Below are 49,489 nucleotides of genomic sequence, written 5' to 3' on the forward strand. Positions count from 1 at the left end.
GGGGGGGGCGGCGCCCCCCCCCGGGGGGCCGCGGGGCCGGCGGGGGGCCCGGGCGGGAAAACCCCCCGCCCCCCGCGGGGTCCTCCGGGGTCCACGGCCCTTACTTCCCGTCTAGCGCCAGCTGTTGCGGAACGGCTGCCGGGGCGCGTTCAGGTCCGGCCGGCCGATCAGCTTGTCCGACGACAGCGCGTAGATGCCGTCGTTCGTGAACACCCACACCAGGTTGCGGTCCCATTCCACGTACACGGCGTGGGTCTGGTTGCCCCGGGCGTAGTCGGGCACGTCCTTGCTGTACCCGGCCGGCACGAACTGGGCCGCGATCCTCGGCCGCTTCGGGTCGGACGTGTCGTAGAACTGCACCCCCGCGTTGTAGAACGCGTAGGGCAGCAGGCCCTGGTCCGGGTCGCCCGGCGAGGTGTAGCTGCCGGTCCGCTTCGGCCCGAAGCTGCCGCCGCGCTGACAGTAGTCGTCGAACTTCGCCTTCTTCGCGGGCTCCGGCCGGGGCAGGGCGCCCACGATCCGGGGCTTGGCCGGGTCCCGGGCGTCGATCTGGAACACGTCCTTGTACGGCTCGTAGCAGTCCTCACCCAGCGGGTACCCGGACACGTACACGTATCCGGTCTTCGCGTACTGCGACACGTCGACGTTGTCCGCCTCGGTGCCGCCGACGCTGGCCGGCAGGTCCACGTGCCCGACCTGCTTCATGTTCGCCGGATCGGAGATGTCCAGGATGGACATGCCGAACCCGGCGAGCGCGGCGAACGCGTACCTGCCGCCGTGCTCCACGGGCTGCGGGATGAACAGCGACATCCGCGCGCCCATCCAGGACGTCTGGTTGCCGCACCGCTGGTTCTTCGCGTAGGCCGCCGCCTCGGAGGCCAGCTGGCCCGGGTAGTGCCACTCGCCGAGCTTCTTCGGCGCCGCCGGGTTCGACATGTCCCAGGCCTGGTAGCCGGGGGAGTAGAGGTAGGTCGGCACCTCGGTGTTGCTCCACGAGTCCAGCGGGGCCGTGGCGATGAACATGTACTTCTCGCCGATGTAGTACGGCGTGTCGATCGAGCCCGAACCCTGCTGCGGCGCGCCGGTCGGGTTCGAGTTCAACGGGTCGGCGATGGAGGCGTCCGTGCTGACCGTGGACAGCAGCTTCCAGTCCTTCTTGCGCGGCCCGTTGAGCTGGTACACCTTGAAGCCCTTGAGGCCCTTGGTCTCCCGCAGCGCGGCCACGCCCTCCGGGTTGTGGAACTTGGAGTGCTCCGGACTGTCACCCAGCTCCCCGACCTGGCGCTTCTGCTCGAAGCTCTGCACCATGACGTAGGCCTTGAGCTTGGCGTTCCACTGGATCGTGGACGCGCCCCAGTAGTCGTAGGCCGCCCAGTCCTTCCCGGCGTACTTCTCGACGTTCTCGCCGTAGGGCACCGAGACGTCGTCGCGGCTCATCGTCTCGACGACCTTCACGTTCTTCACGTCCGTGATGTCGTACACCCGGCCGGCGCTGCGGTCGTACTGGAACATGTACCGCCGGCCGTCGAAGTCGACGATGTTCTGCCAGGTATGGAAGTAGTCGGGGGTGAACTGGGCACCCCGGTAGGAGGCCTCCACCTTGACGTCCCCGGACGTGTAGCTGTTCGGGTCGTAGCCGAAGGTCTTCGGGAACAGCTCCTGCGCCCCACCCGGGAACGCTTTACGCTCCTCGTTCGCCGGGGTCAGGTCGGGGTGCCGGAAACTGCCGTCGAGCTGCATGCCGTAGCTGCCGGGGTCCGCGTCGGCCGGGCGGCGGTCGCCGCACACCGTGGGGACGCCCGGTCCGGTCGGCGCGGCCTGGACCGTCGCCGGACCCAGGCCGACGAGCAGCCCGAGCGCGGTGGCGGACGCCGCGAGTACTCTCTTGCGCATCAGTCCTTCTCTCCTGTGGTGGAACTAGACCCCCGAGTGGTGGACCAGCGCGTCGGCGGCGCGCCAGCAGTCATGGAACGTCGAGTACAGGGGCACGGGCGCGAGCCGGATCACGTCCGGGTACCGCGCGTCGGCGATCACCCCGTCCGCCTCGGCCATCCGCGCGGCCAGCTTGTCCGCGTCCCCGGGCACCCGGACGGACAGCTGACAGCCCCTGTTCTTCGGCGTGATCACGGTCAGGCCGGGGGCCTCGGCGAGCAGGCCCGCCAGGTACCCCGTCATCCGCAGGCTCTTCGCCCGCAGCGTGGCCATCCCGATCCGGTCGAACAGCCTCAGCGACGCCAGCACCGGGGCCATCGCGAGCACCGGCGGGTTCGACAGCTGCCACGCGTCGGCGGAGGCGACCGGCTCGAACTCCGCCGGCATCCGGAACCGGGTCTCCGGATCGGTGCCCCACCAGCCCGACAGGCGCGGCAGGCTCCGGTCGGCGGTGTGCCGCTCGTGCACGAAGCAGCCGGCCACCGCCCCCGGCGCGCTGTTGAGGTACTTGTACGAGCACCAGGCCGCGAAGTCCACGTCCCAGTCGTGCAGCGCGAGGGGTACGTTGCCGACGGCGTGCGCCAGGTCCCAGCCCGACACCGCGCCGGCCGCCCGGGTGGCCGCCGTGATGGCCCCGATGTCCATCAGCTCGCCGGTCAGGTAGTTCACCCCGCCGAGCAGCACCAGGGCCACGGTGTGCCCCTCGGCGGCCAGGAACGCGGTCACGTCGGCGGTGCGCAGACACTCCTCGCCGGGCCTGGGCCGCAGCCGGACCACGGTCGCGTCCGGGTCCAGTCCATGGTGGACGGCCTGGCTGCGCACCACGTACGAGTCCGACGGGAACGCCGAGTCCTCGATCACGATCCGGGTCCGCTCGCCGGCCGGCCGGTAGAAGGTGGCCATCATCAGGTGCAGGTTGACCGTGAGCGAGTTCATCACCACGGTCTCGTGCGGGAGCGCGCCGACCAGGCGGGCCGCCGGTTCGCGGAGCAGCTCGTGGTAGCGGTACCAGGGGCGCTCCGCCCGGTGGTGGCCCTCGACGCCGTAGCGGCCCCAGTCGTCGAGTTCCCGGGCGATCAGGAACCGGGTCTCGCGGGGTTGCAGGCCGAGGGAGTTGCCGGCCAGGTAGGCGGCCTCCGGGTACCGGCCGCCGGGGGCCGGCGGGATGTGGAACTCGGGGCGCAGGGTCGGCAGCGGGTCGTCGGCGTCGCGGCGGAAGGCGGCGGCCTCGGTGTAGTCGGTGACGGTCACCGGGCACCACCCGGGAGGGCCTCGGCGGCCCGGGCGGACGCGGCCCGGGCGGGCGTTGCCTCGGTGGCCGGGGCCGGTCGCGCGGTGGCCCCGGCGCGGGCCAGGTCCAGGGCGATGTCCACGATCATGTCCTCCTGTCCGCCGACCATGCGGCGTCGCCCGGCCTCCGCGAGAATGTCGCGGGTGTCGAGCCCGTATCGGGCGGCCGCCGCCTCGGCGTGCCGCAGGAAGCTGGAGTAGACCCCGGCGTAGCCGAGCGTCAACGTCTCCCGGTCGACCCGCACCGGGCGGTCCTGCAACGGCCGGACCAGGTCGTCGGCCGCGTCCATCAGCGCGTACAGGTCGCAGCCGTGGGTCCAGCCCATCAGGTCGGCCACGGCCACGAACGCCTCCAGCGGACAGTTGCCCGCGCCCGCGCCGTGCCCCGCGAGGGACGCGTCGACCCGGCGGGCGCCGTTCTCCACGGCCACCACGGAGTTGGCGACCCCGAGGCCCAGGTTGTGGTGCGCGTGGATGCCGACCTCGGTGGCGTCGTCGAGCACGTCGCGGTACGCGCGGACCCGGTCGGCGACGTCGTTCATGGTGAGCCGGCCGCCGGAGTCCGTGACGTAGACGCAGTGCGCGCCGTAGGACTCCATCAGCCGGGCCTGCCGGGCCAGTTCCGTCGGGTCGGCCAGGTGCGACATCATCAGGAAGCCGGCGACGTCCATGCCGAGTTCGCGGGCGGTGGCGATGTGCTGGGCGGACACGTCGGCCTCGGTGCAGTGCGTGGCGACCCGGACGGACCGCACCCCGAGGGCGTGCGCGCGGCGCAGGTCGGCCACCGTGCCGATCCCGGGGAGCAGCAGGGTGGTGAGCACCGCGTTGCGGGTCACCGGGGCGGCGGCGGCGAGCCACTCGTCGTCGGTGTGCGCGCCGGGGCCGTAGTTCACGGAGGAGCCGGCGAGGCCGTCGCCGTGCGCGACCTCGATGCCGGCGACCCCGGCGGCGTCCAGGGCGGCGGCGATCGTGGCGACCTGGGCGGTGCTGAACCGGTGCCGGCTGGCGTGCATGCCGTCGCGGAGGGTGACGTCCTGGACGAACACGTGCGTGCCGGCGGTGCCGCTGGCCGGGGCCGTGGTGCCCGCGTCGGTCGCGTAGGAGGGAGTGGTCATGCCCGCACCAGCCGTTCCGCCACCCGCAGCGCGGCGGAGGTCATGATGTCGAGGTTCCCGGCGTACGCCGGCAGATGGTCGCCCGCGCCCTCGACCTCGAGGAACACGGACACGAGATACCCGGGCCCGCCCAGGTCCGCGAGGTGGTCGCCGGCCGCGACGGCCCGGAACTGGACCTCCTGCTTGAGCCGGTACCCGGGCACGTAGGCGGACACCTCCGCGACCATCTTCTCGACCGACGCCGTGACCTGGGCCGGGTCGCAGTCCCCGACCAGGCAGTACACGGTGTCGCGCATGATCAGGGCCGGCTCGGCCGGGTTGAGCACGATGATCGCCTTGCCCCGGGCCGCGCCGCCGACGGTGCACAGCGCCCGCCCGGTGGTCTCGGTGAACTCGTCGATGTTGGCCCGGGTACCCGGACCGGCCGAGCGCGAGGCGATGGACGCGACGATCTCGGCGTACGCGACCGGGGCGACCCGGTGCACGGCCGCGACGATCGGCACGGTGGCCTGCCCGCCGCAGGTGACCATGTTCAGGTTGGGCGCGTCGAGGTGCTCGTCGAGGTTCACGGCGGGCACCACGTGCGGGCCGATCGCGGCCGGCGTCAGGTCGACGAGCCGGACCCCGTACGGGCGCAGGACCTGCTCGTGGTGGCGGTGCGCGCCGGCCGAGGTCGCGTCGAACACGACCGTGACCTGGTCGAAGCCGGGCATCGCGACGAGCCCCTCGACGCCCTCGTGGGTGGTGGGCACGCCCAGGTCGCGGGCTCGAGCGAGCCCCTCGGAGTTCGGGTCGATGCCGGCCAGGGCGGCCAGTCGGAGCGCGGGGGAGCGCAGTACCTTGATCATCAGGTCGGTGCCGATGTTGCCCGAGCCGATGATCGCGACGGTGCCCGTCATCGGTTGCCTTTCAGGTCGAAGAAGCCGACGGCGTTGCCGCCGAGGATGAGGTCCCGGTCCCCGGGGGAGGCGATGCCGGCCCGGACCACGTCGCCGGGGGTCTCCTCGCCGAGCGGGAACGGGTAGTCCGAGCCGAGCAGCACCCGGTCGGCCCCCATCACCTCGACGAGCAGCCGCAGCGCGCGCGGGTCGAACACGGCGGAGTCCACCGTGAACCGGTCGAGGTAGCCCGACGGCGGCTTCGCGGAGTCCGCCCGGACCAGGTCGCGGCGGTGCCAGGCGTTGTCGGCCCGGCCGAGCAGATAGGGGAAGCTGCCGCCGCCGTGCGCGAAGCACAGCCGCAGCGACTCCGGCAGCCGGTCGAACGCCCCGGACAGGGCCAGCCGCAGCATGGTCAGCTGGGTCTCGGCGGCCATCCCGACCAGCCAGGGCAGCATGTGGCCGGCCATCCGGTCCGCACCGAGCATGTCCCACGGGTGCACGAGCACGGGCGCGCCGACCTGGGCGCAGTGCGTGAGGAACTCCACCATCGCGCCGTCGTCGAGGTAGTCGGTGCCGACGTGGTTGCCGATGTGCACGCCGTGGTGCCCGGCCGCCACCGCCGCGGTGACCGTCTCGCAGGCGAGATCGACATCCTGCAAGGGCACCTGGCAGAGGGGTACGAGGCGCTCGGGTGCCGCCGCGCAGTGCGCCAGGATCCGCTCGTTGACCAGCGCGCACCAGTCGGCGGCCCGGTCGGCGGGCGCGTCGTAGCCGAACATCAGGGGCGTGGACGACACGACCTGGACGTCGACCCCGGTGGCCTCCATCGCGGCCAGCCGTTCCGCGGGGTCCCACAGCCCGGCGGTCACCGGCCGGTACTCGGCCCCGCCGGTCATCATCATGCCCGCGCCGTCGGCGTCCCGGCGCAGCCACGGCTCGTCGGCCACGCCCAGGGCCCGGCCCTCCGCCCGGCTGATCTCGGGGAACACGTGCGCGTGGCTGTCCACCACCGGCGGCCTCACGGTCGGACCTCGACCACGGGGCGCGCGGACTCCGGCCACTGCTTCCCGGGGTGGGTCGCGCCGCAGTGCGGGCACAGCCGGTCGGAGGCGTAGAAGGCGTTGAACACCGGGGGCAGGTCGTCCACGATGGACGTCACGCGCACCTCGGAGCGGCGGACGAGGTGGTGGCACTCCAGGCAGTACCACTCGAAGGCGTCGAGGTGGCCCTCCGGCCGGGCGTACTCGACCACGAGGCCGATGCTGTCGGGTTCGGGGCGCTGGGGGGAGTGCCGGACGTGCGCGGGCAGCAGGTACACGTCGCCCTCGTTGAGCTGCACGTCCACCGGCGGCCGGCCCGCCTCCTCCATGATCCGCAGGACCATGTTGCCCCGGAGCTGGTAGAAGAACTCCTCCACCGGATCGTCGTGGAAGTCGGTGCGCTGGTTGGGACCGCCGACGACGGTGACCATCAGGTCGGTGCCCTGCCAGACCTGCACATTGCCCACGGGCGGGCGGAGCAGGTCGCGGTGCTCGTCGATCCAGCGCTGGAAGTTGAACGGTTGCCTCACTGCGGCCTCCTCGGCGCGTACGCCACACAGGCGATCTCGATCAACAGGTGCGGGTGCGGGAGCTGGTGCACGGCGACCGTGGTGCGGGCCGGCCCGGACTCGTCGAAGTACTCGGAATAGACGGCGTTGTACCCGCCGAAGTCGTTCATGTTCACCAGGTACGTGGTCACGTTCACCACGTCGGCGAGGTCCGCGCCGGCCGCCCGCAGGATGGCCGCCACGTTGTCGAGCACGGCGGTGGTCTGCGCGCGGATGTCGAGGTCGGTGACGCCCATCGGGTCGACGGTGGCCCCCGCGAACGTGCCGTCGGGCCGTCGCGAACTGGTGCCGGACACGAACAGCAGGTCACCGGCCCGGCGGACATGCGGGAACCGGCCCCGGGGCGGTGCGGCCCCGGCCACGGTCAGCGCCTCGTCTCGACCGGTCACGGTCGGGGCGGCGGCATCCTCGCCGGACACTGTCGGCGCGGCGTCGACCGGGCCGTTCGGGCCCGGAGCGGTCGCCGGTCGCGGGTCGTGGCTGGTCACGTCGTAACCTCCACGTGCCCGAGCCCCGCCGCGACCACCCGGACGTGCGCGCCCGCCGGTAGTTCCACGGCCGCCGTAGCGGCCCCGGCCAGGACTACCCAGCCCGGCTCCAGCGCCAGACCGGCAGCCCCCGCGAGCCGGGCCGCCGCCACGAGCGACCGCAGCGGGTGCCCGAGGATCGCCGCCGAGGACCCCGCCGCCGCGACCCGGCCGTCGATCTCCAGCAGCATGCCCAGATTCGACAGGTCCACGGCCGCCGGGTCGTGCCACGGGCCGACCCCGAACGCGGCGGCCGAGGCGTTGTCGGCGATCACGTCCGGCAGCGAGAAGGAGAAGTCGGCGAACCGGGAGTCGAGCACCTCGTAGGCGACCGCGACGCCGGCCACCGCGCGGGCCGCCGTGGCCGCGGTGACCGGCCCGGAGAGGGGCTCGCCGAGCAGGAACGCGAGCTCCGGCTCGACCCGGGGGTGGATCAGCGCCGCGTGGTCGAGCCGGCCGCCGTCCTCCACCACCATGGCGTCGGTGAGCAGGCCCCAGATCAGGTCCGCGACACCCATCTGGGCCATCTTCGCCCGGCTGGTGAAGCCCATCTTCACGCCGACGAAGGTCTCGCCCCGGGCCACCCGCAGGTCGAGGGCCGCGCGCTGCACCGCGTAGGCCGCGTCCACGTCCAGGGGACCTTCGCTGGTCAGCCGGGGGATCGCGCGACGACCACGGACGGCGTCGTCGAGCTGGCGCGCGTGCCCGGCGACAAGGCCGGCGTCGGGGGCGCCGCGCCCCGCGTACCCGTCAAGGCCGCTCCGCCCCGCGTACCCGTCAAGATCTAGGTTCTTCATGATTGTCCTCCGAACGCGACCCGCACCGAACCCAGACCGTCGATCCGCGCCTCCAGCACGTCCCCGGGCACCGCCGCGACCATCGGGCCGAGCGCGCCGGTGAGCACCGTGTCCCCGGCCCGCAACGGGGTGCCCAGGGCCGCGAGGGTGTCGGCGAGCCACAGCGCGGCGTGCAGCGGATGCCCGAGGCAGGCCGCGCCGAGCCCGACCGAGACCTGCTCGCCCCGGCGCTCCATGACCATGCCGGCGAGCCGCAGGTCCACGTCGGCGAGGGCCACGGGCCGGTTGCCGAGCACGTACATCCCGGAGGACGCGTTGTCGGCCACCGTGTCCACGAGCGTGATGTCCCAGTCCCGGATCCGGCTGCCCACCACCTCGATCGCCGGCAGCGCGAACGCGGTGGCCCGGATCAGGTCCGCCACGGTGTGCCGTTCCCGGTCGAGGTCGCGGTCGAGGACCAGCGCCACCTCGGCCTCGGCCTTGGGTTGCAGCACCGCCCCGGCCGGCACCTCCGCGCCGTCGGGCAGGCACATGTCGGCGAACAGCGCGCCGAAGTCCGGCGAGTCCACCCCGAGCTGGCGCTGCACGGCCACCGAGGTCAGCCCGATCTTGCGGCCCACGAGCCGGCGGCCGTCGAGCAGCGCCTGCTCCGTGCCCAGCGCCTGGACGGCGTAGGCCTCGGCGGCGGTGGAGATCAGGTCCCGGACCGGCGCGCACGGCACCCCGGTCCGCCGGGCCTCGGCGAGCCGGTCGGCGGCCTCCCGGATCACTGCTCCGCCCCGATCCCGACGCACACCGTCACCGGCTCCGAGAAGAAGTCCAGCGAGTGCGCGCCGCCCTCCCGGCCGATGCCCGAAGAACGCAGACCTCCGAAGGGGGTACGCAGATCCCGCAGGTTCCAGCAGTTCACCCACACGATGCCGGCCTCGATCCGGGCCGCGACCCGGTGCGCGCGGGACAGGTCGGTGGTCCACACGGTGGCCGCCAGCCCGTACTCCGAGTCGTTCACCCGCCCCACCACCTCGGCCTCCGTGTCGAACGGCGCCACATGGCACACCGGCCCGAAGATCTCCTCCCGCACGGTCCGAGTGTCGTCGCCGAGCCCGGTCAGCACGGTCGGTTCGACGAAGAAGCCCTGGTCCATGGCTCTGCCGCCCACCTCGACCGTCGCGCCCTCCTCCTCGGCCAGCCGGAAGTGGCCCAGCACCTTCGCGCGGTGCCCGGCGGAGATCATCGGGCCGTAGTCGACGCCTGGTCTGAGTGCCCGGGTCCGTTCGGCCAGCGCCCGGACGAAGCGGTCATAGACGGGACGCTGCACGTAGACCCGCTCGGTGCACAGGCAGATCTGCCCCGCGTGCGTGAAGCTCGACCGCACCGTCCCGGCGACCGCCGCGTCCAGATCCGCGTCGGCGAACACCACGGCCGCGTTCTTGCCCCCCAGCTCGAACGACACCGGGGTCAGGTTCGCAGCGGCGGCGCCCATGATCGTCCGGCCGGTCGCCGTGGCCCCCGTGAACGCGATCGCGTCCACCCCGGGATGCGCCACCAGGTGCGCCCCGGTCGCGGCGGCCCCGTGCACCAGGTTGAACACCCCGGCGGGTACGCCCGCCGCGTCGATCACCTCCGCGAGCAGCGTCGCCGTGCGCGGGGTCAGCTCACTGGGCTTGGCCACCACCGTGTTGCCCATGGCCAGCGCCGGCGCGACCTTCCAGGTCAGCAGCAGCAGCGGCAGGTTCCACGGCGCGACCACCGCGACCACGCCCAACGGCCGGCGCAGCGTGTACGACAGGGCCGCCCCGGAGTTCCAGCCGTGCGCCGCCGTCGGATACGCCTCCTCGGCCCGCCCGTACAGCAGGTCCGCGTACGCCCGGAAGTTCCCGACGGCGCGGGGGATGTCCACGGTCGCGGCCAGCTCCCGGGGCTTCCCGGTGTCGGCCACCTCGGCGGCCACGAACTCGTCGAACCGGGCCTCGATCCCGTCGGCGATCCGGCGCAACACGGCCCGGCGCCCCTCGACCCCTTCCTCGCCCCACGGCCCACCCAGCGCGCGCCGGGCGGCGGCCACGGCCCGGTCCACGTGCGCGGCGGACGCCTCGGGCACCGTACCGGTCGTGCGGCCGTCCGTGGGGTCCACCAGCGCGAACGTGTCGGCGGCGGACTCGAACGCTCCGTCGATGTAGAGCACCGGATCTCCTCGGGTCGGGTTGTGCCCCTCACTCTGACCTCCAGAGCTATGCTTGACTAATACTGATCTGCGCCTTAGCTATACCAATCTTGATATAGGAGATCCCGTGCCGGACCTGCTCGGCGGCAAACTCAAGCTCCGCCACCTCGTCCTGGTCACCGCGATCGCCGACCACGGCAGCGTCCTGCGCGCCGCCGAACACCTCCGGCTCGCCCAACCCGCCGCCACCCGCGCCCTCCGCGAGCTCGAGGACCTCCTCGGCGTCGACCTGTTCACCCGGGGCCCGCGCGGCATGCGCCTGACCGTGTTCGGCGAAGCCTTCCTGGAGCACGCCCGAGCGGTGCTCACCGAGCTCCGCCGGGCCGGCGAACGCATCGTCGGCCTCGCCGACACCGAGGTCGGCACCGTCACCATCGGCACCCTGCTCGCCGGCTCCAACGTCCTCCTGCCCCGGGCCATCGCCTCCCTGAAACGCGACCGCCCCGGCGTCACGGTCGTCGTCCGGGAGTCGACCTTCGACACGTTGGTGCCGGCGCTGCTCGCGGGGGAGGTGGACCTGATCGTGGGGCGGCTCAACCCGGTGCACACCCGTCCCGAGCTACGCCAGGTGACCCTGTACAGCGAGCCGGTGCGGCTCGTCGTCCGTGCCGGGCACCCGGCCGTCGGTCGGCCCGACCTGACGCTCGCGGACCTGATGGACTATCCGTGGATCCTGCCGCTCACCCAGACGGCACTCCGGCAGGAACTCGAACAGGTCCTCGCCCGGCACGGCCTGGAGCTGCCGGCCGACCGGGTGGAGTGCACGTCGATCCTGACGATGCGGGCGCTGCTCGTGGAGACCGACATGATCGCGGCGCTGCCCGGGTTGGTGGTGAGTACCGATGAGCGGTTGGTGGCGTTGCCGGTGGAGTTGGAGTCGGTGCGGCGGGCTGTGGGGGTGACGTTGTTGTCGGAGCGGTTGTTGACGCCTTCGGCGGGGTTGATGTTGGAACATTTGCGGGGGCGGGCGGAGGAACTGCGCGGGGCCCTGGAGACAGTGGGGCACTGAGCGACTGTCTGACTACGGATCAGAAGGTTAGGGGTTCGAGTCCCTTCGGGCGCACACAGTTTGACCTGGGCTCCTTCCTCCGAACGGAGGATGGGGCCTAGGTCATTTTTTGCGCCTAGCCCTTGCCGGTTTCCCCACGCTTCCCCGCGTAACCCCACGGGTAACCGCTACACGCGAGCAACAACGGAGCAGCACGGAGCTGCATTTCACGCGGGTGAGACGGGCCGAGCCCTGGTCGAATCAGATAGTTGGAAGGCGCGACACCGGGCCGGGCGTTTCCTCCACGGGCGTGGAGCGGACGACGTGAGGACCGTGATGATGCACCGGACCGGCGGTTCACCTCCACGCTCGTGAAGGTGAACCGGGCATTCCACCCACAGGACCAAACGACCGTCAGGCGCCCGCGGCAGCGGAACCGCAGCCAGCACATCCCGCAGCCGGCCGTCATCGACACGACCACAAGCCACCGCGTCATAGAGACCGCCATGCCCGCGCCGGTGCTCACCCACCAGCGACAGCTCCGCCAGCGACCGCACCGGCCCGTCCGCGCACAACACGGCATCCGCCAGCTCGAACAACGCGTCAGCCCTCGCGGTCAAAGCCTCGTAGAACCCTCGCCGGAACCCGGACAACTCCCCGAACGCCGCACCACGACCACCGTCACGCACACTAACCCCGCAGCCCTTGAACCGATCATCACACTGTCGCAAGTGGAATGATCGACCAAGAGCCGTCCTCACGATCACCCGGGTGAGCTCTCGGTACCCACAGGTTAAAGATCAAGTTAGCGGTGCAACTCGCCGCACCTAGCGGTACAGGCCAGAGGATCTCATCTCTGCCGATAGACTGCCTCGGGCAAGTTGAGGGAGTCCTGGAGGAGTAGGTGCCGTACCTGATCGGCGAGTCGAACGGCGACGACGAGGTGGAGTTCGCGGTCGACGTCGCCGGCATCCCCTCCGCGCAGGGAAAGGCCGAGCGACTCAAGGCCACGGTGCGTGGTGAGCTCCAGTTTGCGGCACGGGCCGCGATGAGCCGGCGTAAGCTTCTGAAAACCGGCATCTGGCTCACTAATCATATGTTTCACACATTCATCCGCAGCAAGCAGGACATGGACAATAGTCATAAATTTGTCCAAGACTGCCTGTCGGGCATCGTCTACCCTGACGACTGCACGATCGAGGACAGCTGGCAGAAGCGATACGACCTGCGTAAGAAGACCTTCGACATGTGCACGCCTAGGCTTGCCCTCGACCTGTTGCCCCAGGTCCCGCGTCGCTCGATGATCTATATTTACGCCACGACCGATTTCGAAAAGGCTATGTCGCGGAGGGGGGTCAGCAATGGGTAGCTGGTTTGCGTATCGAACAATTCTGGATAAAATTTCGGAGTACTTCGACGAGGGGTATTCGCTGCGCCCGCCCCGCAAGGGGGTAATCTCGACGCAGGCTCCGGATTTCCTCTTCTATCGCGAAGGTCTAACGGTAGTTTTGGAAGTGAAATCGGGACATTGGAAGCATCTGAAACCAGCGCCCCGATTGAGTGAAGGTCGACCATCAAGGGTTGACTTTTTGTGGCTCCCAGATGCCGAGCTCAGCTCAATAGAGATGGTCGGCCGGCGAGCTGTGGATGCTGCGAGGATTCTTGAGTCGGGTCATCTCGAAGCGGCTTTGATCATGGCCGTGGCGGCGATCGAAGCGGCCATGCACCGCATAGCCCTGACCCTGCCAGGGCGGGACATCCCTACCCCGGAGTCGCTCACCCCGCTTATCGGGCTCCTCCTTGACGAAGGCTTGCTCGAAGAAGTAGACCCCGGGCTCTTGGATGAGATCTTCGTACGGCGCAACCAGGTTGCGCACGGGTATGCGCTCGACGATCAACTTCGAAAGCCATTTGTTGCCCAAGCAGTTCAGTTGGCGCAACAGTTGTTGTCATCGAGGAAGCTTGGAGTTCATGAAGCCCTCAACCGCGTATTCACATTCGAAGCGATGGATCTGGCGCTGAGGCGGGAGTACGCGCAGATTCGCTCTCGCATAGAGCGAGAACACTTGTTGAAGGAGACCCTTGTGAATGAGGCCGTCGATCTATGCCGTGAGGTGACCGAAGCCGCACTGGTTTCGTCTGGTGTCTAAGCCACAAACTGGATGCGCGTACCAGAGGTACCATATTGACCAGCATGGAGAAGGAGCCGGTGAAGCGCTCCGGTCCCGGTCTCGGACGCTGCGGCTGCGGCCGGCCATAGCCGGAGCCGTGGTCGACCTGTACGACCCCGAGGCTGAGTCGCCGAAGGCGATGACGGCGACCTCCTCGACGACCGGCTTGTCCTGCGACGAGCCCACGTTTCGCCCGGCACTGGCCGCCGAGCCGACCCGCCTACGCGTGGCCCTGCTCCTGGTCCTCAGGTCGCGCGTTTCGGACGTGACCGGCGCGACCCCTGTCCTCCCGGGTACGCCGAGAGACACCTCCTGATCGGATCATCCGGAAGGGAGGCGAGATCCAGGCCATCCCGCTGCCCGCGTTCGTCGACGACAAGCAGGCTCACCACAGTGGTTGCGGTCGGCCGGCTCGACGGGCACCTGATCTGCGGCGTCGACGCCGGACCGACTACCGAGGCCGCGCTGATCCGCGCCAACTGTCGCATCGCCCGGGGTCAGCGGCGGGTTCTAGAAACGATCGTCGAACAGCTCTCGCCTGGGACTACGTCGGTGCCGAGGGCTTCTGCCCGCGATGATTCCACGGGCACCCAAGTCGGCGATCGTCGTGTTCCATATTTGCCGCCGATACCACTGCTCATTCCTTCGACATCTGTCTGAGCAGTACACGGCGTTGATTCGGCGAAGGCGCTTCCCGTCTCGAGTGAGAACTGGCATCGGTCCAGTGCAGTGATAACAAAGATCACGTTCGGCAACTGGGAGCCGGACGTACTCGGCTCGCTGAGCGCTGCGCCAGGACTTCTGTCGGCAGGCGCTCGAGCAGAACCTCGCAGTGTCGGGCGGTCCTCGGCAAGCGCTGACGGCATCCGGGAGCGAGGCAATGAGGCGGCGAGACAGGGGACTCTGCGATGTTGGAATGCTAGTGCACGTTGCCGTGCGCGGGAAGACGTTTCGTGAAACGATCCGTGAAACACACCTCTAAGCACAAAGGGCCAGGTAGGGACGGTGGCATATCGAGATTCGTCGTATCCTACGCGCGTGCCTGTGGATAACCCCGACTCTGAATTTGTCGTACCGTCTGCGAGAATCAGATCGGGACACATCGCATGTGGACACTGTGGTTAGCTGTCGTTTTCGCAGCTAGACACGGCCGATACTGTGCCGGTCCAAGGAATGCGCGCCGTTCGCGGAAACGCGAACGGCACCCGCTGTAACGGGTGCCGCTCCTAGCCCACTCGATCCTGCTAGCACGCAAAAAGGCCACCATGAGCGTACCGTCTGCCTCCCAAAGGGGGATGGCGAAGCCAGGCTACTGTCCCGCCGCTGCCTCCCGTTGACCCAGTTCGTCAGGGTGCTAACCGCCCTGACCGGGTTCATCGCAGCGGCAACCGGGCTCATAGCAGTCCTCAAGTAGCTCCGAGCGGCTCGGCGGCCAGCCGTCGAGCCGCCAACTACGGTCGAGATTTTGCGTAGTCTGGCCTGGGGTTTCTAGTGTGTCGGGAAACTGGCACCCTGTCGGGTTCACGCTGACGTGTTGTGGCGCCACTCCCCATGTGAGGCTGCTGGAGGAGGAGTTGTGGTGGACGTGGTCGTCATGGTTGTGGTGCCGTTGGCTGCTTTGTGGCTGCGGTTGTACTTCCGGCTGCGGGGGCAGCGCGAGGACCGCCAGTATCTGCTCGCCGCAGCGCGGTTGCCGCACGGCAGCAGGATCGTTGAGCAGCGTGGTGGAGGAGTTAGTCGGATGGTGACGGTGGGGGACGTGCGCGCAAGCGAAACCGGCAATGGGTGAAACCGCCGGGCCGGTCCTTCCGGAACCCGCTGAACAGCTACCAGTGCCGGCGACCGGACACGTGGACCAAGGTGGCACAGCCGCCGTTCGTGTTGGCGTGGATGCGGCGTTCAGTTCCTACTACCGGTCCTTCGCGCCCACGCTAGTCGCGTTCCTGATCTGGCAAGGCGCCCGACTGCATGACGCTGCGGAACTGGCGCAGGAGACGATGATCGAGGCCTATCGCTCCTGGGAGTCGATCGAGCACCCGAGATCGTGGGCCCGGCGGGTGGCGTCGCGCAAGTACGGCCGGATGATCGCCCGTGTCGAAGCTCTGCCGGCAGAACTCGCTGAAGACCAGGTGCCGTTGCTGAGCGTGAGGTGCGACGTGGCCGAATGGGAACAGCGGCAGGACGTTCTGCGGCGCCTCGCCCGACTTCCGGCCAGACAACGACAGGTCATGGCATGGCGCCTCGACGGCTACGAACCAGCTGAGATAGCCGATGAACTCAGCATGACACCAGAGGCGGTGCGGTCCAGCCTCCTGAAGGCCCGCCGCGCCATCCAGGCGCTCCTTTCCGGCGAAGAGGAGGCGAATTATGCATGACCTTGCTTCCGCCCCTGACCCGGACCGGTGGATCAAACAAGGGCACGTCGACCTGATCGCGGCCCTCGGAATCGTGCTGGACGTCAAAGCTGGGCTGCGCGATGTCCTCCTCACCGCGCGGCACGCCACGTTCACCGAACAGGTCCGTCAGTCCCTGGACATCGAAGCTGGACTGGCCGCGATCCTGCCGACCCCTCAAGTTCTCCAAACTCAGGCAACCCCGGGTCCCCCTGTAGCCGCCAGCGAACAATTTCCACCCAGTGCGCCCTCATCTGGGCCTGGCTCACACGTTGTTCAGGTCCTCATGACGCTTGACCCCAGCGCGCGCCTGATGGCCCGATATGAACCAGCGGTAGTCGCGCTCACGATGTATTGCGCCCGCGACGTCGCCCGCATCCGAACCCGTGAGTTCGTCCGCGACCTTGACGACGCTATCGCCGATGGCACCGCCCGTGCCCTCGCCCGCACATACCTCCACATCATCGGCCCCGTTCGCAACCTCATCCTTGCCCTCGACAAAGGCATCAAGGCAGACCTTGAATATCCTCGCGCTCTTGATCGCTACCACGGCCGCCGCTACAACCTCAACGAGGACCTCGAATACGCGCTACGCAAAGCCCTGGCTGACGACGCCGATATCGCCCGAGACCTCGGCCTCGAAAGCACGTCAATTCACGGCCTCGATCGTGCCCTCTCTTGCGATCTCGAACGCTTCGACTCCCTCCGCAGCAAGTTGGTTTTCAACCTCAACGGCGACGAAGACCTTGACTCCACCGGAGCCCGCTCCCGCTCCCGCCCCCGCGCCCGCGCCGATGCCCTCGACAGGACCTTCGACCTCATCGGAGCCCGCGCCCGCGCCCTCGCCGATGCCCTCGACAGCGCCCTCGACCTCAACCGAAACTTAGTCCGCGTCCTTGCTCACGGCCACGCCGACACGCGCGCCCTCGCCCATGCCCTTGAGCAGGACGGCGATCTCGACCTCGACCTCGCTCTTGATCGAGTCAGCGCCCTCGACCGCGCCCTTCTAGACTTCAGCGGAGCTGATCTCTCCGGCGCCAACCTGGAGCGGGTACGACTCCGCGGAGTGCTTTGGTCGGACACGACCGTATGGCCGCAAGGATGGGTCGACCGCATCCATCGAAATTCGATAGAGACCGAACCAGGCACCTACAAGATTCAAGATGGCCCCCCGTACAGATCCACATATGACCGAAACGTAGTCCGGTAGAGGCGTCGCTACAGGCGAATTCACACCCGGTGCTACGAGCCAGTCCGCGCGCGCCGCACGCACGTGGAGCCAGTGTGATCGAACAGTTCCAGGCCCTCGTTGACCCGCTGTGGAAGCAGTTCACTTACGCCAAGCTGCTGCTCCGCGAGACTGGGGTCGTGCACGACGCCGCCCCGGTGAGCTTCTCGGTTGCCTGGTCGTGCCCGGCGGGCGTTGTCACACCGGGTTCGCGGCCTTCGTGGTGGCCGTCTTCTTTGCGGAGCCCTGCGGTCATCGAGGATCAGATTCTGCGGAATTGGTCAACGAGCGCGGCGCGGCGGCTCCAACTCGAGGGCGCCGGTGATCACTTAATTGGTCAATATGTTGTAACCCGAAGCCCCTGATCCGCGCGGTACCAGGTTTCCACCTCAACGGCTCGACGCACGGGCCCCAGAGTCACCAGCGATAGCCAGTGTTGGCTGGGCCGGTCTGGCGCCGGAAGCCATCAGCCGTCGTGTTGACGACGTTCCTCCCAATAGGCGAGGTCGTCGCGGGTGCCCAGGGTTTGGGGGTGGTCGGGGCTCAGGATCCGGGTCTGGTCGGTGAGGAGTTGGTCGAGCGCGGCCGCTGCTCCGGCGGCGTCTCCGGCCTCTCCCTTCCAGTGAGCGAGGTTGCGGCGGGCACCGAGGGTTTGGGGGTGGTCTGGTCCGAGGATTCGGATCTGGTCGGTCAGGAGTTCGGCGAACGCGGCCGCCGCCCCGGTGATGTCTCCGGCCTCTCCCTTCCACCAGGCGAGGTTGTTGCGGGTAATGAGGACCTCGGGGTGGTCTGGTCCGAGGATCCGGGTCTGGTCGGTGAGGAGTTGGTCGAGCGCGGCCGCCGCTCCGGCGGCGTCTCCGGCCCTTCCCTTCCAGTGAGCGAGGTTGCGGTGGCCGCCGAGGGTTTGGGGGTGGTCTGGTCCGAGGATCCGGGTCTGGTCGGTGAGGAGTTGGTCGACTGCGGCCGCTGCTCCGGCGGCGTCTCCGGCCCTTCCCTTCCACCAGGCGAGGTTGTTGCGCGTGGCGAGGGTATCGGGGTGGTCTGGTCCGAGGATCCGGGTCCGGTCGGGGATGAGTTCGGCGAGCGCGGCCGCTGCTCCGGCGGCGTCTCCGGACTGTCCCTTCCACCAGGCGAGGTTGTTGCGGGTGGCGAGGGTATCGGGGTGGTCTGGTCCGAGGATCCGGGTCTGGTCGGTGAGGAGTTGGTCGAGCGCGGCCGCTGCTCCGGCGGCGTCTCCGGCCTCTCCCTTCCAGTGAGCGAGGTTGCGGCGAGCGCCGAGGGTTTGAGGTTGGTAGGGGCCGAGAATTCGGATCTGGTCGGTCAGGAGTTCGGCGAACGCCGCCGTCGCCCCGGCGATATCCCCAGCGTTGCCTTGCCAATTGGCGACAGCGGCGCGTGCGGTGAGGTTGGCAGGATGGCCGGGTCCGAGCGCTTGGAGGTAGTGGTCGAGGAGCGCGAGCACGGGAGCAGTCCCGATCTTTCCCGGAGGGTCGGTGAGCGTTAAGAAGGTCGCCCCAGTGATTGAGCTGGCGGCGACCTCGGGCGGGTTTTCATCTTCCTCCCGGCGATGCGCATGGCTGGGCTGGCTGGGTGAGTCCGGTACCGGTACCTGGGCGGGTAGGTCCAGTTCTGCGCGCCGGGCGGCTTTCCATAGTTCCCGGTACTCCTCGACGTTGCCGCCCATCGCTTCCACGAGCAGTTCAACCGTGCCCCAGGGCGGCACCTTCGGACCGCGGAAGGCCGCAGCGACGGTGGTATAGGTGATCGCGGTGCCGCGGGCCAGGGTGCGTGAGCTGGGTTCTCCGGCGTGCAGGTGCAGGTCGTGCAACTTGTCGAACAGGTCCGTGATCGGCCCTGGAGGGGTCGCTGCCCGGGTGAATGCCACCTGCGGTTCTCCACACTGTCCGTGATCGTGTCGGGGCGTTCAACATTGTCAGGAACCGTGCGATCGACTCCACCCGCCGTGTTGTCGGCTGTGTGACAGCGACAGGATCCTGTGCGGTATCGGCAAGATCCGAGCGACTTCGATACGCACCGTGAACACCTCCCGTGGCGGCCACAACCTGGAAATGACCTCCCCGGCACACCGCCGGGGCACGGGGAAATCCAGAAGGACGTGACCGACCATGACCATCGCGTGGCGAGCCCTCCGCGACCACCGCGCCACCCGCACCGCCCTCGCCGTCGCGCTCACCGCCGCCGGCGCCGTGCTATGGCAACACACCACTGGCGAACGGCCGACCGTCGTCGACATCGCCGCCGCCCTGAGCACCCTGCACCAGATCCTCACCCCCGGCCCCGGGCACCCAGGTCCGTCCACCACCGGCGGCCGATCGCGCCCCCGCGTTCCGTAGAACCGGGAGGGACAACCCGAGGTTGTCCCCGGCCCCGGGGCAACAACCTCAGGTTGTCCCTCCCGCTGCCTGGTTGGCGTCGATCTGGTCTCGCAGGGGTCGGGACCGGTCGCCGGCGGGAGTCCCGTCCCAGGTGGCCCTTGGAGGCCGCCGGTCCGGCACGCGCCCGGTGATCAGCCTTCGTGGACTGCTCGACACCGGCCGACGACCCCGCTGGCACCACCCTGAATCCCGTGCCGCTGCCGGTGATGCCGCCCGCCCGCCGGCGCCAAGACCTCATCGCCTACCTCGCCGGGCAGATCGGCGACCCCGACCGAGGCGCGCCCAGCCTCAGTCACGACGACGGTCAAGTCCGCATGTGCGGGTGTGGAAGGGGGCACCGCTGCATACGATGCGCAGCCGTCTGCGGCAGGTACGGTTGGGTTGTGATCTCACTTAGCCAACCGCCGGATGGCAGCGAGTACGCAGCCTTGATCTTCGACTGGGACGGCACGCTTGTCGATTCCAGAGTCGTGTGCTTCGAGGCGCTGGCGCGGGCGATGGCGGATGCGGGGGTGACCCTCGACCCGTCCTGGTACTGGCCGCGGCAGGCCGTCGCCTCCCCAGACTTGCTGAAGGTGTGGGAATCGGAGTTTGGTGCGTTGCCGCAGCCCACTGGTGAGATCATCGATCGATGCCGTATCTACGTCCAAGCGGCGGCGCATCAACTGAAGGTTGTCGACCACGTCGTCGATATTGCCCGAGCCGCCCATGCTCGAGGACAACGACTGGCAATTGGATCGAATGCCTCCACTGACACGGTGGCAGCCGGACTCCAGGGCACGGGATTGAGGACGTTGTTCGACGTAGTAGTTACGTGGAGCGATGTGCCTCCGGGGCGCGGCAAACCGGCGCCGGACATCTTCTTGTTGGCGGCCTCTAAGCTTGGCGTCGCTCCCGGCCGATGCCTGGTATATGAGGATGCAGAGATAGGCATTGAGGCCGCTGTCGCTGCAGGTATGAGCGCCTATGACGTGAACACCTCGGAACTTCACACAATCGGTAATCGACCTGCCGCCTAAGGGCAAAGTTGCCTGCCATCCAGTCGGCAGTCAAGTGGGAAGTAGGCCTGTTCGCTGAGCGAGTGCGCGGACGTGGGGGCGAGCTCTCGCTTTGTCTCTGAAGATCATCTCGCGCAAGAGTTCCCGCACCACAGTCGAATCTCGGACTTCCTCCGTAGAGGTCTCCTCGGCGTCTAGGAGCATCAGCGCTGCGGCCTCGTCCTCGCGTCGCTGCACATATCCGCGGGCGGTAATGATCAATGCTGCGGTGCGGCGCTCAACGCTCGGTATGTTGGAGATGTCAAGCCTGGAGGAATACTCGACGGCTGCGTCAACGCGACCGAGTTCTGTGCTGATGGCAAGCCCATGGATATCGACGTTACCTCGACCAAAGGCGGTCCAGGAATCATAGTGAGTGCCGAGCGCACGTGCAGCTTCGTCCGCGACCCTGTGGAATGCCCAGGCCCGACCGTCGTCGTCTGACTGAGCCGCGCTGATCGCTGCGGCGAGGTGCAGCATCCCGTAGTCAGCCAACAGGCTTATATCGGAATTCGTCTGGTCTATTCGCGGTTTGAGTTGGTCGGCGGCGGCTAGACACAGTCGGGTTGCCTCATCCTGCTGGCCTGCCCGGCGGTAGGAAGCAGATAGCGCCCAGGCACCGAGCGCGATGAGGTGAGGATCATCGGCTTCACGCGCGGTACTCATCGCCCTGTCGGCAGCGATCCAGGCCAAGTCTCCGTTCGGGACGTGGTGCAGCCACTGGCGAGCTATCTGGTAGGTGCCAGCTAGGTTGCGCGCGGCGGCCCGACGATCAGACCCCGCCTCGTAAGCCACTGTCGCGTCGGCAATCAAACCTGGGAGCACTCCGGCAAGAGCACTGTGCGCCGTGGGCGAGCAGTGCCACACATTCCACGCAGCTCCCACCCGTTCGCTGACGTCGACCAGATCGGTAGCTGAGCCCGCGAACGTTCCGGGTACTGCAGCGCGCATGATCGCCTCACGCACGGCTGCTACCGATCCTCCCGCTGATTGAGTCCCCGGGACGAGGTTGTCCACAGGGCGGCCAATCAAGTCCTCAATCGTGCAATAGACCACTTGCGCGATCCGCAGTAGGTCGGTCAAGCGCTCAGCATGCCTTCGCCCCTGCTCAATGGCCGAGATCCACTGCACGGATTTGCCGATCCTCGAGGCAAGCTCCTGCTGAGTCACTCCCACGGCTCGACGGTGTGCGGCGATGTTGGCGCCGATCCCGCGAATCAGGCTCAGGTCACTGTCCATGCAATCACACTCCTGGCTGACACCCTACGGACACTGCTACCGCCGTGGTAGTTCCACAGCGCTTTCGCCTTCTAGCGTGAGGGTGGCATCGGTGGATCTCTTAGCCGGTGCCGCAAAGGCAGCATGGAGTTCTGTGAGCCGGAGGCAATACCAGCCTGTGACCTTCGCGGCTTGGTCAAACACGCCACCGCCTCGACAATTCGTACTCGATTCCGCTGGAGAATCTCATGACCTCACCTCATGTGGTGCGTGCTCACGGCGCGACGACAGCTGCATTAAGCGGCAGGCAACTCGGCAGCGTGACGTTGTTGTTCGTGATGCTCTCGGCGGACGCAGTACTCACGGTCGTCGCCGGACTGATCCCGGTGGGCTACGCCTCGACAGGGATCGCCACGTTGCCGTTGGCATTGGTGCTCGTCGGGTTGTGCTGGTGCCGACGTGACGTGCCACGGACTCGACGCCGGGAGCCGAGCGGTGAGTGCCCAGGTGGCTACTGACCCGGAACTGGCGGACGTGACCAACCGGCTGGCGCCCGCCCATCGGGCCTCCGATGGCCCGGCCTGTGGTAGTGCCGCCTGCGCGGACCCGACGTGCGCGCGGTGGCTTCCACGCCTGCCTGCACTCTACGCCGTTCGGGCGTGCGTATCGGTTTTCAGCTCCTGGTTCGAGGCGTGGACGACCCGCCTGGATGGCACCGCTCTCGGCCTCCGGGCTAACGACCCGGGTCCGGTGGCGTGATGGGCGCGCCGCAGGGCTGGGTGCAGCTGACCACTTCAGGCGGGGTGGCGCTTGTGGTGGTGTTGGTGTCCTGGCTGTGGCTGGCGTGGCGCCGTGAGCGGTGGCTCGTGGACCACGACCCGCTCACCGACCTTCTCGGGCTGCGGGGTTGGCGCAAGGCCCTGGCTCGGGCCCGCCGCCGACCGCTGCGGCGCTGGGCTCGGGTGGAGTGCGACATCGACGCGTTCAAACAGGTCAACGACACCCACGGACACGAGGCTGGAGATCGGGTGCTCTGCGGGGTTGCCGTCGTCCTTCGCGAGGTGTGCGGGCCATGGTGCGCCCGATCGGGCGGGGATGAGTTCGCGGCCCTTCTACCCGTTCCCCATGACGTTACCGATCCGGCGGCGTGGGCAGCCCGCATCGGCGCGGTACTGCGGGCACGGCTGCACGTGGCCGGGCAGGGCTGGATCGGTGGGCAGGCGGTGACCGTGTCCGTCGGCGTCGTGCTGACCAACGCGGCCGACCTCGCCGCGTCCCGGCGTGCCGCAGAGCTGGCCATGTATTCCAACAAACGCCGCCGCTACCAGCACCCCGCAGGCGGGCAACAGGACGGCGACCTCCCCGCCGCCGCCTGACGTACCCGTTCACCTCCAACCGCGGTCGCGGATTCGGCAGCGGTGGACATTCCCTGTGAAGAAAGGAGCCACGGTGCCCAGACACAGCCGAGACGATGAGGACCTCCCGGCGCTTGAGCTCGACGCCATGGGCCAGGACCAACGAACCGGCCTGGGGCGCCTTGTCGGCATCGCCGTACACCCGGGCGGTGACCGCCCAGTCTTCGATGACTGGCTGCCGGTCGGCCGATCCACGCTCGTCGCCGTCGGTAGGGGATGGATCGTGCACGTCCCCCTCGTCGAGGGCGTGCGTCCGATGGGGTGGCTGTGGGCCGGTGACGCGCTGACCTCCCGGCTCCCCGTGTACGGCGGTGGGCACTTCGATCTCGAGGTGGGCCAGCGCTATGCGCTCGACTACGACGGCCAACGGTGCGCACTGCGCCTGATCGAGCCCTCGCCACGGGAGGTCCGGTGACGGCCGGGCGGGTGTTCGGCCCGTCGGACGCGGCGGTCGTCGAATGGCTGCCGGGACGGGGGAGTGTGGTCCTGGCCGCCGAAGGGCACATCGGCGGTGAGCAACGCGTCGGCCGCCGGCTGGCCGATGGCGCGGTGGCATGGTGGAGCCCGTTTCGCGACCAGCGCGCGGCGTTGGGTGCGGTGCTGGGACAGCGGCGCCTGCCGGGAGTGCTGGCGGCGGCGGTCACCGGACCCGCCGACGCCATCGGGTCGGCGGAGGCACTGGGGTTGGCGTTGGCCGTTGCCGAGCACCTGGCAGCCGAACGCGACATCGACTTCAACGGCGGATGGGCCCGGGCGGTGGTGACGTGCCCGGCCCCACCAATCGACCTGCAGCCCGCCGGATACCTGCTGTTGCCGCACCTGATCAGCGTCGACCCGGCCACACCGTCCGGCGCCTTGGACAGGGTGATGTGGGAGGTCCTCGAACCCGCCGTCGTCGAAGTCGTGCACGGCGAACGCCTCCCGCCGCCGTGTCTGCGGGAGTTGATCCACCACAACCTCGGAACCCTCCTGGCGCTACGCACCCGGGCCCGGACCGGGCACCTCCCCGACAGCCCCCTCGGCCGGTTGATCGGCGAGTTGTCGTCCGACGGGCCGATGTCTGGCCACATCCTCTACCGCAACGCCCACCGCCTCGCCCCGTTGCTGGGAACTCACACCTACAGCTCGGAGACGCAATGAACGCGGCCCCTCGGCCTCCTTTCCCGCTGTCCCGGACAGCGGTACCAGCGGTGAATACGGCGACTGCGGCTGTACCGAACGAGGGGCTGGTCGGGTTGCATCCAGAGAGCCGCCGGTGGGTCGTGCGTGCCCGACTGCGGGCGGCTCGCCTCGTGGCCGGGCTGACCCACGACGACGTGGCGGCCGCGCTGCGGCACTCAGCGAGGCACAACGCGCCGGCCGCATCTTCGACGAGCTACGCGACCTGTCGGCACCCCTCGCTGGCTTTCTCCCCCTTGCAAGCTGCGCCCGCCCACCACTTCCTCGCCTGATCGGAGCAGCACCATGTATAGCCCCCACGATGCCTCACCGGCAGGCCGCGTACCCGTCAACGGCTCGGCGCCGACAGCCCGTGGAACCGGTGCTTCGGGCTGGCGGGGCGGGGTGGCCCTCGCCGCCTGCGTGGCCATCGTCCTGGCCGCGACCGCAGGACTGGTGGTCGGCACAGGAACCGCGCCGCCCGCGGTCCCGGTCCTGCCGGCTCCGGCCCTGGACAGTCCGTGGGCGCAGGCCGGCGTGACCGGCATGACTCTCACCAATGATCCGTCGGGAGTGCGGCTTCGGGTGGTCGAAGCCGAGCCCATGGCCGACGAGGTCCAGGTCGAGCGCACCCTGCGCCAGCTCGCCAAGATCGCCTGGCGGCGACACCCCGCCCCGATGCCCACGCTCGCCATCGAGGCCACCAGCACCGAACCGGCCCGCACCTTCACCGTCACCTTCACCGCCACGGACCTCGTCCACCGCTTCGGACCCCGACCCGACGGCCTCGACACGGGCAAGCCCCGCCCACCGCTGACCCGCCTCGAGGTGCCGCCGGCCGGACGGGCGAACATCACCGCCGCTGAGGCGCAGCAGGTCCTCGACGAACTTCTCGGCATCACCGCCGCCACTCCACCCGGAAACCCCCACCAGGCAGGCAACCCGCAACTGATCACCCACGACTGCCTCGGAAACCCCACCGGCGGCGTGAGCACCACAACGTCCACCAAGATCGTCCTGGACCAGGGGGTTCAGGCCGAAGCCGCGCTCCCGGCCATCAACAACCTGTGGACGGAGCGCGGCCTGCACGTCCTTGACGACCTGGACCACGGCCAGCCCTCCACCCAGGCCAGGGTGCCCGCTCCCGGCGGCGGGATCCTCGGAGGGATCTCCGTGCACGCCACAGTCAACTGGCTGACGGTGCAGGTCACCACCTCATGTCTGTGACTTCGGCTCAACCTGGTCCGGGTGCGGCGTACGGGCAGGTAGCCAGACGACCCCGCCGCCCCAAGACGGGGCTGGCATCCTCGGCGACCAAGGAGACCTGACGTGAACGAGATCGACGCGGCGCCCACCGGAGTAGTGATGGGGGTCATCGACACGGCTGGTGTTGACGATCTCTGTGGAGGAAGGCGCATTGTCAGTGTTCAGCTGTTGGACGACACGGGCGCGGCGGCGCCCGCGCAGTGGATGACACCAGGGCAGAGCTACACGCTGCGCTTCGACGGCACCGGATGGGCCGTCACCGGGGGACGGTTCGGAAGGTCCGCGGTGTACAGGCTGGTTCGCGGTGGCCGGTACGTCACCACCCTGCCCACCTTCCACGGCGATGAACCCCTAGACCCCGACCACCAGTACCTGCTGGTGTCGATCGTCGCCGAGGAGCCGACCTGGCAGCTTCGGCGTGGCCCGCTCCTCGCCGAGTTCAACTCGAACTGTGGGTTGATCCCCGGTCCCGGCTCGGATCCCGTCGAAGGCGCAGGAGTTTCGGAACGCCCATGAGCAGCCGGGTCAGCCGTACTCAAGCAGGGTCGGGCAACCTGCTCGGAGTGCGCCACGGTGTTCACCGTGGCCGACCAGGTGCACGCGTACTGAAGACACGCTAGACGACAGGTTCCAGGCTCGCCAGCAGCCCGTCACGGTCCCGAGCGATCGCGGGTAGCGATGCCGCCAAGCCCGCGTCGAACTCCTCTCTGCTTTGCGCACGTTGCAAAGGTCCACGCGATGGGTGGTCGTAGTCGAACTGCTTCAAGAGGGCCGAGGCGAACGCGTACACCTCATACAGCCAGTCAATCTGGATGATCGTTTCCAAGGCGTCGTCATCGTCGCCCAGAGCCATGAGCTCATCCGCCATCCGCTGGACGACCTCGATCCCCGCGGCCGGATCACGCGCATCCCAACACGATCGTCGAAGAACATCGCGCATGCGCGACGCCAACAGCGATGCGCTCGATCGGCCACGAGGCGGGTTCATCGACACAGGATAAGAGCTGCACCCCCATCGCCATGATCGAAAAGTGCGCTCACTTCTCACAGGCCGTGATCATTCACCGATCTCCGCGCTGGCAACCAAACCTACGTACATCCGGTACCGCAGCTCGCCGACACGATCAAGGTTTGGTCGCCTGAGTGGGTGCGGTGCTTCGCTTCCCGTCAGATCTCAATTCGCCGTAGCCACCACGGATGCCAGGGAAACGCGAACGGGTCGTTGACAGTTCGGCGTAGGACGAGTGTGTCGATCGGCTCAAGTGCTGTGCGTAGTTCACGCCGTGCTTTGGGGCGCAGGTTCCGCAGGGCCTGTTCGAGGAGGCTGCGGATGTGCCCGGTGGGGACGTCGGAGTATCCGTAGCGCCAGTCCTCGGCGTTGCGAGGTCGCCGGGCGCGTAGCGACCAGCGTAGGAAGGCTAGGGCGATGTCCCCGTAGGGGAGTCCGTGCTGACGCTCGAAGTCACGTATCTGCAGGTTGGCCGATTGCGACAAGCCTTTGATGACTGTGCGTGTGTGGTGCCGGGTTTCGCGCTGGCGCAGCTGTGACCGGATGTCGCCTGGTGCTCGGCGAGGCATTGAACTTCCATGCATGTGCTGCTCGGATGTGTGTTGAAACCCTAGTGCGCCTTGGGGTGGACGGCCAGCCCGATCGCGGTACAACTTCCACCGGCAGCACCTCACTGGTCCAACACAGCAGCCAGCCAGCTCCTCGGCCTGCCCCGCGACGATCGCGCTGGCCCGGCAGTAGACGCAGTCGCCGAGGATCAGCAGCAGCCCCGTTCCCCCGACGGTCGGTATCTCTCGGGCGAGGGGTCGCTGACGGCGGTGTTCGGCGGGGCCGAGACTACTTACTGAAGGCTTCTGAGCATTCGTGTCGGGCTGTCAACGGTCAATCCGGCCACCAGGACCAGGAGGGAGAGCACGATGCCGGCCAGGGTCGGAAACTCCTCACTCGGCCGGGAGATGTGCGGGGACAGGAGGCTGGCCGCCGCGACTAGGAGTCCGAGCGACGCAGACACCCATGGCCAGGCGCGTCCGAGCTTGATGGCCCGGGCTAGGGGCATGGGCCGGATCTCGCCGCCGACGAGAGCGGCCCTGCCGACCCGCACGGTGGCGATCACGCCTGCGGAGGTGATCATTCCGCACAGTCCGGCGATCAGGAGCACCGTCATGACCACGGTCTGGCGTTCCGGGGGTGTGGTGGTCAATCGCCAGCTCGCGACGAGGGCCAGTGAGGCGAAAACGACCAGCATGACGAGGCCCACGACGGTGAACGCGGTGAGGCGGCGGCGGATGTCGAGTGCCTCGTTCGGCGGGTGGGCCATCATGCCTGCCTGAGGTGCCAGCCGGTGGCGTCACCGACGGAGTGGCTGCTGTAGGTCATGTCTGCGGTGGCGGACTTCGGCCGCCTGGGTGCGAGGAACGTCTTGTTGAAGAGGCGTTGGGTGAGGTTCATGTCTCGGGCGACTTGGCTTTCTTGGGGTGATGAGGGCGCCGATCGGCGGTGGGTCAGCGGTCGGACTCCGTCGGTCGCTGTCGACGGCGTGTGAACGCCACTCCCACGGCTGTCAGGGCGGCGAGCAGGCTGACGCCCAGCACTCCGAAGATCGTCAGGTAGGTTCCGGACGAGGGGCCGAGGTCGTCAGCTGGGTCGGTGGTCGGAGTGGGTTCGGTCGCAGCGGTCTGACTGACGGGCATCTTCGAGGTGAGCGGGTTCGCGTCGATGGTCATGGGGGTTTCCGTCAGGGCACGGTAGGGGTTGACGGCGCCGAAGCCGTACTGGTCGTCCCTGCCGGGTTTGCCTTTGTCGTCGGCGGAGTTGATGAGCCGGTGGATGACGTTGTTGGCGTCGAGCTGGGGGTACTTCGACCAGATGAGGGCTGCGGTGGCTGAGACGAGTGCGGTGGCGTCGGAGGTGCCGTCGGCCATGGCGTAGCGGTTGCCGTTTCTGGCGGAGGTGATGTCGACGGCTGGTGCGGCCAGGACGGTTTCGGGTCCATGGTTGGAGGTGGTCCAGTGTGCGCCGGTCTTGTCGAGGCCGCTGACGGCGATGACGCCCGGGTACTTCGCTGGGGCTCCGATGTTGGTGGAGCTCTCGTTGCCGGTGCCGGCCACGATGATCGCGCCCTTGGCTAGGGCGTACTCGGTGGCTTCTCGGACGCTGGACAGGTCTGCCGATGTCCGGGACACGTTGATGATCTTCGCCCCGTGGTCGACTGCCCAGCGGATGCCGGAACCGATGTCCCCGCCGGTGGCGCCGGTGGTGATCCTGACGGGAAGGATCTTCGCCTTCGGGGCCAGTCCGAGCACGCCGCTGCCGTTGTCGTGGCCGTGGCCGGCGATGTCAGAGGCCATGGCGGTGCCGTGCCCGTGGGTGTCGGTGCGTCCGTCACCTGCGGCGCCGGTGAGATCGGTGCCCGCAAGTACGTTGCCGGTGAGGTCCGGGTGGGTGGCGTCGACTCCTGAGTCGATGACCGCGACGGTGACGCCGTCGCCTTGGCTGATGCCGTGTACTTCAGCGACACGGAGGGCCGATAGGTGCCACTGCTTGTCCCGGACGTTGTCGGCCCAGGCCGGGCCCGGGTTCGACAGGATGAAGGCGATCACGCAGCCGGCGACGACACCCCGGGGCCACTGCAGGTGGCGGTCAGTCACGGGCGGGTCCGGGCGCGAGTTTCACGCCTGACATTGTCGACCACTGCGTCAGTTCGGTGTCGGTGAGCCCATCTCGCCAGTCCCGACCAGTCTCGTCCGGCTTCTCGTCGGGCGAGTCATCGTCGATGTACTCCAACACGTCGTCCGTCGGTTCGGGGCCGGCGTGGCTGGTCACGCCAAGGAGGTCGAACGGCTGCTGTTCGTCGTCACCGTCGAACAGCCGCTCGGATTCCTCCCAGAGACGGGCCTCGGGGGAGTTGTCGTCGCTGGCTCGGCGGCGCCCGCCCAGAACGGCCGGTGCGGCGTGGTTGTCCACCGCCAGCCAGTCTCCGACCGCGCGGCTCGCACGACGGCGGCTCTGCGAGTCACCTGCGCCTTGTCCGGAGCCGGGAACACCTGGCATTCCCGGCCCGCCGGGACCGGGCCTCCCCGAACCCGCACCGGGGATCGGCTGAGCCCCGGCTCCTGGCCCACGGCCAGCTCCGAATCCAGATGACCCGGCCGAATCTGTGGGCGAGAGACCGCCGACCGCTGGCCCGCCGGATCCGGGGAGCGGGCCGACGCTGAAACCGCCGAAGCCCGAGGAGCCACCGCCGCTAACAGTCCCTCCGAAACCGCCAGGACCCCCACCGCTGGCAAGACCAGAACCACTCCCTTCGACCGGTGAGGGTTCCGGTGTCCCGGGAGGCCGTTCATTCGGAGGCTCCACCCGCAGTGGTGTTCCCTGCTCACCAGAACCTGAACCCGACGGTCCCTGCCCCGGACCTGCGGCGGGAGAAAGCGGCGCTGGCTGGCCGGGCGCTCCGCCCGGATCGGTACCGGTCCAGTCCGGGTGTGCCCCGTCGTCGACGGCTCTTTCGTTGCCGTACTTTTCCGCGCCGAACTGCGGATTCTGGATGCGGGTGTGACTGGTCTGGTAGTCACCGTCGAGAGCGGTGATGATGCCCTGGGCCGCGGCGGCCTTGGCCTCGGTGGTGCTGGGGTCATTCTCGATGGCAGCGAGCTTGGACTGGGCCTCGGTGAGCGCCGCAGCGGCGCTGGTGACCATCCCGTGGTTGTGCTGATAGGTCCCGGCCTCGCGTTCGAGACTGGACGCATGGGTGCGCAGCGCCGCGACGATCGCCGCGCCTGTGGCGTCGGGCCAGCTGTGGGCCAGTTCGTCGGCTTCACGGCGCACGGTCGCGGCGCGTTCGTGCAGGGCGCGTGACACGGTGAGCCAGGCGTCGGCGTTGTTGCGCAACTGCTGGGGGTCATCCGCTCGGATCATCTTTGCCAGCTGGGCGAACAAGGCGCGGCTGTCCAGGCTAGGGCCGTTGTCCTCGGCCATCACCACACCTCGCCGGAGCGCTCGACGGAGTCGGCCGCCGCGATGTCGGTACCCCCGGTGGTTCGCATGGCGGTCGTGGCTTTGCTGATGAGGCTGGTGAATTCGGTGTCGAGGGCTTGGACGACGATGTGGGCGTCCTTGATGCCGCTCCCGCAACGGCGAGCGAGCTCCAACGCGGAAGCTAGTCCGGAACTCGCGGCGAACTGGCGGGCTTCGGAGTCGAACTGGCGCTGTTTGCGGCCTGTGCGTTCGTCGACGACGCGCGAGCCCGCGACAACCGAGTCCAGGCCACCCAACCGTCCCAGTAGCGCTGCGACCGCCACTGGATCGAGGTTGACTCCACCGTTGGTCCCCGTCATCCGGTGTCCCTCCCCTTGGGCCAACCGGGCACCCGTCGATGGGTTACGGCGGCAGCGCCCACTGTAGGGGGATGGGGCAAGTCGGGCAACACACAGTCCGGTGTCGGATAGCCCCCACCGGGCGGGTTGCGGACCTTCGTCCGTTCCGGCAGGCTTGCTTCACGCGAGGATTGGCCGCTACCGGGGGATGGTCGAGCGTGCGAGACAGGGAAGATTCCAGCGGCCAGGCCAGCCAGACCGCTGTTGACCCCGCCGCACTGCGGCAGCTAGGCGGCGAGGTGTCCGGTGCCGCCGCCGCAGTGGGCAACGCGCACTCAAAGGCCCACAACCGCCTCGCCCCGGCCGGGCAAGCCACAGGCTCTGAAGCACTCGACGCGGCCCGCACAGCCGCGACACGCTGGTACACGACTCTCGCCACGACCTCCTCACGGCTGGCGACGGCCGCGACGAACCTGACAGCGGCAGCCAACGCATATGAGCAGGCCGACACCCAGGCCGCAGACCGAAACCGGCAGCTGCACCAACTCCTCGACCCCGACACCGGCAGGCCACCGCGGTGAGCGAGCTGACGATTCCGCAACTCCTGGCACTCAACCCCGATGAGCTACATCTGCTACCCACCGGCTGGTCGGCCATCGCCGGGGCGTTGACCAGCGCTTCCGGCGACGCCGATCGAGCCAACCGGCGGCTCCCGCAGGCCTGGACCCGAGGCCCGGCGGCAGCCGCCGCCAGTGGCGCCCTGCACGCCCTAGGCGATGACCTCGAAGCGGCCGAGAACGCGACCCGCCAGATAGGCCTGGCGCTGGACGCCTACGCCCACGGCATGACCACCTTGCGCCGTCGCGCGTTGCAGGTCATCGGCGACGCTGAGGACGCCGGCTACGGCATTGACCGCGCAACCGGCACGATCACCCCGCCGGAGAACGGCCCCGGGAACATGGGCCGCCCAAGCATGTCCGCCCGCACCCTGCTGCAACACCTCGCCGACATCACCACCCAGGCCCGCAGCCTCGACGCCAACACCGCCGCGAGGATCACAGCCAACACCCCCGGCCCCGACGGAGCCATCCCGCAACGCACCGGCCGCGGACTGGTCGACAGATCCACGGTCGAAGCCCAGCGTGGCCGCGACCCCAAAGCGGTGCACGCCTGGTGGGAAGGCCTCAGCCCGGAGGAACGCGGCTACGCCATCACCGCCTACCCCGAACTCATCGGATGGCTCGACGGAGTACCCGTACGAGATCGGGACCAGGCCAACCGCATCGCCCTGGAGGACCAGCGCACCACGCTGGCCGCCCAACTCGAGGCGGCCAAAGCCCGCATGGCGCTGATCCACGCCGCCAAACGCGACGGCACACTCGACACCCTCTACCCGACGGCGTACGACACGACCTGGACCTCGGGACGTGAACTCAGTGACCTTCAGGGGCAGATCTACAAGCTCGAACCCACACTCGCCGCACTCGACAAGATCGACCGCAGGATCAACGGCGACGGCGAGCCACCCGCGTTCCTCCTCGGACTGGACACCGCCCATGACGGCCGGGCCATCGTCGCCATCGGCGACCCTGACACCGCCGCACACACCGCCACACTGGTTCCTGGCGTCGGCACCACGCTGACCAGCATCGGCGGCCAGATGGACCGGGCCACCCAACTGCAAGGGGCCGCCGCGAAGTTCGCCGAAGGCACAGGGAGCGTCGCCGTGGTGGCCTGGATCGGCTACGACGCACCCGAATGGGACGGCTCCGCCGCCGGATCCGACCGGGCCAAACAGGGCGGGGCCGCCCTCGACCAGTTCGTCGGCGGGCTGCGCGCCACCCACGAGGGGCCGCCGACCCACTTCACCGCCGTGGGACACAGCTACGGTTCCACCGTGATCGGCCAAGCGACCCAGGTCGGACACCTCGCCGTCGACGACATCGTCACGGCGGGAAGCCCCGGCATGGACGTCAACTCCGCCCGAGACCTGCACATCGACCCACGACACGTCTACGCCGGAGCCGCCAGCGACGACCTGGTCACGGTGGCCGGCCCCCTGGCCCACAACACGGCCCCATCCGACGAGATGTTCGGCGCCAACCGATACCACGTCGACACCAGCGGACACAGCGGATACTGGGCCCCAGACAGCCAAAGCCTCAGGAACCAGGGCGCGATCATCGGCGGCCAACCCGGCAAGGCCAACCTCGTAGGGGAAGCCACACCATGACCAAGAACATGCGGCGCGCGATGGCAACACTCATCGTGCTCGCGCTCAGCGCCGGCTGCGGCAGCAGCGACAAGGAGAAGCCGTTGCAGACCCGAAGCAAAGACGACACCAGCAGGCAGGTGGAGACCTACTTCCGCGACCTGACTGCGCTCGTCACCGGAGACCCCGACGCGCCCAGCAAGAAATTCGGGCTCGGACCGGCACCCTGCGAAGGCGCCAACGGCGAGACCGCCAAGGACGACCGCTACTACATCCTGGGCACCTACAGCCTTCGACTACCCGCCGCCCAACACAAGACCGCGCTGGACAAACTGCGCGAAGACTGGCGCAACAAGAACTACGAAACCACCGAGGACCTTCACCAGGTCAAAGACGGCACATGGTCCATCACAGTCCGCAACCCCACTGACGGATTCAAGATCAACGCCGATGAACCCAACGGCGAGAACATCGGATTCATGATCACGTCACCCTGCTATCAAGCACCGGCAAGTTAAGCGGAGCATCCCGCAGCCGCCGACCGGCCAAACGAAGTCGCCCCCGACGCTCCCCGCACCCTGACGCCCCGCAGGTGACGCGGAGATCACCGTCTAACACCTGTGTGCCCAACCATCTCGCGACCACCCCTGGGAACTGACATCACCGCCATGATCACCACCGGTCCGCAGTTTGCGGGACCCCGGTAGCCTCGCGCGCATGCCAGCTGCCCGAGAAGCCGACCCTGCCAAGTCGACCGGCACCGGCACAGCGGCACGAAGCGGCTCAGATACCGTCCCAGCAGCTACCGACAGCACCGGACCACGCGGCACCCGCCGCGGCCTGTTCACCGCCCAGGACCCGACGCTGGTCGCCGAGTGGGCCATCGACCTCAACGGGCCCATCCCCACCACACTGACGGCGGGATCCAGCCGCCGGCCGTGGTGGCGATGTAGCCAGTGCCGTCACACCTGGCAAGCTGTGGTCGGAGCTCGGGTGCGCACCGGCACCGGCTGCCCTGCCTGCGCACCGGCGCGCGGACTGGCCACCCGCAAAGCCGGACGAACCTTGGCCGACGTGCGTCCCGACCTGGTCGCCGAGTGGGACCACGAGCGAAACGACCGCACCCCACACGCCGTCACCGCTGGATCAGACCGCATCGCGTGGTGGCGGTGCTCGGCGTGCGGATGGGGCTGGCAGGCCCAGATCGCCTCACGGGTCCGGATCCCTCAGGGCATGGGGTGTCCGGCCTGTGCCGGGCGGCACCGCCAACCCCTGTCCGAAACGCACCCGCACCTGGCAGCCCAATGGGACCAGGACCACAACACGGTCGATCCTGACGCGGTCACCGCCGGATCGGAACGGGTCGTCGCCTGGCGGTGCGAGCGCGGACACCACTGGACCGCGCAGATCGCCTCCCGAACCAAGGGAGGAGGCGGGTGCCCGCGCTGCCCGCGCACCCCCAACCCGCCACTAGCGGTCACCCACCCCTGGCTCGCCACCGCATGGGACACCGCCACCAACGGACCGCTGCGCGATCACATCACCTCCGGCGCCGCCGACACCGTCGGCTGGCGCTGCCCACAAGGACACCACTGGGCCGCACCCATCAAGGCCCGAGCAGCCGGCGCCTATCCGTGCCCCCAATGCCCGACCGAGAACAAACGCGAACCCGGCACCCCGATAGCGGCCAAACTCAACCCAGACCAAGTCCGCGCCATCCGCGACGACCCCAGACCCACCCACGAGGTCGCCCACACCCACCGCGTCACCGCCAGCACCATTGTGCGTATCAGGGCCGGCCGCGCTTGGAAGAACCTCACCTGACGGCGACCTCACCGCCTTCAACCGCATGACCACGCTGCAGGAACTCGAACACGGCGGCGAACCGACACGTTCGCAGCCTTCGGTCCGCGAACGTGTCGACCTAGCTCATCTACTCCGACGGTCCGAGAACACGTCCAGGCCACTCCCAGCAACGCGCCGCCCAGGCCGCCGAAGCCGCCGCCGAAAGCGAACGGCTCCGCAGAAAGGTTGCCTACCTCGAGAACGACCTCGCGGCCGCCCGCACCAGCCTCCGCCGGATGAAACGTGAGGAGAACAAAGCATGACAGGGTGGACAATCCGAGGATCCGAGACCAGGCGCCGTTTTCGAACTCAGGCTGTCCGCGGACCGGCGCGGCCCAGGGCGTTTACCCGCATTCGACCTTCTCTACGACAGCGAGCCGTCTGCGTTGAGGGCGGCCCGCGTGCACCGCGCATAAGTCCATTGTGCCCGTATGTCAATGGGTTGCGGCGCGCAGGTCGGGTCAATACCCTTCGATGGCCATTGGTTGCTCAGTCAGACGGGGGTTCACATGACGAGACCACGGCCCGGCCCTGCCGTGCCATCTTCACCGATCCATAGCACACGCTGGCTAGGTCTGGTTGCCTCGATCGTCCTGGCGGTTGGGTTGCCGTTCGTCGGTGAGGTGCCTGTCGTGGCTGCGCCAGTCCAGGTGCCGTCGGAACTGCCTGATGAAGCTGCGGCGGTCGCCGCGGCGAAGCAGTTCTCGCAGCGGGTGGAGGTTTCTCGCCACCGGTCGGAGACGGTTCAGGTGTTCGCGAATCCCGATGGGACCCTCGTGTGGGAGGAGTCGCTAACTCCGCAGCGGGTCCGTCGCGGCGACGGCTCGTGGGCCGCCGTGGATACGACGTTGAAGAGGGATGCGGACGGGTCGGTGCGTCCGGTGGCTACCGTGACGCAGGTCCAGTTGTCCGGTGGTGGTTCGGGTCCCATGGCCCGGATCAGCGAGTCAGGCAGGGAACTTGCCGTCTCCTGGCCGGGCGAGCTGCCCGCCCCGGTTCTGGAGGGTGACACTGCTGTCTATCGTGAGGTCCTTTCCGGCGTTGACCTGCGTGTGACGGCCAGAGTGACGGGCTTCTCCGAGATCTTGGTGATCAAGAGCCGGGCCGCGGCAGCCAACCCTGCGTTGACGAACATCCGTTTCGGACTTGCGGGCACTGGCGTCACGACGAGTGATGCCGGCAACCGGTTGGAAGCGCGTGACGCGCAGGGGCGGGTGGTGTTTCGGTCGCCGACACCGACAATGTGGGACTCAGGCGACGTCCACGCAGGGCAGGCGTCGAGCCTGAAAGATGTTCCTGGTGCTGCTCGGGCCGAGGGCCCAGGTGTGAAGACCGCCGTCATGGCAGTCCGGCTGGAGTCCGACTCGATGGTTGTCGTACCCGATCGCACGATCCTCGATGATCCCGGAACCCAGTTCCCGGTGCATGTGGATCCATCGTGGGATGGCGGGTTGAACGGGAACCGGTGGACCTCGGTGTGGGAAAAGTATCCCGAGGGCAAGTTCTGGCAAGACAACACCGCGCAGGTCGATGCGGTGACGTATGGGGGTGCGGGGTCGGGTCGGACGAAGGACTGCCCGACATGCGGCACCTACCGGGTGCGGTCGTTGTTCGAGATGGCACTGAACACTCCAGCCCGGAGCCAGAACCTCCTGCACGCGTCACTTCTCATCCAGCAGCGCCACTCCTGGACGTGCAGCCCAGCGTCCGACGCCCGACTGTGGGTGACCGGTGCCATCAACCCGGACACCCGGTGGAACGCGCAACCGCCGTGGTACGACGACCTCACCGCGCAGGCGCCAGCCAACCACTCCTACGGCAAAGCCAACGGCTGCCCCCTCGACGTCGGCGATGTGCGCTTCGACGTCACCCACCTCGTTGCCCGCGCCTTCGCCGACGCATGGGCCACGATGACTGTCGGGCTCAAGGCGATCGACGAGAACACCGTCAATCATTGGAAGCGTTACAACGCGCTGTCCCCAAAGCTCGTCATCTACTACAACAGCATTCCTGGTGTCGGCCAGCCCACAACGTACGGAAGGGGCTGCACGAACTCCGCCACGGCCGCACCGGTCCTGGCGACCGGGTACCCCACGCTCACGGCGACCGTGACCGATCCCGACTCCGAAACCGACCTCAAAGGCCAGTTCCAGCTGCTGAGGTACACCACAGGCGCTGAGGGGCTGCGCTGGTACAGCATCCTGACTCGCTTCGACAGCCAGACCCACGCGTCCGGCACCGCTACTCAGGTGACCGCAGACATCGGCACCCCGCTACCGGCTGGGGTGTACGCCTGGCGGGTCAGAACCGCTGATCCGTGGGCGTTCACCAACCCGTGGACGGGCGCCAGTACCTCGGGCACGGACTACTCCGCGCAGACCGGCCCCGACTTCAACACCGCCGACGCCGCCCTACCTGGCGGGTGGTGCCGATTCGAGGTGGACACCACAGCACCTCCAGTACCGGCAATCACTGCCGACATCTACACCGGTGGCACCAACACTCAGGGCTCCGTCGGGTTGCCGGGCCAGTTCACGTTCACTGTGTCGGGTCCGACATCAACTGATGTCGTCGGGTACGAGTGGTCGATCACCGACGCGGCCGGGACGCACCCGTTCAAGTCGGTCGCGGCGGAGGCCGTGGGCGGCAGGGCCGTGGTGAAGTGGACACCGACCCTTCCCGGTCAGCACAAGGTGACGGTGCGGTCGAAGGATCGGGCGCAAACCAGTACCACGAACGCGACGCTGGCGTTCCTGGTCGGGTCGCCCACGCCGGAGTCTGGCCGGTGGCTTCTCGCGGAACCGCCGGGGAGCACGACCCTCGCGGATTCTGCTCCCGTCGCGGCGCCGGCCAAGCATCCCATGACCCTCAACGGCGGGACGCTCGGTGCGCCGGGCCGGATCGTGGGAGCGGAGACGAGCGTTGACCTCAACTCCGATGCCAAGCAGACCGCCACGACCGCCGGACCGGTGGTCGACATCACCCGAAGCTTCGCCGTCGCGGCTTGGGTCAAGCGCGGCCCCGAACCGCCCGAAGCGGCAAGGGCTGCGGCGTCACCAGAGATCGAGCCCGAGGTCACTGCCCTAAGCCAGGACCGGGCGAATTCCAGCGGATTCCGCTTGGACTACAACTACAACGACTGCGGCTGCTGGTCGTTCGTGCTCACCACCTCCGATGGCGGCACCTGGCAGGACCAGGTCATTGCCAACAGCGAGGGCATCGGCGGGGCAATGGAGACCTGGACCCATCTGACCGGGGTGTATGACTCGGCGGCCGGTGTGATCAAGCTCTATGTCAACGGCGCATTGGTCGCCAGCCAGACCGTCGCGATCGCGATTACACCTTCGGCATCAACTGATGCGTTGGTTGTCGGAAGGGGAAAGTTCGCTGGGGTCGGAGGCCAGTACTGGCGCGGGGGTGTCTCTGACGTTCGGACCTGGGGCCGGATGCTGTCTGCCAGCGAGGCGTACGCGCTGGCGAGCCCGCTCGGCGAGAACGCCGCCCACGACAAGTCCGGAGCATGGGCGTTCGAGGACTGCGTCGGTGTACCAGTGTGGTGCCCGGACAGTTCCGCCTACGCCCACGATGTTCTCGCCCTGAGCGGGGGCGTCACGCAGAACCCGGCCGGAAAGGCCGGGAAGGCTCTGTCCTTCGACGGTTCGGGATGGGCTGAGGCGCAGGACCCCATCACGGGCGAAGCCAGCCCTGTCGTGCGAACGGATCAACCGTTCACGGTGGCGGCATGGGTATCTCTGTCGGACAACTCCACGACGAGGATCGCGGTCGGCCAAGGTGGCCAACATAACTCTGGCCTGTTCCTCGGCTATAGCAAGGCGCACAACGCGTGGACGTTCGGCTTTCACCAGGCCGATGCCGCCGGCTCAACGGCGTCCTACACCGTCCAGTCGTCTGCGGCTCCACAGTTGAACACCTGGACGCACCTGGTCGGTGTGTACGATCCCGCGGCACTCAACGTGAGGATCTATGTCAACGGACAACTGGCCGGCACGGCATACGCCCTGGGTGACTGGAGTACCTCCGGACCGTTCGTTCTCGGCCGAAACCGCGTAGGCGGGGCGGGAGCGGACTACTGGAAGGGCATGGTCGACGAGGTCCAGGCATACGCCGGCGCGGTTCCCAACAACGCGACGGGTCACGCCGAGGTCAAGTCCAAGATCTGCGGCTGCTGACGCCGGACGGTTCGGTGACGCCGATGCGTCACCGAACCGTCACCACCTACTCGGCGCATTGGCTATGACCAGAGCTTGCGCCAATCTGCGACGAACTTCCATGAAGGGCCGCCCTGCCCCGTGAGCGCTGCTCATGACGGCACCTGCCGCGCCCGTGCCTCAGTGCATACAGGAGGAAGAAACCGATGTCACCTCGAAGAAGACGATCACCTCAACTGATCACAATCCTGGCGGCAGTACTGTCTGCGGCGGTCGTTGGGCCGGTCCTGGGTCCGACGCCGGTACTCGCCGCGCCACCTACGCCCCCGGCGCAGCGGCAGGCACTGGGACCCGCAGTCAAAGGGCATCCCTACCGGCCGAAGTCTAGCGATGTTCCATCACTCGCCACGGCTGCAGCTGCCATCACCGCGTCTCAGAAAACGCCGGTGTGGCCCTCCGCCCAGGTGGCGGAGGTAGACCTGGGTTCCGCGTCGTTGCGGGCCACCGACGGCGGCGGGGCCCGACGGGCCGGGGACACACCCGTCTGGATCGAACCTGAGGACCCCGCTCACTCCACGACGGCCGGCTTCGGCCTGTCCAGGGCACGGGTGCAGGTCTTCGACCAGAAGACGACCGCCTCAGCAGGGGTTACCGGAATGCTTTTGTCCGTCGCTCCCACGACAGGGGGCGGACCAGCCAAGGTATCTGTGAACTACGGTGCTTTCGCCAACGCCTACGGCGCAGACTGGTCATCGCGGCTACGCCTGGCCAGGCTACCCGAATGCGCGCTGACCACCCCGGGTCTTGAGCAGTGCCGAGGCGAGGAACTGCCTACCCGCAACGACGGCTCAGCCTCCACCGTCACCTCAACGGTGTCGCTACCCGTCTCGCGGTCGGCCACATCAAGGTCAGAACGGGTGCTGTTGGCGGTGACTGCGGGCGCCGCGAGCGGTTCGGGTGACTACTCGGCGACGTCGCTGTCCTCGGCGGGCACCTGGTCCGCAGGCGGCAACTCCGGCGCCTTCAACTGGGCGTTGCCGCTGCGGATGCCGCCGGGGGTAGGCGGGCCTGTGCCGTCGGTGTCGGTGGGCTACTCCTCGAGTGTCGTCGACGGCCAGATGGCGGCGAGCAACAACCAGCCGAGCTGGTTGGGGGAGGGGTTCGGCTGGTGGCCGGGCTCCCTGGAGCGCCGCTACCAGAGCTGCGGCTCGGACATCAAGGCCGGCTCGAACAACGCCGGTCGCAAGACCGGAGATGCGTGCTGGAACACCGACAACGCCACGATCTCCCTCGCAGGCCGGTCCGGTGAGCTGATCCGCGACGCCGGAAACGTGAACCTGTGGCACCTACGTGACGAGGACGGCTCGAAGGTCGAGCGCAAGTTCAACGCCGGCAACGGCGCCAAGGACGGTGAGTGGTGGGTCCTGACCGACCCTGCCGGGGTGCAGTACTGGTTCGGCGGGGTGCCGGCCAGCAACTCGACATGGACGATGCCGGTGTACGGCAACGACAACGCCGCCGGCAACCCCGACCCGTGCTACACGTCCGTGTTCGCGAACTCCTCGTGCACACAGGCGTGGCGGTGGAACCTGGACCGGGTCGTCGACCCCCACGGCAACACCATGACGTACACGTACGTGAAGGAGAACAACAGCTACGGCCGCAACCTCACCCCAACCGACGTGGTGTCCTACACCCGTGGCGGCTATCTGCAGACCATCGAGTACGGCACCCGTAACGGCGTCGCGAGCCCTGCGCCCGCCCGGGTGGAGTTCACACCCGCTGACCGGTGCCTGACCAACTGCGCCGACCATGCGAACTGGCCCGACACCCCGCGCGATCAGGAGTGCAGCGCGAGCCCGTGCCAGATCGCCACCCCGACATTCTGGACAAAACATCGGCTCGACCGGGTCGCCACGAAGGTGTGGGACACCGCGCTCAGCCCGGCCGGCTACCGGGAAGTTGATTCCTGGAAGTTCACCCACTCCTTCCCCAACACCGGAGACGGCACCCGGCCCGGCCTGTGGCTGGCGAAGATCTCCCACACGGGTGGCAATGGGACCTCCGCGGTCCAGGCCCCCGACATCACATTCGACGGCGTGCAGCTCGGCAACCGCGTCCAGCCTCAGGGCGCCGATCTGAAGGCGATGAACTGGTGGCGGGTCAACGTCATCGACAACGGCACCGGCGGCCGTACCGCCGTGACCTACATGCCGGCCGATTGCGTCCCCGGCACCCGGATGCCCGACCTCGCCGCGCTACACGACAACGCCCTGCGCTGCTACCCCGTCACATGGGTGCAACCGAATGCCACCAACCCGACCACAGAGTTCTTTCACAAATACGCCGTCGCCAAAGTCAGCGAAGAAGACACCTTCAACCTGTCACCCCCCACCCAGACCACGTACGAATACGAAAGCCCAGGATGGCACTACACCGATGACGACGGCTTCATCGACGCGGCCAGCAAGACCTGGTCTGTGTGGCGGGGCTACGCGAAGGTCCGTACCCGAACGGGTGACCCCAGCAAACCCGGCGTGACGCTGTCGGAGTCCCGCTTCTTCCAGGGGCTCAACGGCGACAAGATGCCTGGCGGCACCCGTACGGTGACGCTGCCGGCCGTGGACATGAACGGCGACGGTGACACCACCGACATCGGAGTGGACGTCCCCGCAGCCGACGACAACGACAGCTTCGCCGGAATGACCCGCCAGACCAGCACATTCAACGGCCCCACCGGAGGGGAAGTACACTCCAGCATCTTCGAGCCGTGGCGCTCGAACCCGACGGCGACTCGGTCGATCAACAACACCACCACCGAGGCCCGCTACACCGGCGTGGGAGCGGAGCACACCCGCACCATCCTCGACGGCGGACGTGCGCCCCGCAGCACCACTGCCCGAACCACGTTCGACAACCTGGGCATGCCCGCCGCAGTGTCCGACCTCGGCGACAACGCCATCGTCGGAGACGAGCGCTGCACGACCACGCAGTACGCCCGCAGTGCCGGATCACCCATCGTGTCCAACCCAGCCCGGGTGCGGGTATTCGCCGTGAACTGCGCCCGGGCGGCGCAGCCGGGACTTGCAGAGAAGGACATCATCTCCGATGACGTGACCCTCTATGACCAGCAGGCACTGGGCGCCATCGGAGCGCTGGGAGAGCCCACACAGACCAAGACGCTCCTCGCCTGGAACCAGACCACGCAGCTCGCGTCGCACCGCACGACCGCGACCAACAAGTATGACCCTCACGGCCGTCAGATCGAACTGATCGACGAACGTGACAACAAATCCACAACCACGTACACGCCCGCTTCGGGCGGACCCCTCACGTCCAGTACGGAGACGCGGCTCTTCGCCGCCGGGAACTGGGTCACGACGACCCACCGCGACCCCGGAACCGGCGCGCCGACCGTGGTGATCGACCCGAACGGCAAACGCACCGACTACAGCTACGACGCGCTGGCTCGCCGCACGGGTGTGTGGCTCCCGGGTCAGGACCGGCCCTCCGGCCAGCCCGCCACCACCACCTACTCCTACCTCATGCAGGCCGCAGCCCCGAGCTCAGCCACGACGCGGACGCTGGTCGCCGGTGGTACGTACACCACCAGCACCGCTCTGTTCGACGGGCGCCTTCGCAACCTACAGACGCAGGTCCAGTCGCCAGCGGGCGGCCGCATCGTGCGGGACGAGCACTACGACACCGCTGGCCGGCACGTCCAGACCACCAACCCGCACTGGGACCCCACGACCACGCCCAACGCGACGCTGTCAAACGCAGACGTGCCCGAGGATCTGCCCGGCTGGACGGTCACGACCTACGACGGAGCCAACCGCGCCACCGCGCTGATCAGCTACAAAAAGGGCGGCGCCGAGCAGTGGCGGACCACCAGTTCCTACGGCGGCGACCGCGTCGACGTAACACCCCCTTTTGGTGGGACCGCGACCTCGACCCGCACGAACGCCCAGGGCCAAACGGTCGAACTGCGCGAATACCGGGGATCGACTCCGACCCCCACGATCGCCGGTAGCTATGACTCCACCACCTATCTCTTCGACGCCAAGGGCAAGCGGAAGAACGTCACCGACCCGGCCGGCAACCAGTGGACGTACGAATACGATCTGCACGGACGTCCCGTCGCAACGACCGATCCCGACCGTGGCGCGACCACTTCGACCTTCAGCGAATTCGGAGACCTCAGGTCACAGTCCGACGCCCGCGGTAGCACGGTGGTCTACGACTACGACTCCCTCGGCCGTAAAACCGGCCTCTACCGCACAACGATCGCGGCTCCGAACAGGCTCGCCGAGTGGACCTATGACGGTGTGGCCAAGGGGCACCCAACCAAATCGGTCCGCTACGACAACGGCAACGCCTACACCGTGGAGATCGGCGCCTACGGGACCCGCTACCAGCCCGTCATCACGAAGATCACCATCCCAGGCGCGGAGACGGGGCTGACGGCCGTCGCCGGATCTCCGACGACCTACCAGTACGTCAACACCTACAACGCGGATGGTTCGCTGAACACCAGCCGGATCCCCGCCCTCGGCGGGCTCGCGATGGAGACACTCACCTACGGATACAACACAGTTGGCGCGCCCAAGACCCTGCAGACCAATCTCGGCACCACCTACGTGACAGGGACCGGCTACACCGAGTTCGGTGAGCCCGGTATCACCACCCTGGAGAACACCGGGGCGGCGATGGCTCAGGTCGGCCGCTACTACCAGGAAGGGACCCATCGTCTCGCTGAGATCAAGACCACCCGCGACACCAACCCGGCGACGGTCGCCGACGTCTTCTACAGCTACGACCCGGCCGGCAACACCACGAAGATCGCCGACACGATAAGTGGTGACACGCAGTGTTTCGGCACCGACTACCTGCGGCGCCTCACCAAGGCCTGGACGCCGAGTTCCGGTGATTGTGACGCGGCACCGAGCGCTGGTGGTCTCGGAGGGCCCGCCCCGTACTGGACGACCTGGGAGTTCCAGTCCGGTAACCGCTCCAAGCAAACCGAGAACACCTCGGGTCGCACAACCAACTACACCCACCCGGCCCCCGGCAGCCCACGGCCGCACGCGGTTACCGCCGCGGCCACCACGGTGAATGGCACCACCAGCTCCCTGGCCTACGAATACGACGAAGTCGGTTCTATGATCAAACGCCCTGGGGCCAGCGGACGGCAGGAACTCGCTTGGGACCCGGAGGGCCGCCTGGCAAAGGTCACCGAGATCGACGCCGGCAAGGAGACGACCTTCGTCTACGACGCCGACGGCAACCGGCTCATCCGCCGCGACCCGACCGGCAAGACGCTCTACCTGCCCGGCCAGGAACTGCGCTACACCACAGCCGGCGGAATCAAGACCTGCGCCCGCTACTACGCCCATAACGGCCAACAAGTCGCCATCCGTACCAACGCGGGACTGAACTGGCTGGCGGCGGACCAGCAGGGCACCACCACGGTCACCATCTCCGGTGCCGTCGGCCAGGCTGCGGCCCTGCGTCGCCAGGACCCCTACGGCAACGCCCGCGGTGCCACCGTCGGCACCTGGCCCACGGCGATGGACAAGGGCTTTGTCGGTGGAACCCAGGACGCCACGGGTCTGACCCATCTGGGAGCCCGCGAATACGACCCGCTCATCGGGCGGTTCACCAGCGTCGACCCAGTGATCGATGTTCAGTCGCCCCAACAGATGCATGGATACTCCTACGCCAACAACAGCCCCGTCACCTTCGCCGACCCCGATGGCCGATCACCCGATGGGAACGGGGCAGGGCACGACACCGCCATAGCACTCCGAGTCCTAGAGCTACAGACCAAATACGGACCGGCGGCGTCCATCAGCTCTGACGTCCCCAGCACCCACGGGGCGGACCTGATCTGCTGGAACTGCTCGTCGATCTCCGGTGGACCAGACGAAGTATGGGTCTGGGAGATGAAACCCGATGAGCCTCGCTACCTTGGTAAGAGCGCCGTGTCTGCCCAGTCCATTCTCAATGGCAAGATCAACGCCGCGAAGGATCCTCGAGCGCTAGGACGAATGGTCGATGACGGACCCGACTTCGGAACCATTCGGGTCAGCACCAACGGAATGAAATCCAGCCAACTCGTCACCGTGCGCGACTCCGGAACTAAGGGGCTTCAGGTCTACAAACTGCACCAGGGCGAGAAGAGGTACAGCAAGCGCAGTACCTACTACAAGCTGGCAGTTCAGGCTATCGACGCCGCAGATGACGCCAACCTCACTGCGGACAAGGCGCTTGCGAGAATGTATGAACAGAAGATGGCATACATGGACAAACTGGCCGGTGACGGTTCGTGGGACGGCGCAAACAGCTACATGGAACCGCCGCCCCCCAAGGACTGGGGCGCTGTATACGAAGACCCGTGGAGCACCGCCGTCGTCGACGTGGTCATAGTCGTGGCAGTGGTCACCGTCGGCATCGCCGGCTGCATTCTCTTCTGCACCACAGTCGCCGTCGTTGCGCTATCCAAGAGTGCCTACGACCTTGCCGCGTGACCCTGCACTGGCAGTGCACAAGTTTCAGAAACGCGTCATCTGAACTCCATCCCGGCAGTTCGGCGCGTCGAAGCTAGCCCCAGGAACTGAGCCTCTGGTGGCACCGGCGACAGCCGAGTGCCACCAGAGGCTCAGATGCACGGGTTGCCAGGCTTGCGGCGACAGTGCTCAACTGTCATCCGGGCAGACCGGTGGTGCCTCATGGGGCTTCAACACTTCGGCCGCCACCACCTACGCGTCGGGTCTCGTCCCAGCAATATTCGAGGAGAGTGCGAGAGTTGGACAGCTTCGAACGCATGCTGACGCTGCTACGGCGAGGGCAGACACGAGACGCCGAACAACTAAGGGCCGAGAACCCGACGGCGTGGCTGCCCCAGTGGACAGCGGGCGATCCGCTGAGCCCGGCGTTTCGCCAGATGCACCGCCTCGGCTCCCTAGTCAGCGCGCTACGCGTGGACGACACGTTCGCGTGGGCGCTCGCCGGCGACACCGTGCACCGAACTCTCCTCGCAGACGGATCGGTACACCGGCAGCGCCTAGACGGACAGGCCGCCTACTATCAGCGCGCGACTTTCGCGGGTGACACCGTCATCGCGGTGGAGGACGAGCGGCTCCTCGTCTGGGATCTCAACAGCGGCGCGCTGCTGCTGGCCACCGATCCCGCTGACGTTCCCCGGCCAGCGGGAGATCTGTGCAGTATCGCGGTCGGCGCCGGTGTGGCGGTCGCCGGCACCGGGAACGGCTACCTGTTGCAATGGGATCTGACCGACGGCCGGCTGCTGGCGCGAACCGCCGCGCACGATGGCCACGTCGCCCGTGTCGCGATCAGTGTCGACGGCACACCGGCCATCCTGAGCCTCGGCGGCCAGGACCGTCCGACAGTGTGCTTTCACGACCTCGACGGGTTGACACGCACGGGCGAGGTGGCGATGCCCGAGCGGACGGTCTGCGGCGCCTGGACCATACTCGACGGCCAGCGGCGTGCCGTGACCGCCGCAGCCGACGGCGTACTCACAGTCTGGGACCCCGTGACGGCGGCGTCGGTCGCGCAGATCTCCACCAGCACCCGCCCGAGTGGGGGACTGGCCTTCACCGCCGGTGGCGCCGGGGCTGTACTCAGCGAGGCGCGCGCACTGCGGATCGTAGACCTGCACGACGGAACCGTTCGCGGCACGATCCGCACCGAGTTCCGGCACGACGTCGACAAACTCGCCGTCTGCGGCCCCTTCATCTACGCGGCTCAGGGCGGGCACACCGAGGGGCGTACCAACCTTCTGGAACTTACCGACCCCCTCCCACTCGACGCCGTGGACCGGCCGTTATACCTCGACGCCACCCCGGCCACCGTCGACAAGCGCGTCGCGATCGTCGCCATCGGCGAGGACGGCCTCTACCAGATACACGACGCCGCGAACGGCCAGGAGATCGGATCGGCTGGCGAACGCACCAACCAGTACCAGAAAGTTGGCGGGTCCCCGCGACTGAGAACCGCGAACGTCGACGGAAGGGACCTGGTCATGTCAATGTCCAGTTTCGCGCCGACGCTTGTCGACCCGGCCGCCGGTGAGACCCGCACAGGGACGCAGCTTCCGGAAAGTGGGATAGTTCTGGCTGCTGCCACCGCACGAGACGGCCTTGCCGCGACGGTGGACCTCGGTGAAACCCTCACCGTCTGGGACGTGGCTACCATGACACCGCGGGCTTCGGCCCGCATCGTGAAGCGGCGGGCGAGGACGATCTCCGTCGCGCTCGGTGAGCTGAACGGCCGCGCCATCGTATTGACCGGCGCTGACGATGGCGCGATCGGATTGTATGACGCCACCGATCTGACCAAAATTTCACCACCGGACCGATTCCCCACACGCGGATCGGCCGGATACACCCCCGACCTCATGAACCGGCCCGGACCCCACGCCGTCGCGGCACTGGAGGTCGCCGGAACCGTCGTGGTCCGCGCCGTGAACGACACCGTCACTTGCATCGATATCACCACCGGAGAGGAGTCTGGGCCGCGACTCACGCACCCCGGCAAAGTATGGGCGATCCTGCCAGCCGTATTCGACGGCAATCCGGTCGTAGCGACCAGCTGTGATGACCGAGTCCTGCGGGTCTGGGACATCGCGACGGGCCGCACGATCCTTGCAGTCACCCTGCCCCGACCAGCCCGCCGGATACTCTCCGTCGACGAGGACCAGATCATTGTCCTCGACAGCGAACATATCGTCGCGGTCGGTTCCAACCCGTGACCGCTGGTCGGAGCCGGCCGGTTCACCCATAGCGGGTTTACCAGGAGCGCCGACGACGATCACGGCGTCGGCGCTCCAGATGATGATGGACGTTTCGGGCTTCGGCCATGCCTGTGACGATGACGGCGGACAGGTGTTCGTTGGCGCCGTCCCGGTTGTCGTTGGGGTGGGATGCCGATGACGTCGCCGCCGTGTTCGCGGCTCCGGCGGAGTGGGCTTTCATGACGCCGGCGCCTCCGCAGATGACGGTGGCCCGCGGCTTGGGCGTGAGTTGGCCGAGTCCGGTGAGGATTCCCTTGCCGGCTCTGAGAACGACAGGTCACCCAGTACCGCAAGAGGCCCGATGGGCCGCCAGTATGAACGCTAACTCACATGCCTCATCGCTCAGCACGGCGATGACCAGCGACGACGCAGATCTGTTCCAGATGACGTATGACGGCGACGCCTACGCCGAAGACCTCCAACGCGCACGCCAACGCGGAATGATCTCCACCGGTCTGCTCGTCTCCTAGGCCATCGACGTACTCACCGCCGCCGTCCGGGTAGCCGGTATCGTCATCCATCCCGTGCTGCTGTTGTCCTGATCCTCGCGGTCCTGCCATCCGGCTGGGCGGCGGTGAAAGCTGCGCGCGCTGGATACCTGGGCAGGTGCAGTGGAAAGCCCGCATGCGCCGAACATGGACGGTCGGGCACCTGCTCACCGCCCGCCGCCACGCCCCCGAAGTACGCGGCTACGACCTCGGCGGCTACATCTTCGACCGGTACCGACGCCTTCTCGGCGGAATCGTCAGCACCGACCTGCAGGTCGCCGGCCAGCAGACCCGGGCCCGCACCTCTCTGGGTGGCGGGCACCGGGATCGGTATCTGCGGCGTGTACAGATCGGCTGGCAGACCCTGTGCTCCGTCTATCAGCTTGATCGGCTCGTTCTTGGAGCTGATCGCCGGGGACCTCCTCGATCACCACACCGCCGACCCTGACGGTCCTGTTCCGGCGCTGGCCTGGCTCGACGCCGCTGCCCACCAGATCTCCGCCGTCAACTGGAGCAGATAGCCGCAACCTCAACCAGTTCGTTCCACGAGGTGGTCGCATCGAGGGGCGTCTCAGGGAGGTCACGGACGCCTGGATCCGGCCGCGAGGGTGGCTCCAACCGTCCGCGACGTCAGGCGGCTCGACGGGTCCTCGGGATCAATTTGGCGGTCTTTTCCGCTGTTTCTAGTTCGACTTCGCGGAGTAGTGAGGTGTAGATGTCGCCGGTGGTGGAGAGGTTGGCGTGTCCGAGGAGTTCCTGGATTTCTTTGAGGTCGCCTCCGGCGGCTTTGGTGAACGTGGCGGCGGCGTGGCGGCCGTCGTGGATGCCGACGGGCGGGAGGCCGGAGCTGCGGACGTGGCGGTCCCAGCGTTCTGATACCAGGTCGGGGTTCCAGGCCCGGCCGTCGGGGCGGCGGAAGAACAGGTCGACGTCGACGTGCTGGACGCCGCCGTCGGCGGTGGGTGTGCGCATGCGGATCGTGGCCGGCCA

General features: G+C 68.0%; 43 protein-coding genes, 1 tRNA gene and 1 pseudogene. 24 read left to right on the forward strand and 21 right to left on the reverse strand.

The window, feature by feature from the left end; genetic code table 11:
* Positions 1–111: 111 nt before the first annotated feature.
* From AB0M43_RS37355 to AB0M43_RS37400, 10 genes are all read right to left on the reverse strand, one after another.
* Positions 112–1,893, reverse strand: a complete 1,782-nt coding sequence (locus AB0M43_RS37355) for a hypothetical protein (protein WP_363732088.1) — start codon at positions 1,891–1,893, stop codon at positions 112–114.
* Positions 1,894–1,917: 24 nt separating this feature from the next.
* The gene (gene kynU / locus AB0M43_RS37360) at positions 1,918–3,183 is read right to left on the reverse strand and encodes a kynureninase (protein WP_363732091.1); all 1,266 of its coding nucleotides are present in this window, start codon (positions 3,181–3,183) and stop codon (positions 1,918–1,920) included.
* On the reverse strand, positions 3,180–4,337 hold the full coding sequence (gene dmpG, locus AB0M43_RS37365) for a 4-hydroxy-2-oxovalerate aldolase (protein ID WP_363732093.1): 1,158 nt from the start codon (positions 4,335–4,337) through the stop codon (positions 3,180–3,182). The genes kynU and dmpG overlap by 4 nt, the downstream gene beginning before the upstream one ends.
* Positions 4,334–5,236, reverse strand: coding sequence for an acetaldehyde dehydrogenase (acetylating) (locus AB0M43_RS37370; RefSeq protein ID WP_363732096.1), 903 nt, complete (start codon positions 5,234–5,236; stop codon positions 4,334–4,336). Before AB0M43_RS37370 ends, dmpG begins: the two co-directional genes overlap by 4 nt.
* On the reverse strand, positions 5,233–6,240 hold the full coding sequence (locus AB0M43_RS37375) for an amidohydrolase family protein (RefSeq protein ID WP_363732098.1): 1,008 nt from the start codon (positions 6,238–6,240) through the stop codon (positions 5,233–5,235). Before AB0M43_RS37375 ends, AB0M43_RS37370 begins: the two co-directional genes overlap by 4 nt.
* On the reverse strand, positions 6,237–6,788 hold the full coding sequence (locus AB0M43_RS37380) for a 3-hydroxyanthranilate 3,4-dioxygenase (RefSeq protein ID WP_363732099.1): 552 nt from the start codon (positions 6,786–6,788) through the stop codon (positions 6,237–6,239). The genes AB0M43_RS37375 and AB0M43_RS37380 overlap by 4 nt, the downstream gene beginning before the upstream one ends.
* Positions 6,785–7,246: a RidA family protein gene (locus AB0M43_RS37385; RefSeq protein WP_363732179.1), complete on the reverse strand. Its 462-nt coding sequence runs from the start codon at positions 7,244–7,246 to the stop codon at positions 6,785–6,787. Before AB0M43_RS37385 ends, AB0M43_RS37380 begins: the two co-directional genes overlap by 4 nt.
* Positions 7,247–7,311: 65 nt before the next feature.
* On the reverse strand, positions 7,312–8,151 hold the full coding sequence (locus AB0M43_RS37390; RefSeq protein ID WP_363732102.1) for a fumarylacetoacetate hydrolase family protein: 840 nt from the start codon (positions 8,149–8,151) through the stop codon (positions 7,312–7,314).
* Positions 8,148–8,945 (reverse strand): fumarylacetoacetate hydrolase family protein, encoded by a 798-nt coding sequence (locus AB0M43_RS37395; protein ID WP_363732104.1) that lies wholly within the window; start codon positions 8,943–8,945, stop codon positions 8,148–8,150. The genes AB0M43_RS37390 and AB0M43_RS37395 overlap by 4 nt, the downstream gene beginning before the upstream one ends.
* Positions 8,918–10,336, reverse strand: coding sequence for an aldehyde dehydrogenase family protein (locus AB0M43_RS37400; protein WP_363732106.1), 1,419 nt, complete (start codon positions 10,334–10,336; stop codon positions 8,918–8,920). The genes AB0M43_RS37395 and AB0M43_RS37400 overlap by 28 nt, the downstream gene beginning before the upstream one ends.
* A gap of 106 nt (positions 10,337–10,442) precedes the next feature.
* Between AB0M43_RS37400 and AB0M43_RS37405 the strand changes: the two genes are divergently transcribed.
* Together AB0M43_RS37405 and AB0M43_RS37410 are read left to right on the forward strand one after the other, a co-directional pair.
* Positions 10,443–11,384, forward strand: coding sequence for a LysR substrate-binding domain-containing protein (locus AB0M43_RS37405; RefSeq protein ID WP_363732108.1), 942 nt, complete (start codon positions 10,443–10,445; stop codon positions 11,382–11,384).
* Positions 11,359–11,438: transfer RNA gene (locus tag AB0M43_RS37410), tRNA-Arg, on the forward strand. Before AB0M43_RS37405 ends, AB0M43_RS37410 begins: the two co-directional genes overlap by 26 nt.
* Positions 11,439–11,752: 314 nt before the next feature.
* On the opposite strand, the pseudogene AB0M43_RS37415 reads toward AB0M43_RS37410, so the two are convergent.
* A pseudogene (locus AB0M43_RS37415) lies at positions 11,753–12,052 on the reverse strand (transposase); the annotation flags it as partial.
* A gap of 215 nt (positions 12,053–12,267) precedes the next feature.
* Here AB0M43_RS37415 and AB0M43_RS37420 point away from each other — a divergent pair.
* The 7 genes from AB0M43_RS37420 (at position 12,268) to AB0M43_RS37450 (ending at position 17,520) form a co-directional block, all read left to right on the forward strand.
* On the forward strand, positions 12,268–12,732 hold the full coding sequence (locus AB0M43_RS37420) for a RusA family crossover junction endodeoxyribonuclease (protein WP_363732111.1): 465 nt from the start codon (positions 12,268–12,270) through the stop codon (positions 12,730–12,732).
* Positions 12,725–13,513 carry a hypothetical protein gene (locus AB0M43_RS37425; RefSeq protein WP_363732112.1) on the forward strand — a complete coding sequence of 263 codons (789 nt, stop codon included), beginning with the start codon at positions 12,725–12,727 and terminating at the stop codon, positions 13,511–13,513. The genes AB0M43_RS37420 and AB0M43_RS37425 overlap by 8 nt, the downstream gene beginning before the upstream one ends.
* Positions 13,514–13,631: 118 nt before the next feature.
* On the forward strand, positions 13,632–13,850 hold the full coding sequence (locus AB0M43_RS37430) for a hypothetical protein (RefSeq protein WP_363732115.1): 219 nt from the start codon (positions 13,632–13,634) through the stop codon (positions 13,848–13,850).
* Positions 13,851–15,113: 1,263 nt separating this feature from the next.
* Positions 15,114–15,323 (forward strand): hypothetical protein, encoded by a 210-nt coding sequence (locus AB0M43_RS37435; protein WP_363732118.1) that lies wholly within the window; start codon positions 15,114–15,116, stop codon positions 15,321–15,323.
* A 97-nt stretch (positions 15,324–15,420) separates the two neighbouring features.
* Positions 15,421–15,909, forward strand: coding sequence for a sigma-70 family RNA polymerase sigma factor (locus AB0M43_RS37440; protein WP_363732119.1), 489 nt, complete (start codon positions 15,421–15,423; stop codon positions 15,907–15,909).
* A complete protein-coding gene (locus AB0M43_RS37445; protein ID WP_363732121.1) occupies positions 15,902–17,137 on the forward strand; it encodes a hypothetical protein in 1,236 nt (411 codons plus the stop codon). Before AB0M43_RS37440 ends, AB0M43_RS37445 begins: the two co-directional genes overlap by 8 nt.
* A 74-nt stretch (positions 17,138–17,211) precedes the next feature.
* Positions 17,212–17,520: a hypothetical protein gene (locus AB0M43_RS37450; protein ID WP_363732124.1), complete on the forward strand. Its 309-nt coding sequence runs from the start codon at positions 17,212–17,214 to the stop codon at positions 17,518–17,520.
* 101 nt (positions 17,521–17,621) lie between these two features.
* Here the strand turns inward: AB0M43_RS37450 and AB0M43_RS37455 are convergent, their stop codons facing one another.
* A complete protein-coding gene (locus AB0M43_RS37455; protein ID WP_363732127.1) occupies positions 17,622–18,983 on the reverse strand; it encodes a tetratricopeptide repeat protein in 1,362 nt (453 codons plus the stop codon).
* Positions 18,984–19,281: 298 nt separating this feature from the next.
* Between AB0M43_RS37455 and AB0M43_RS37460 the strand changes: the two genes are divergently transcribed.
* Both AB0M43_RS37460 and AB0M43_RS37465 read left to right on the forward strand, forming a co-directional pair.
* The gene (locus AB0M43_RS37460; protein ID WP_363732128.1) at positions 19,282–19,509 is read left to right on the forward strand and encodes a hypothetical protein; all 228 of its coding nucleotides are present in this window, start codon (positions 19,282–19,284) and stop codon (positions 19,507–19,509) included.
* Positions 19,510–19,934: 425 nt separating this feature from the next.
* Positions 19,935–20,570, forward strand: coding sequence for an HAD family phosphatase (locus tag AB0M43_RS37465; RefSeq protein WP_363732130.1), 636 nt, complete (start codon positions 19,935–19,937; stop codon positions 20,568–20,570).
* A gap of 30 nt (positions 20,571–20,600) precedes the next feature.
* On the opposite strand, the gene AB0M43_RS37470 is transcribed toward AB0M43_RS37465, so the two are convergent.
* Positions 20,601–21,827: a helix-turn-helix transcriptional regulator gene (locus tag AB0M43_RS37470; RefSeq protein ID WP_363732131.1), complete on the reverse strand. Its 1,227-nt coding sequence runs from the start codon at positions 21,825–21,827 to the stop codon at positions 20,601–20,603.
* 737 nt (positions 21,828–22,564) lie between these two features.
* Here AB0M43_RS37470 and AB0M43_RS37475 point away from each other — a divergent pair.
* The 5 genes from AB0M43_RS37475 (at position 22,565) to AB0M43_RS37495 (ending at position 26,161) form a co-directional block, all read left to right on the forward strand.
* Positions 22,565–23,182 (forward strand): GGDEF domain-containing protein, encoded by a 618-nt coding sequence (locus AB0M43_RS37475; protein WP_363732134.1) that lies wholly within the window; start codon positions 22,565–22,567, stop codon positions 23,180–23,182.
* Positions 23,183–23,255: 73 nt separating this feature from the next.
* Positions 23,256–23,636 carry a hypothetical protein gene (locus AB0M43_RS37480; RefSeq protein WP_363732136.1) on the forward strand — a complete coding sequence of 127 codons (381 nt, stop codon included), beginning with the start codon at positions 23,256–23,258 and terminating at the stop codon, positions 23,634–23,636.
* Positions 23,633–24,361: a hypothetical protein gene (locus AB0M43_RS37485; RefSeq protein WP_363732138.1), complete on the forward strand. Its 729-nt coding sequence runs from the start codon at positions 23,633–23,635 to the stop codon at positions 24,359–24,361. The genes AB0M43_RS37480 and AB0M43_RS37485 overlap by 4 nt, the downstream gene beginning before the upstream one ends.
* 324 nt (positions 24,362–24,685) lie before the next feature.
* Positions 24,686–25,606 (forward strand): hypothetical protein, encoded by a 921-nt coding sequence (locus AB0M43_RS37490; RefSeq protein WP_363732140.1) that lies wholly within the window; start codon positions 24,686–24,688, stop codon positions 25,604–25,606.
* Positions 25,607–25,708: 102 nt separating this feature from the next.
* Complete coding sequence (locus AB0M43_RS37495; protein WP_363732142.1) at positions 25,709–26,161, forward strand: hypothetical protein; 453 nt, start codon at positions 25,709–25,711, stop codon at positions 26,159–26,161.
* A gap of 100 nt (positions 26,162–26,261) precedes the next feature.
* Here AB0M43_RS37495 and AB0M43_RS37500 read toward each other — a convergent pair whose 3' ends face one another.
* From AB0M43_RS37500 to AB0M43_RS37520, 5 genes are all read right to left on the reverse strand, one after another.
* The gene (locus tag AB0M43_RS37500; RefSeq protein WP_363732145.1) at positions 26,262–26,633 is read right to left on the reverse strand and encodes a hypothetical protein; all 372 of its coding nucleotides are present in this window, start codon (positions 26,631–26,633) and stop codon (positions 26,262–26,264) included.
* 862 nt (positions 26,634–27,495) lie between these two features.
* Entirely contained in the window at positions 27,496–27,975 is a 480-nt protein-coding gene (locus AB0M43_RS37505; protein WP_363732146.1) for a hypothetical protein, read from the reverse strand.
* A gap of 181 nt (positions 27,976–28,156) precedes the next feature.
* Entirely contained in the window at positions 28,157–29,302 is a 1,146-nt protein-coding gene (gene mycP / locus AB0M43_RS37510; protein WP_363732148.1) for a type VII secretion-associated serine protease mycosin, read from the reverse strand.
* Positions 29,295–30,629, reverse strand: a complete 1,335-nt coding sequence (locus AB0M43_RS37515) for a hypothetical protein (RefSeq protein ID WP_363732150.1) — start codon at positions 30,627–30,629, stop codon at positions 29,295–29,297. The genes mycP and AB0M43_RS37515 overlap by 8 nt, the downstream gene beginning before the upstream one ends.
* Complete coding sequence (locus AB0M43_RS37520) at positions 30,629–30,988, reverse strand: hypothetical protein (protein WP_363732152.1); 360 nt, start codon at positions 30,986–30,988, stop codon at positions 30,629–30,631. Before AB0M43_RS37520 ends, AB0M43_RS37515 begins: the two co-directional genes overlap by 1 nt.
* A 71-nt stretch (positions 30,989–31,059) precedes the next feature.
* Here AB0M43_RS37520 and AB0M43_RS37525 point away from each other — a divergent pair, with 71 nt between their 5' ends.
* The 7 genes from AB0M43_RS37525 (at position 31,060) to AB0M43_RS37555 (ending at position 47,969) form a co-directional block, all read left to right on the forward strand.
* Positions 31,060–31,548, forward strand: coding sequence for a WXG100 family type VII secretion target (locus tag AB0M43_RS37525; RefSeq protein ID WP_363732153.1), 489 nt, complete (start codon positions 31,060–31,062; stop codon positions 31,546–31,548).
* A complete protein-coding gene (locus AB0M43_RS37530) occupies positions 31,545–33,200 on the forward strand; it encodes an alpha/beta hydrolase (RefSeq protein WP_363732156.1) in 1,656 nt (551 codons plus the stop codon). Before AB0M43_RS37525 ends, AB0M43_RS37530 begins: the two co-directional genes overlap by 4 nt.
* Positions 33,197–33,697, forward strand: coding sequence for a hypothetical protein (locus tag AB0M43_RS37535; RefSeq protein ID WP_363732157.1), 501 nt, complete (start codon positions 33,197–33,199; stop codon positions 33,695–33,697). The genes AB0M43_RS37530 and AB0M43_RS37535 overlap by 4 nt, the downstream gene beginning before the upstream one ends.
* A 199-nt stretch (positions 33,698–33,896) precedes the next feature.
* On the forward strand, positions 33,897–35,003 hold the full coding sequence (locus AB0M43_RS37540) for a zinc-ribbon domain-containing protein (RefSeq protein ID WP_363732160.1): 1,107 nt from the start codon (positions 33,897–33,899) through the stop codon (positions 35,001–35,003).
* A gap of 653 nt (positions 35,004–35,656) precedes the next feature.
* Positions 35,657–39,214, forward strand: a complete 3,558-nt coding sequence (locus AB0M43_RS37545) for a LamG domain-containing protein (RefSeq protein ID WP_363732163.1) — start codon at positions 35,657–35,659, stop codon at positions 39,212–39,214.
* 896 nt (positions 39,215–40,110) lie between these two features.
* On the forward strand, positions 40,111–45,723 hold the full coding sequence (locus AB0M43_RS37550) for an RHS repeat-associated core domain-containing protein (protein ID WP_363732165.1): 5,613 nt from the start codon (positions 40,111–40,113) through the stop codon (positions 45,721–45,723).
* Between the two features lie 278 nt (positions 45,724–46,001).
* Positions 46,002–47,969: a WD40 repeat domain-containing protein gene (locus AB0M43_RS37555; RefSeq protein WP_363732168.1), complete on the forward strand. Its 1,968-nt coding sequence runs from the start codon at positions 46,002–46,004 to the stop codon at positions 47,967–47,969.
* A gap of 37 nt (positions 47,970–48,006) precedes the next feature.
* Here the strand turns inward: AB0M43_RS37555 and AB0M43_RS37560 are convergent, their stop codons facing one another.
* Positions 48,007–48,261 (reverse strand): hypothetical protein, encoded by a 255-nt coding sequence (locus AB0M43_RS37560; RefSeq protein WP_363732182.1) that lies wholly within the window; start codon positions 48,259–48,261, stop codon positions 48,007–48,009.
* A gap of 85 nt (positions 48,262–48,346) precedes the next feature.
* A complete protein-coding gene (locus tag AB0M43_RS37565; RefSeq protein WP_363732171.1) occupies positions 48,347–48,532 on the reverse strand; it encodes a hypothetical protein in 186 nt (61 codons plus the stop codon).
* A 350-nt stretch (positions 48,533–48,882) separates the two neighbouring features.
* Between AB0M43_RS37565 and AB0M43_RS37570 the strand changes: the two genes are divergently transcribed.
* A complete protein-coding gene (locus tag AB0M43_RS37570; protein ID WP_363732174.1) occupies positions 48,883–49,020 on the forward strand; it encodes a hypothetical protein in 138 nt (45 codons plus the stop codon).
* Positions 49,021–49,129: 109 nt separating this feature from the next.
* Here the strand turns inward: AB0M43_RS37570 and AB0M43_RS37575 are convergent.
* Positions 49,130–49,489, reverse strand: a 360-nt coding sequence (locus AB0M43_RS37575) for a tyrosine-type recombinase/integrase (protein WP_363732177.1), incomplete at its 5' end; no start/stop codon positions are given.

The sequence above is a fragment of the Longispora sp. NPDC051575 genome, assembly GCF_040681875.1.
Classification (GTDB): Bacteria; Actinomycetota; Actinomycetes; order Mycobacteriales; family Micromonosporaceae; genus Longispora.

Bases quoted from the DNA above. Each gene is read 5' to 3' on its own strand.
- AB0M43_RS37355 (WP_363732088.1), bottom strand. From the start codon at position 1,893: ATGCGCAAGAGAGTACTCGCGGCGTCCGCCACCGCGCTCGGGCTGCTC.
- dmpG (WP_363732093.1), bottom strand. From the start codon at position 4,337: ATGACCACTCCCTCCTACGCGACCGACGCGGGCACCACGGCCCCGGCC.
- AB0M43_RS37370 (WP_363732096.1), bottom strand. From the start codon at position 5,236: ATGACGGGCACCGTCGCGATCATCGGCTCGGGCAACATCGGCACCGAC.
- AB0M43_RS37390 (WP_363732102.1), bottom strand. From the start codon at position 8,151: ATGAAGAACCTAGATCTTGACGGGTACGCGGGGCGGAGCGGCCTTGAC.
- AB0M43_RS37425 (WP_363732112.1), top strand. From the start codon at position 12,725: ATGGGTAGCTGGTTTGCGTATCGAACAATTCTGGATAAAATTTCGGAG.
- AB0M43_RS37445 (WP_363732121.1), top strand. From the start codon at position 15,902: ATGCATGACCTTGCTTCCGCCCCTGACCCGGACCGGTGGATCAAACAA.
- AB0M43_RS37460 (WP_363732128.1), top strand. From the start codon at position 19,282: ATGACCATCGCGTGGCGAGCCCTCCGCGACCACCGCGCCACCCGCACC.
- AB0M43_RS37470 (WP_363732131.1), bottom strand. From the start codon at position 21,827: ATGGACAGTGACCTGAGCCTGATTCGCGGGATCGGCGCCAACATCGCC.
- AB0M43_RS37475 (WP_363732134.1), top strand. From the start codon at position 22,565: ATGGGCGCGCCGCAGGGCTGGGTGCAGCTGACCACTTCAGGCGGGGTG.
- AB0M43_RS37490 (WP_363732140.1), top strand. From the start codon at position 24,686: ATGTATAGCCCCCACGATGCCTCACCGGCAGGCCGCGTACCCGTCAAC.
- AB0M43_RS37500 (WP_363732145.1), bottom strand. From the start codon at position 26,633: ATGAACCCGCCTCGTGGCCGATCGAGCGCATCGCTGTTGGCGTCGCGC.
- AB0M43_RS37505 (WP_363732146.1), bottom strand. From the start codon at position 27,975: ATGATGGCCCACCCGCCGAACGAGGCACTCGACATCCGCCGCCGCCTC.
- AB0M43_RS37515 (WP_363732150.1), bottom strand. From the start codon at position 30,629: ATGGCCGAGGACAACGGCCCTAGCCTGGACAGCCGCGCCTTGTTCGCC.
- AB0M43_RS37520 (WP_363732152.1), bottom strand. From the start codon at position 30,988: ATGACGGGGACCAACGGTGGAGTCAACCTCGATCCAGTGGCGGTCGCA.
- AB0M43_RS37525 (WP_363732153.1), top strand. From the start codon at position 31,060: ATGGGGCAAGTCGGGCAACACACAGTCCGGTGTCGGATAGCCCCCACC.
- AB0M43_RS37535 (WP_363732157.1), top strand. From the start codon at position 33,197: ATGACCAAGAACATGCGGCGCGCGATGGCAACACTCATCGTGCTCGCG.
- AB0M43_RS37540 (WP_363732160.1), top strand. From the start codon at position 33,897: ATGCCAGCTGCCCGAGAAGCCGACCCTGCCAAGTCGACCGGCACCGGC.
- AB0M43_RS37565 (WP_363732171.1), bottom strand. From the start codon at position 48,532: ATGGATGACGATACCGGCTACCCGGACGGCGGCGGTGAGTACGTCGAT.